Genomic DNA, 43,569 nt, shown 5'->3' with positions numbered 1-43,569 from the left:
TGAGAACTTCTTTACCTGGTTTATATGCTGCTGGTGATGTTAGAATTGATGCTGCTAAACAAGTCGTTTGTGCTGCTGGTGACGGTGCTACTGCTGCTGTTGATATTATTGAATTTTTAGGATAAGAAAGTTATTTCTTATCCTAATATGTTTTAAGTTAATTTAAAACTGCATCATGCCATTGAACCAATGTAAATCTATTTCCACTAGTTACCTCTTTTACTTCATGAGTAAAAATAGGATTACTAAGAAATACAATCATTTGTCCACTTTTCCCTCTAATCTTTACAGATTTATTATCTTGTGTTAATAAATAGTTAAAAACAAGTTCTCCACCTTCATAATCATCAGATAAAAAAAGTACAGTTGTTATTTTTCTTTGATTTGCTACAGTTTTAAATCCAACTAATTTATCATCTTTTAACAACATATTTGAATCATCACTATGAGCTTTATAAAAGCTACCTTTTGTATATTCAAGAATTTGTATATTTGTAGATGTTGTAAGAGCAAGTCTAAAAAAATCTTCTATTTTTGTTTGAAAAAATTTAAACTGTTTTGCATACAAATTATTAAACTCATCTGGAATTCTATGTATTTTAGTTTTTCTAATTTTTTTATCTAATTTTTGATCTACACTATTTATTTTTGTTACTTTTCTAACTTTTGCATCTTCAATATCATCATCTATTCTTAATAGCTTATTTAATTGTTCAATATTATTTTGTGAAAAAAAATCATCTATTATCATGTATGGATAATCATAATATGGATTTGGAAAAAGTTTTGTTGGCATTTCTAATTGTAAAATATTATCTTTACAATGTATATAGTTACTTATTTGGGCCATTTTCTATTTGTTTTAATAAACTTGCTAAGTCTCCTAAAACCCATACCTCTATAATTTTCCCATCTCTAAATTTAAAAAATGAGGCTCCATTGTATTTAATTCTATTATTTGTAGCTTCAAAATTTAACAATCTACCTTTATGTGTACCATTATATACTGCTCTTACTGCAATTCTATCATCTTCTTTTATTAAAATTTCAACACCATGATATAGATTTGGAATACCAGTTAATATACTATCCATGTACTCTTCAAACTCTTTTTTACCTTTAGTTTGAACACCTAAAGAACCATGAAACTCTATATCATCATCAAACAATATATCAATATATTCTTTATTTTGTTTATTCCATAAATACTCATAGTAATCTTTTACAATGTCTTCATTTTTAATTTTTTTCATTTTCTCCCCGATTCATAAACTCTTTCAAGTTTATTCGCAACTACATAAAGTTTCATTTATTACAAATTTATGCATTGCTTAATAAAATTTCATTTTCTAACTTTATAGTGGTATTTTCAAAGTTTATATTGATTAAATAATCCATTAAATTGAATTTTCATATCCTTATTTGAGTAGAATAAGGCAAAAATATTACTTTTCTTCTTGCTCCGTAACGTTTTCATCTAAGCATTTATCATAAAGTTTTTCGCAATTTGCATAACATTTTGCATCTTCTTTACTTTCGCTATCATCACACTTAAGTGCGCAATCATCATACACTTTATCGCATAAACTAATTGTAGGAATTTCTTCAATTTGTTCAGTGTCATTATTCTCAATATCAGTTGCAGCTATACATAATGAAACTGCAAATAAAATAGAAAGAACTATTTTTAACATTCATACCCCTATTTGACTTGTCATAAGTCTAATTTATTAGTACAAATATACTCTAAGAACTAGAGTACACCACATTACTTTAATTATTTTAAATAAAAAAAGTACTTAAAACCAATTCCTTATTCTACTAGCGAATTATAATCAATAAACAGAAAAAATATATAAAATAAAACTTAAAAAATAAACAGTAGATTAAAAAATGGCTATTTAAGGCATTTGCTGTTTAAAAAAAATACTCTTTTTGTTTAAAATTAATTTATAATTTTAATTCGTTTTTATAAAAATTGCAAATTTTTAATATTATTGATATAATCTCGGGAAAAAATAAGGTAATACTTTGCAAAATTATTTAAAAAATAAATATTTAATTTTAACACTTTTTATTTTATATTTAATTGTATTTAATTTATTAACATATAATTACTTTATTAATGATTTTAAAAAATTAGAAAATATTGAGAATAAAAAAAGAATATATTCCCTAGTAGAAAAGATTGATAATGAAATATCTAATTTATATAGAACATCTAATGACTACGCAGCATGGGATGATACATATGATTTTATCGTTTCAAAAGATAGAAAATATATTTTTGAAAATTTTAGAGAAAATAGTTCTACTTTAGAAGGTTTAAATTTAGATTTTATGATTTTTGTGGATAAAAATTATAATACTGTTTATTCTATACTTTCATCACAAATTAATAATAAGAATAAATTTATTAAAGACACAATAAAAAAATATAATAAAGATAATACTCCAACAATTTTGAAAATAAATGATAACTTTTACTATACAGTAAAATCTAATATACTTAAAAGTGATGCAACAGGTAAGATAAGAGGATATATTTTTTCAGGTAGAGAATTAAATATTCAAGAATTAAATGGTTCACTATTTACAAAATTAGAAATTTCAAAGCAAGAACAGACAAATAGTTTTTATATTTTAAAGACTAAGTTGCTTCCAGAATTTGACATTTATAATAAATATACTAATGATTTTATAATTTCAAATATCCAATTGAATAATATAAAAAATAAATTTTTTTTAAAATCATATTTTAAAAGAAGCTTATTTCATAAAAGCAAAGAACAAATATATATTTTCAACTCAATAATCTCAGTTTTATTTATAATTTTAATATTTCTTATATACTCTTATATTATTTATCAAGAACGTCAAAAAATTGAACTTAAGAAAAAAGTAAAAGAAGAAATTGACAAGCAAAGAAAACAAGAACAACTATTAATTCAACAAAGTAAATTAGCAGCAATGGGAGAAATGATTGGAAATATTGCTCATCAATGGAGGCAGCCACTTAATGCTTTAGGTTTAATATTACAAAATATACATTTTACATATAAAATTGGTGAATTAAATGAGAAATACCTTCAAAATAGTGTAGATAAAGCTAATATGCTTACAAAAAATATGTCTAAAACAATTGATGATTTTAGAAACTTTTTTAAACCAAATAAAGAAAAAAAAGAATTTAAAATAACACATACAGTAGAAAAAGCCATAAAACTAATGGATTCAACACTTGATAATAATGAAATTACGCTAGAAAAAGATATGCAAAATGATATTATTGCTTATGGGTTTGAAAATGAGTTTTCACAAAGTATTTTAAATATTCTTTCAAATGCAAAAGATGCACTTTTAGAGAATAATATAAAAGATGCAAAAATCAAAATAAGAAGTTACAAAACAAATAGTGATATTATTGTTGAAATTGAAGATAATGCAGGTGGAATTGACGAGGATATTAAAAATAAAATCTTTGAACCATACTTTACAACAAAAGAAGAAGGTAAAGGTACAGGAATTGGTTTATACATGACAAAAACTATTATAGAAAATAATATGAAAGGTAAAATTTATACAAAAGATGTGCCTAATGGCATCTGCTTTGTAATTACTCTTCCTATTTTAGAAGATTAACTAATATTAAAAAATATACTTAAATAAAATATTTTTTTTTACGTTTTTGTGTTAAAATAATATAAAGGTGTCACTATGAAAAATATTTTATTATTTATTTGTCTTTGTACTTTTTTATTTGCTAAAAATATTCAAAATTTGCCCATTAATGAAAAAACTACCAAATTAACTCTAAAAGAAAAAAAATATTTAACTAATATTAAAAATTTAAATATGTGTGTAGATCCAGACTGGATGCCTATGGATAAAATACAAAAAGGAAAACATGTTGGAGTGGGTTCTGATTATATATATCAAATCAAAAAGTTTTTAAATATAAATATAATTTTAGTAAAAACAAAAAACTGGTCTGAAACATTAGAATATATAAAACACAGAAAATGTGATATTATTCCATTGGCAGTAAAAACAAAAGAGCGTGCAAGTTTTTTAAACTTTTCAAAACCATATTTAAAACTTCCTCTTGTTATAGTGACAAAAATAGACAAGCTTTATATAAATAGTATTACTGATATACAAAAGCCTTTAGGAATTGTGAAAGGTTATGCCTTTCCTAAAAGAATATTAAATAAATTTCCTAATCTAAATATTGTTGAAGTTGATTCTGTAGAAGATGGATATAAAAAAGTAAGAAGATCTCAAATTTTTGGATTCATTGACACGGTTGCAACTGCTGGATATATAATCCAAAAGAAATATTTTGGTCAATTAAAAATCTCAGCTGATTTTGAGGATGATTGGTATTTACATATAGCAATAAGAAATGATAAACCCCAATTAGTACCAATCATAAATAAAGCACTTGCTTCTATACCCAAAGAAACTCACCAAAAAATATTTAATAAATGGATTGCAATAAATTATACGAAAGAGAATAGTTATCTTATAATGTTCTTATCAGTTCTTGGTATTTGTTTTATTTTTTGTATCATAATATATATAATTTTTAAAGCAAATAAAAAATTAAATAATGAAGTTAAAATTAGAAAAAAAATCGAAACTGAATTAAAAAGATATTTAAAAGTTGTTGATGAAAATATTCTTTTTATTACTATAGATTTAGATGGTAAGATTACTCATGCATCAAAAGCACTTTGTGAAATTTCAAAATATACACAAAAAGAGCTCTTAGAACAACCTCATCATATATTAAAACATGAGGATATGAATGTAAAACTATTTGATAGAATGTGGAATAATCTAAAAGCAAATCAACCTTGGAAAGGTGAGATAAAAAATGTTGCAAAAGATGGAACTGTTTTTTGGATACATGCAATTGTAACTCCAATGTTTAATGAAAATAGAGAAAAAATAGGATACACATCTATAAGTCAAAATATTACAAATAAAAAAAGATTAGAAGAGATATCTATTACAGATGAACTAACAACACTTTATAATAAAAGATACTTCAATGAAGTTTTTCCAAAATTAATAAATGCAGCAAAAAGAAAAAATGAATATATTATATTTTGTATCTATGATATAGATAACTTCAAGTATTATAATGATACATATGGTCACTTGAAAGGGGATGAAGTTTTAAATAAAGTATCATGTTATGTCAAATCTAAACTAAACCGTGCTGAAGATTTATGCTTTAGACTTGGAGGTGAAGAGTTTGGTCTTGTAATAAGAGAATCAAATAAAGAAAAAGTAATTAAATATATTGATTCTATTAGAGAAGGAATTGAACAATTAAAAATTAATCATATTAAAAATACTTCATCAAAATATGTGACAGCATCCTTTGGTATAGCATTATTAAAAGCTGACGAATGTAAAAATGTTGACTATATATACAAATTAGCAGATGAAAATTTATATAAAGCCAAAAATGAAGGAAGAAATAGAATCTGTAGTAATTGATTATTATGTTAAAATATTATTAATAAAGTTTTTATACTATTAGAAAAAAGGTGTTCATATGTTTGCAATATACAATAAAGGTAATGTTGGTTTTAGAAGTACAGCAGATAATCTTTATGAATTAAAGAATCTTGAAGGTCCAAATGAAGCTAGATTAAAACCTGATGATGATAGTTTATTTCAAAATTATCTAGATAAAGAAGAGGGAAACAAAGACAAACAAGCTGAACATCAAAATCAAAAAGCAGTTAATGCTTATAAAAAAATGGCAAATCTCGATTTATCAGAAGAGGTTTATCAAGCTGAAGATATTATGACAAAAAATATAATACATATTGATAGCGATGCCACATTAAATGATGCCTATGAACTTCTAAAAGATAAAAAAGTAAGTCATATTCCTATTGTGTCTTTTGGAAAAAAGATAATGGGACTAATTGATAAAAAATTGATATTAAACTATATAATTGAAGATTTAGAAAACTCTGAACAAATCTTAAATAGAAAACTTGAAGATTTATATCTTCCAGAAGTAATAACAGCAGATCCAAATGCAGATATTAGAAGTGTATGTAAAGTAATGCTTGATTTTAAACTTGGAGCAGTTCCTATCGTAAATGAAGAGGATGTTATTGTTGGTATTATTTCAAAAACTGATATTATTAAAGCCGTTTCTCATCTTCCAAAATTACAACTTTGGTCGTAACCTTTTTTGATAAAAGATACTTTTTAATAAATGAGTAATAGATAAGAAATTACATGAAAATGAGAAAACTATTAATGCAAAGATATAATCTTTGGCTGATAAATCTTTTTCAATAAATTGATGATTTATCATATATATAATAATAGCCGGAATAAAATTATAAAATATTGCATCTAAACTATCCAAAAAATTTAATAACTTATACTCTCTTTTTTTATTTAAAGACTCTTCATAAAAAATCCCAATAAATATAATTATTGAAAAGAAAAGTAATGATAATAAATATATATCTAAATCTAAAATTTTTTGTTTATTTTCCAAACATAAGATGAAAACTCCACATAAAAAACCATAACCATAAGTCTTTGCTATAGAAAAAGAATTTTGTTTTATTGAGTTTTTAATACGAATTATTTTTTTTCTTTTTTCATAAACTAAAATTTCTTTTGCATATATAAAAAGAGTTAAACTAAAAATTGCAATAGCTAAATAAATAACAATTCCTAAACTGATATTATAATAATCTTCCAAGAATAACCTTTTTATTTTTCTATATCATAACAAAAAAATAATTTATAAAATATTTATTCTAGTTAATTAGAAGTTAATAAAAGGGTAAAGATTGCCCTTTTATTATTAAGATGCAGTTCTATAGACTTTTTTCTCGTAATTTTGTATAGAAAATTCTTCTACTAACATATCACAAAAATCTTCTATATGGTACCCTAGACCTTTATAAAAAGAACTTTTTGCATTTGTTTTAACATCATTTGTCCAACTATAAACCCAAGGTAAAAAGTTTTCTTGTAGAAAAGATATTAATACTTTTTTAAATACCTCATCTCTTTTTATATTTAAAAGTAAAGTACTTATAAACTCCAATTCAATTGCAATAAAATCAGCAGGTTGAGTTAATAAAGATTTTGTAAAAAATGAACATTTTTTATAAATATTTTTTGCATTATCTGCTTCTTTTGAATATAACTCACCTGAAATATCTAAATAAAATGATGCAAAAGGAGGTGCTTTTAAATACATTTCATCACAAATAAACATATCAGTATAATCAACTGAAATATCTAAATGACTCTCTTCATTATGAGATTTCTGCCATAATTGAAGAACTTTTTTATTATCTTTTTCATCAGAGTGGATAAACCACTCTAATAAAACTTTCTGCTCTTTTATTTTATCCCACTGCTCTTTTGAAGGTGGATTATATAAAAACTGTGAAAAGATTGATGCTGCATTTCCTAATATAATTATATTATCCATATTAGATTCCTTATCCTAAAAATATATGAGATGTAATCAGTCCATAAAATAATATTCTAGTTAATAATATCCCAACTAATACTGCAATAAATGCTAATTTAGAGAAATTTCTTTTTAATAAAAGTAAACAAATACCAATACCACTAAGTACAATCCCCCAACCCATTAAATAAATATAATTTCCACTTGCTAAATCAAATACATTATTTATGACATCTAATTTTAAATTTCCCAAATAAAATGTATAAAGAGCAAGAGATAAAACAAACAATGTAAAGCCAATAACAGATGCTAAATTGGATACACTATACTCTTTTTGACTTTTAGCAATAAATGCACTATACATAACTGAACCTAATAATAAAGCTGATGAGAAAAATAAAAATAATGTTAGGTTTAAATTCCAAGTAGGAATAGTACTTGCCATTGATCCATAAATATTTCCCATAGCATAAAGCATTGCTATTCCAACAATTGGTAATGCATATATTGCTAATTTAGTACCTTTTAAAAATACAATTATTCCTACTAAAAGCATTAATCCAATTCCAACGATTTCTAAAGGAAGCCACGAAACTATATGATGCCCATCTTGAGAAAAACCAAAAATTCTTCCTAACATATAAGGAATGTGTAATGGCGTTCCTAAGTGAAATATTGATGTAACCATTGAAATAATTACAAAAATAAGGAATATCAATCCAAATTTTTTATAACTTTCATCTTTAATAGCAGTGTTTGCATTATTGATTGAATATAATAATGAAAATCCCACTGCACCTTGTGCAATAACAGTAAATAAAATTAGAGGAAGTTCCTCTATAAATGAGTTATACAATGTCATAACTAACCTCCTGATAACTTTGAGGAAGATGTGCTTCACCTACACCACTTTCTGATGCTTGTGCATGTTTTTCTGGTTTTATACATAAATTAGGTCTAGTTTTTTCATATTTTGGTAATGGAGCAACTCCAGCAAGTACACCATGTTTTGCTCTTAACTCTTTTATAGGCCCAGCTTCAATTGCTCTAAATGGACAAGCTTCAACACAAATTGGTTCTTTACCTTCATCAAGTCTTTCACTACATCCATTACATTTAGTCATATGCCCTTCATCTTCATCAAATTGTGGAGCCCCATAAGGACAAGCCATTGCACATGATTTACAACCAATACATTTGCTTGCATCTACACTTACAATTCCATATTTACCTTTGTGCATTGCACCAGTTGGACAAGCTTTTGTACAAGCTGGATCATCACAGTGGTTACAAGATAATGATGTATAATATGCAAATACATTTGATGCTTCAAATGCACCACTTTTTTGTTCAAACCAATTTCCACCTTCATATTCAACAACTCTTCTAAAACTTATTCCAACTGGTGATTTTTTATAATCTTTACATGCAAGTTGGCAAGTTCTACATCCTACACATCTTGTTTGGTCAAGAAAAAACCCAAATTGTTTATTTTTTTCCATAATATTTCCTTTTATGCTCTATATTTTTCTATTTCAACTAATGCAGAGTGTTGAGGATTTGCTTTTGCTATTGCTGTTGGTTGATGATCTGTCAACGTATTAATGCATCCTCCTACATCAAGTCCATTTTCATTTTTATACCATCCACCTTGTGGACAAGATGTAACTCCTGGCATGATTTTTGATGTTACTTTTACAGTTAATAGAATTTTCCCATGGTTATTGTGAACTAATGCTTTATCTCCTGTTGATAACTCTCTTTTTTTAGCATCTATTGGATTTATCCAAAGTTCATTTGGATTTATTTCTCTAATTGGTGCACTTTCCCAAAAGCTTGAGTGAGTTCTTCCTTTATAGTGGTATCCAAAAATTTGTAATGGATATTTTTTTCTAATTGGGTCTAATGGTCCATTTTTAGCATTTTCAAACTCTGGTAAAGGAGTGATTTTTTGACCTTTTTTTAGAATCCAAGTTTTTGACATTGTATCTAGTACTGTACTAAAAATTTCGATTTTCCCTGTAGGAGTTTTTAATGGATTCGCAATTGGATCTTTTACAAATTCTTCGTGAACAATAAAAGGTTTTTTATATCTTGGAAGTTTCAAAATTCCCATTTCAGTCATCTGTTTAAAAGTTGGCATATCAGCATTATTTTTAAACTTTTTATTCCATAAATGTTCTAACCATTGCTTTTGAGTTCTACCTTCAGTAAATTTATCAACTAATTGTTTCCCTCCAAGTTTTTGTGCAAGCTTAATACACATATCATAGTTTGTCATAGCTTCACCAACTGGTTCAATTGCTTTTTGTGAATATATAATATATGGTCTATCATTTGAGTAACCTGCACTTGATCTTACAAAATCTTCTTGTTCAAGTGGAGTTGCATCAGGAAGAATAATATCTGCAAATTTATTACTTGATGTTCTAGTTACATTTACATCTACAATAAATTCACAAAGAGTATCATCTTCTAAAATTTTTGCTGTTTTATTTGTATCACTATGCTGATTTATAAGACAATTTCCACCAGTATTTAAAATAAATTTAATATTTTGTTTTAACCGTTTAGTATTTCTTATACCATCAGTTAAATCTGTCATCTCTTTACCTCTTGTAATAGCATCAGTCCATAAAAAACATGGAATAGAATCTTTTATAGGATTTTTATATGGTAAATGAGCTGGTTCTATCCAACCTGTAGTATGTTCTCTACCTCCAGCATTTGTACCAGGAAGTCCTAAATTCCCTGTCATTACATTTAGTGTTGCAATTGCTCTTGAAGATTGTTCTCCATTTGCATGTCTTTGTGCACCCCAACCTTGGGCAATATAGCATGGTTTTACACTTGCTATTTCTCTAGCTAATTTAATAATTGTATCAGCTGGAACTTTTGTTATTTTTTCAGCCCATTTAGGAGTTTTTTCAACTTTATCTTCACCTTTTCCCATAATATAATCTTCATATGAAGCATTCTTTGGTGCATCTTTTGGAAGTGTATTAGAAGAAAATCCTACACAATATTTATCTAAGAACTCTTTATCATGTAAATTCTCACTAATTAATACATGAGCAATACCTGCAACAAGTGCAGCATCTGTTCCTGGCTCTAATGGTATCCACTGATCACATGCACCAACTAAACTATCAGAATATCTTGGGTCAATATGAATAATTTTTGCACCACTTTTTTCTAAAGCTGTTTTATAAGCATATCCAGTTCCTCCACCACTCATTCTTGTTTCTACTGGGTTATTACCAAACATTACTACAAGTTTTGCATTTTCTACTTGCATAATATCACTACCTCTATGTGTTCCATAAAAGTATTTTAATCCGTTTGCTATTTGACCAGTTGAATATGAATTATGATAATTTATATATCCTCCAAACATTCCCATAAGTCTCATAAAAGGACCTTTTGTACATCTATTCATAATAGCACCAGTTGTTCCTGTTGCATAAGGTATTAAAATAGCTTCATTCCCATATTTTGCTTTTACTTCTTTAAGTTTATTTGCAATTGTATCAATAGCTTCTTCCCATGATATTTTTACAAATTTACCCTCACCTCTTTTTCCAACTCTTTTTAGTGGGTGTCTTAATCTATTTGGATTATATACTCTAAATCTATTAGATCGTCCTCTTAAACATGCTCTTACTTGATGACTTCCAAATTCATCACCACCTGTATTATCTGTTTCTATGTGATCAATTTTCCCATCATTTACAAATACTCTTACTGGACATTTACTACCACAGTTAATAGTACATCCTGCCCATTTAATAGCATCATACTGTTTTTTTTCAACTTTTTGTTCTGCTAAAGAAGGAATAGGCAAAACAGTTGTAGCTGCAACACTACCACTTAATGCTCCACTCCATTGCAAAAATTGTCGTCGACTTATTTTATGCATAATGTATCCTTAATAAAAATTTCATTTATAAAAAGAATCTTATAAAAATAAGTTAGCAAAAAGTTGTCAGTTTTTAATAAGTAGTAAAATATTTATAAGAATTAATTGATATAATAAAAAGAAAAATGGATTTTTCATGAGATTTTTATTTACTTTTCTTATCATTTTCTTATCATGTTACGGCTCTTTATATGCTAAAAATAGACATATTCTTATTTTGCAATCATATAACAAAGGACTTGTTTGGTCTGATAATATAGTAAAAGGAATAGAAGATACTTTACTTTTGCAAAAAGATCATTATGAAATAACAACAGAATATATGGATACAAAAAAGATAAATTCAGAAAAATATATGAATTCTTTATATAAATTATTTGTTTTAAAGATGGAAAATCAAACTTTTGATGCAATTATTGTTGCTGATAATGAAGCAGTTGAATTTGTCTTAAAATATAGAAACGAACTATTTAAAAACATTCCTTTGGTTTTTTGTGGAATTGATAAAAGAGATCCTGGACTTGATATAAATAATATATTAAATAAAAAAATCCCTTTAATTTTAGAAAGTAAAGAAATAGAAAAGAACATAAATTTTATTACTAAAATACTTCCAAATTTAAAACAACTATATATTATAAATGATTATACGGGCGCATCTGTATTAGTTAATCATACATACAAAGCGCAAGCAAAAAAATTAGAAAAAAAAGGAATAAAAGCAACTGTAAATTTTAATGGGAATTTAAAAAAAATAAAAAAAGATATACAAAACCTACCAAAAAATAGTGCAGTTTTATTTGGAAGTCTTTTTAGAGATAAGTTTGGTAAATATGTTCCATATTATGATGTAAATGATGTACTAAATTCTTCTAAGGTTCCTTTATTTTCTATTTCTGATTCACATTTTGGAAGAGGTGTAATTGGTGGATATTTATTAAGAGGTTATGATTTAGGAGTGGCCTCTGCAAAACAAGTAATAAGGATTTTACAAACAAATAAGAAAATGAAAAAAAATCCAATAGTTGTACCTTCTCAATGGGCATTTGATTATAAAATAATTAAAAAATATAATATAAATATAAATAAAATACCTAAAAATTCAATAGTTATAAATCAACCAAAAAGCTTTTTTGAAAAAAATAAAAAACTAGTAGAATATGCTTTTATACTATTTCCATTTTTATTAATATCACTTATCTTTGCAATTATAAACAATTATCAAAAATATAAATTAAGCCAAAAACTAAAAGCACAAAGTGAATTGCAAGAAGTGCTACTTAACAATATACAAAACTCTATATTTTGGATTGATAATCATTTTAGAGTCAAAGGTTGTAATAACTCGTTTAGTAAACTTCTAAATTTACCTCAAAATGAAATTATTGGAAAAGATATTTGTAAAATTTTCTTCAAAATTTGTGATTTACCAATCAAACAAAGTTTAAAAGATTTAAAAGAAATAGAGTTTACTTCAAATGAAAAAATATTTAGATTAACAAGTCAAATCTTTTTAGATAATAAAGGAGAAAATGGTGGAATTGTATCAATTATGACAAATATCACAGAAAAAAGACAACTTGAAGTAAATACACAATTCATAATTCAACAATCAAAACTATCAGAAATAGGAGAGATGCTATCTGCAATTGTACATCAATGGAAAAACCCTTTAGTTGAACTTTCTGCTGTTGCACATAAAATGTTGTATTATGATAAAAAAAATAGACTTACAAGTGATGATATAAAAAGTTTTTATGATAATATCATGACACAAACTATATATATGAGTGATACAATTGATGGTTTTAGAGATTTTATTAGACCATCAAATATGCCAAAAGCTTTTGATGTAGATACAGGATTAAAAGAAGTACTTGCACTTTTATCTTACTCTTTAAAATATTCACACATAGAATTAGACTATGAGAATAATTTAAAAGATAACTCTTTTGCTTATGGATATCCAAATGAATTTAAACAAGTAATTGTAAGTATAATAAATAATGCAAAAGATGCAATAAATAGTGCAAAAACACCAAATAGTACATTCAAAGGGAAAATTAAACTATCACTTCATAAAAATAGTAATGATATTGAACTATTTATTGAAGATAACGGATGTGGAATAAAAGATGAAATAATTAATCAGCTATTTAATCCTTTCTTTACTACAAAAACAAAAGGTGATGGATTTGGTTTGTATATGGCAAAATTAATCATAGAAAATAAAATGCATGGAGATATAAAAATAACACAAATTCCAAATGGTACAAGAGTATCAATAGTAATCCCCACTTCAAAGAATAAAAAATGATGAAAATCTTATTATTAGAAGATAATATAAGTCTTGCAGAAATAATAAAAGAGATGTTTAAAGAAAAAGGTTTAAATGTTGATTGGTTTGAAGATGGAGAAGAGGCTTTATATAACATCACCAATGGATATGATTGTTTTATTTTAGATATAAATGTTCCATCACTAGATGGATTAAACCTTTTAAAAGAGATAAGATCTAGAGATAAAACAACTCCTGCAATTATAATAAGTTCAAATATAGAGTTTGAAACAATAAAAAAAGCATATAACACAGGCTGTAATGATTTTCTAAAAAAACCTTTTTATATTTATGAACTTGAATGTAAAGTTGATCTTCTATGTAATAAAGAAGAAGAGATTATTTTTTGTAATAACATTTCATACAACTTAAAAGAAGAGATACTTTATGATAAAAATAAAAACTCCATAAAACTAACACAAAAAGAAAAACGACTTTTAACTTTACTTTGTAAAACACCAAATATTGCAGTCTCTTTAGACGCAATAGAACAATATGTTTGGGAAGGAGAAATTGTTGGGATTTCGGGAATAAGATCTTTAATAAAAAGAATTCGTTCAAAAGTTTGTAAAGAGTTTATTCAAACAGATAACTATGGATACAAACTAATAACAAAAAAATAATCCCATCAAAAAGACTTTGTAGATATTAACTTATAGTTTGAATATCTACAAGTTCAATATATGAACAATCTTTTTTCATAAGTTTTCGTGAATTTGCATCCTCTTCAGCAAGAGAAATCAAATCTGCAAAATCATCTTTATTTACCTCAAACTGATATAACTCTTTTTTCGTTTCAATATTTATTTTGCTACTACTATCTTTTGTAAAAAGATCAAGATTTCGAACACCCTTTGCAAACTCATTTTTAATAGCTCTTACTACTTTTTCATTTTCCAATAACTTTCCAATTGGCAACTCTAAATTAAAATCATTTTTGCATACTATTTTATATGTGACCATTATCTTTCCATCCATCTTTTTTCCTCAAGTATTAATTCTATATATATTTATTTAAAATATTATAGCAGTTTAAAAAAAGAAGCTTATATTTATTACAAATTGTAATGTATTAAAAGATAAATTTATAATGAATAATCTATACCTAAACTACTTACTTTTTCTTGAAGTTCTTTACTTGATATAAATTCAGCGATTGTTTTTATTCCAACTTTTTTGCTGAAATTTAACATCGATTTTACTATTTCAAGTGAACTTTCATCATCTAGTATTCTTTTTATAATAGAACCATCAATTTTTACAAGATATTTAAAGTTGCTGTAAACACTTCCAAAGTCATCAATCGCAATTTTATATCCAATTGATTTAACTTTTTCTATAAATTTATATATTAGTTCACAAGTTGTGATTTTTTCTGATTCTACTAATTCTAAAACTAATTTATTTGCTTGAATTAGTGTACCATCTAAAGCAAAAGTTGCAATGACATAATTTTCATCAAGGGCTTGAATTTTTGTAAATTCTCTTTTTTATTGATTCATTTGTCTTCTTTATGTAAGTAATATTATATATTTTACAAAAATAAGTATTTAGCAAGACTGAATGGTTTTAAATTAAAGTATATTGCTTATTAATAAGCAATATAAATTATATCAAACAATATTTTATTGATATTAATTAATAATTAATTAGTTTAACTATAAAATTTAATAATTAATATTGGAGATAATTATTAAAAAATATATTGTAAAAAAATTCAATACAATTATTGCTATTTTTACTTCATTACTTTTTGTTAATGGTATTATTTTCACAATGGAACAATTTAATCTTTTAGATATAGCAAATACGATATCCCTTCGAAATATTGCTAGTTCAATTGAAAATAAATCACAAATATATATAGACGAAAATAAATCTTTATCTATATTGATAGACGATGAATTATATGAGAAAGAATTTCAATCCACTTCTCCTTTAAATAAAGATAAATTATATATTATTCTTAGCAAAATAATTTCAAAAAAACCTAAAAATATAATAATAGATTTGGATATATCTCCTGACTATAACTTTCAGAATAATAAGAACACTAATAACAGCTTATATAAACTACTAAAAAAACATTCAAAAAATATAAACTTCACATTACCTTTTGCAATATATTCTAAAACAAAAGAAAATAAATCCATAAAAAGAACTTGGATGAAGAATATGTGCAAAAATGGTATTTCTTTTGCAATACCTTTTATACATTCTCAAATGGGAATTTCACTTAATTTTTATGATTATAAAAATTCTTTATACAATACTACTTTAAAAAATAATTCTGTATGTAAAAACCTTCTAAATTCTAAAAATGGAATTTACACTTTACTAAAAAAGTATAAAAATGATTTTAAAAACTCAAAAGAATTTCCTATAAATTTTGAAAATAGCAATTCTAGTAATATAATTCTAACTTCTATAAATCAATTGAATAGTTATAGTTTAAAAGATAAGACTATATTTTTAGGTGGTAAATATGGATATTCTGATAAATATCTAACGCCTTATGGAGAAAAAGTTGGAACACAAATCCATGAAGCAATATTTTATACACAAACACATAAAATAAATAATGCTAATACTTCTATTACTGTTTTTGCAGATTTATTCCTTGCTTTTACATTTGGTTTATTACTTGAAAAGATTTTAGAGTTTAGAAAAAAAGCACAGAGTTTAAACATAATAGCAGTTTTAAATATTTTACTTTTTATTTTTTTAATTCTCTTTATTTTTATTTCTAGTTACATAAGTAGTCATATATACCATAATTTTTACATATGGTTAAATCCTATTCCTTTAATTATTGGTATGTTTTTAGACTCTATAATAGGTCTATCTCAAAAAGAAAACATAAATAAAGATATATTAAATTGGAAGAATATCTTATACTATCTATTTGTTTTAATCTTTATAATACTGGGAGTTTATTCAATTTTATTAACTTCATTAAATTTATAAATAAGGAGATTTATGAAAAGTATTCTAATTTTATTTTTATTTATCCTAAATCTAAATGCAACTGTATTATTTTTAGGTAATAGTCATAAAAAGTTTAAATGTGATGGAGAAATTTATTCTCCTATTAAATTAATTGATTGCAAAAATATTGAAGCAATTAACAAAATAAATTTTTGTTATTTTAAAAATGCGAATTTAGGATGTAAATCTTTAAACAAAAATGAAAAATTTAATATTTCAAAAACAGATAATAATCCAATTAATTTTAAAAGGCTAATATCTTTTAATAAAGTTGAACAAATTTCATTTGGAATAAAAAGATTTGGAGATAAAAGTTTAAAAGTAAATATTCTTCCGAAAGGAACAATATTAAAACCAAAATCTAATTTAATTTTGCATATAAATTCAAAAAGTAATAATAATATATTTTCTCTTTATACTAATAATAAATTAATTTTCACTTCTTCTTTAAAAAATAACCAAATAGTTATTCCTAAACAAAAATTTAAATATAGTTACTCATATAAATGGAACTTAAAAATTGCAGATACTATATATAGAGGTAGTTTTGATATATTAGATAAATCTACCCAGAAAGATATAAATAAAGAAATTTCATCTATTACAAATAAAATAAACAATATAGAAATTAAAAATCAAATTATAAGTATTCTATATGATCAATATGGTCTTAAATATGATAGATATAAAATTTTAAAAGGAGAATAAATTGAAAAAACTTTTTATCTGTTACTTAACCTTAATAAACTTTTTATTTGCATTTGACTTTGGGTCAATCACATCATCTTTATCAAAAGGTATTGATTCTGCCTCAGAAAGTATAAACTCTGCAGCAAAAAGCGTTAATTCTGTTGTAAAAGATTCTATTTCCAATCTTAATAATTCTACTAGTACCACAAATACTGATTTAGAATGCAAAAAACCAATAGAAAATTATAATTTTAATTATATTGAAGCACTTAAGATTGCTTCAATGTATTATGGTTCTAAATCATCAAAAATAATTAATTTTATTTCTAATAAAAATACAAATAAAGAAGATATGGCACAAGACATAAAACAACTATCTATACAAATAGCAAAAAAGACTATTTGGTTACCAACTAGCAGTGAAAAAATTTATGGAAAATATATATTTGATAAAAGAAAAGAAAAAGGTGATGTAATAGATAAAAATACAAAAAATCACAAATACAAGAATATGTATAAAAAGCTAGAAATATTCACAAAAAAATATAATAATTATTTGAAAAAAAATAAATATCTTGAAAATAATAAGTTCCCTTTCAATATAAAGATATATATAACATCCAATAATAATCAAGTCGAAGCAATCCCTGGTGGATATATATTTATTAGTGAAGATTACATAAAAGAGAATAGATATAAAACTGCATTAGCTCATGAGCTCACACATATTTCTAAAAGACATACAACAAAAGAGCTACAATATAGGCTTATTAATGGTTATGATTCAATAGATGAAATTAAAAATTTAATTAAAAATGTACAAACTAAAGAATATAGTACTTTATCTAAAATTTCTACTGCACTTGCAGGAAAAGATTATATTCTAAAATTATTTTCAAGATATTCACAATCACAAGAATTAGAAGCTGATTCTTGCAGTTTAAAAATTCTAACAGATATAAATCATAAAAACAAAAATAAATATATAAAAGAATTAGTAAAAAATATAGATTTAACTATTCAAAATGAACAGGAGTCAAAAAACGAAATTCTAAATATGAATATAGAAGAACATCCTGATAAAAAGAAACGTATTGCTAATATAAAATCTTTAGCAGTAAAAATATAAATATCTTTATTTTTTTTAATAGAATGAACAAAAAAGATCAAAAATAAAAATTAAATTATAAAATGGCACGCCTGGTAGGATTCGAACCCACAACCACCCGGGCCGAAACCGGGAGCTCTATCCAGTTGAGCCACAGACGCGCTTATGATAGGTTCGAATTTTAACAAAAGAAAACTTAAATTTTTCTACTTGCTTTTAAATATTATCTATTACTATTAAAATAAAAAATACAATTCCTAAGTATCCATTTACTGTAAAGAAGGCTCTATCTATTTTTTTAAAGTCTTTATTTACTAAATAGTGTTCATAACTAAGCATCATTGCACTTACTGCTACAGCGATATATCCAAAGATTGAACTATCTGATTTAATAACAAATAATAACCAAAAGATTACTGTTAAAAGGTGGAATACTTTAGAGATATTCATAGTATTTTTTGCACCAAATTTACTTGGGATTGAGTGTAGTCCTAATTTTTTATCTACATCAATATCTTGAAGAGAATATAACAGATCAAATCCAGCTACCCAAAACATAACCCCAATACTTAATAAAACTGTCCATAAAGGAATAGTTTCAGTTACTGCAACTACTCCTGCAATTGGTGCAAGTCCTAAAGATATACCAAGTATTAAGTGTGCTAAAAATGAAAATCTTTTAAAATACGAATAAGAACCAATTACAATTAAAATCGGTATTGATATTTTAAAAGCTAAATCATTTACAAAATATGCAACAATAACAAATCCAATTGCATTTGCAATAATAAATGTCAGCATTTGAGATGGGCTAATTCGTCCATCTACATTTGGTCTATTTACTGTTCTTGGATTTAAAGCATCAATATCTCTATCTAAATATCTATTTACAGCCATCGCAAAATTTCTTGCTGTTAAAGCTGCCAAAACTCCAAGAATTAGAAGTTTAAATCCAAACCAACCTTTTGCTCCTACTACCATTGCTATAAAAATAAATGGCAATGAAAAGATAGAGTGTTTGAACATTACTAGTTCACTAAAATTATTTAAAAGTTTGTTTATTTTTTCCATAGCAGGATTTTATCCAATCTTATATATAAAGTTATTTATATAGTTGGTTTTTTAACTTTTCTTTATTCAAATTTAACTACAATTGCGCACATAAAGGACTTTTATGAAATACACAAAAATACTATTAATTATATTCATTACTATTACATTTAATGCATGTACAACGACAAATCAAGCTAATATTGAAAAATCAAATAACCAACAAATTTCAGAATTATTAGATGAAATTCAAAAAAAAGATGCAAAAATTGAAAAACTACAATCTGAAATTGAAAAACTAAAAGCAGAAAAAAAATGAAACAAATTGCAATAATAGGTTCTACAGCTTCTGGAAAGACTGCTCTTGCATTAGATATTGCAAATAAAACGAACTCTATTATTTTATCTCTTGATTCTTTATCTGTTTATAAACAAATAGATATAGCTTCTGCAAAACCAACTATTAAAGAAAGAGGAGAGATAATTCACTTTGGAATAGATGAAGTCTATCCAAATGAGAACTTTGATGTAATTCAATTTATTGATTGTTATAAAAAAGCTGTTAACTTTGCAAAAGAGCAAAATAAAAACCTTATTATTGTAGGGGGAACTGGATTTTATCTAAAAGCGTTAGTTGAAGGAATATCTTTAGGAGTTGACACAAAACAAAAACTTGATATTGATAAAAAAGAAGCATACGATTTTTTATATAATTTAGATAAAGATTATATGCAAAAAATTGCATCTAATGATGCATATCGAATAGAAAAAGCTTATGCTATTTATAATCAAACAGGTATGACACCAACAGAATTTTTTAAAAAAAATAAAAAAGAGCCTATTGCAAAAGATTTAAAAATATTTGAAATTACTTGGCCAAGGGATGAACTTAGAAAAAGAATAGCATTAAGAACTAAGCAAATGATAAAAGATGGAGTGATTGATGAAGTGATTTTTTTAGAGAAAACATACACAAGACTTCCAAACTGTATGAGTTCCATAGGAATTGTAGAGACTTTAGAGTATCTTGATGGGAAACTAACAAAACAACAACTAGAAGAAAAAATCTCAATAAATACTGCTAAACTTGCAAAAAGACAAAATACATTTAATAATTCTCAATTTTTAGAAAATAAAACTTCCAATATTATAGAAAACTTAAATTCAGATATTTTTAAGTATTTTTCGATATAATCACAAACTTTAAAAGAAAAGAGTTTAATAAAGGGCAACAAAGACTTGACCTTTTATTAAACATTAGAAACCTTAAGGAAGATAAAGTGAAAAAAGATATTCACCCAGATTATAAAGCTTGTACTGTTACTTGTGCATGCGGAAACACATTTGAAACAAAATCAAATGTAGAAACATTAAGAGTTGATATTTGTTCAGCTTGTCACCCTTTCTTTACTGGAGAGCAAAAAATTGTTGATGCTGCTGGTAGAGTAGAGAAATTCAAAGCTAAATACAACTTAAACAAATAAGACAAATGTCTTGTTAACTTTAGTTCCAACTCCAATAGGGAATCTTGAAGACATCTCTTTAAGAGCGCTAAAAGCCTTAGAGGAGTCGGAACTAATTTTTTGTGAAGATACAAGAGTAACAAAAAAACTTCTTAGCCTATTTGCTCAAAAACATAATCTAAATTTTGAAAACAAAGAGTACAAATCATACCATTCACATAATGAGAATCAAATTTTAAAAAATCTTGATCCAGATATATTTGAAAAAAATGTTGTTTATGTAAGTGATGCAGGAATGCCTTGTGTAAGTGATCCTGGTGCAACACTTGTAGATTTTTGTATAAAAAATGATATTAAATATGATGTGATTCCAGGAGCAAATGCAGTTTTAACAGCATATGCAATGAGTGGTTTTACTTATAATACATTTACTTTTCATGGCTTTTTACCACACAAAGGTGCAGATAGAACCAATAAATTAAAAACTATAATGCAAAGTGAAAAACTTGGTATCCTTTATGAGTCACCACATAGGTTACTAAAACTTCTTGAAGAGGTTACTAAGATAGATGAAAATAGAACGATTTTTATCGTAAAAGAAATAACTAAACTTCATCAAAAATATTTTAAAAATAGTGCAAAAAATATATTTGAAGAATTTAAAGATACAAATATAAAAGGTGAATGGGTTGTAATAATTGAGCCAGTAACATATGAAGGTGAAGCAATTGATGTTACAGATATTGAAGCACTTGATTTAGCACCTAAAGTAAAAGCAAAACTATTATCAAAACTTACAGGAAGAAAAACTAAAGATATCTATCAAGAATTACTACAAAAAGCATAGAATATGCTATATTTTTGTATATTTTCTTATTAAAAGCTACTATTAAACAATTCTTTCAAATTTTATTAAAGTTAATAAAATAACTTTTACAGTTAAAAAATAAATTCTAAAATTACAAAACAGAGTTAATAAAAAATAAAAAGAAAAAGATTATAATGAGCATATGTCAATTATTATAAAGGATTTTTTATGAATGATAACATTGCAATGTATTTCGCAAAACTTTTAAAAAAAGTTGGAATAAAAAGAATATGGGGAATCACAGGTGATTCTTTAAATGGATTAAGTGATAGTTTAAAAAAATTAGGAGATATTGAGTGGATAGGAACAAGACACGAAGAAACAGCAGCTTTTGCAGCAGGAGCTGATGCAAAAGTTAGTGGTAAGATTGCAGTTTGTGCAGGTTCTTCTGGTCCAGGAAACTTACATCTTATAAATGGTCTTTTTGATTGCCAGAGAAAAGGTGTTCCTGTTTTAGCAATTGCTTCTCACATTCCTTCAACTGAAATAGGAAGTGGTTATTTTCAAGAAACACATCCACAAGAGTTATTTAAAGAGTGTAGCGTTTTTTGTGAATTAGTTACAAATCCAGAACAAATGCCACATATCTTGGAAACAGCAATTAGACAAGCTATTTTAAAAAAAGGTGTGAGTGTAATCGTTATTCCAGGTGATACAATGCTCTCACCAATGCCAGAGAGTTCAAAATTAATATGGAATGAACCTCATTTACCAAAAGTACTACCAGATGAAGGTGATATAATTGAGCTTGCAAAAATTTTAAATGAAAATGAAAAAGTAACTTTTATGTGTGGAGCAGGCTGTATTGATTCACATGATGAAATAGTTAAATTAGCACATCTTTTAAATGCACCAGTTGTTCATGCTCTTGGAGGAAAAGAGTACATCGAAGGTAATAACCCAAATAGTGTAGGAATGACAGGACTTATAGGATACGAATCAGGGTATTATGCTATGGAAAATTCTGATGTAGTACTTGTTTTAGGTTCTGGATTTCCATATAAAGCTTTTTATCCTGAAAATGCAAAAATAGTTCAAATTGATATTAAGCCTGAAGCCTTGGGAAGACATACTCAAATTGATTTAGGTATGGTTGGTGATATAAAATCAAGTTTGGAAATGCTAATACCAAGAATTAATAAAAAAGATAATAATTCATTTTTAAAAAGTGCATTAAAACATTATAGAAATACAGTTGAAAATTTTGATAAATTAGCAAGTGGGAATAGTAAAAGTGGATTAATTCATCCTCAATACTTAACAAAACTTATAGATAAACATGCAAGTGAAGATGCAATATTTACTTGTGATGTAGGTACTCCTACTGTTTGGGCCGCAAGATATATAAATATGAATGGAAAAAGAAAACTTATAGGTTCTTTTAACCATGGTTCAATGGCAAGTGCTCTTCCACAAGCAATTGGGGCAAAAGTAAGTTCTCCCAATAAAGAGGTTATTGCTTTATGTGGAGATGGTGGTTTTGCTATGTTAATGGGAGATTTTCTAACACTTATTCAGCACAAAATAAAAGCAAAAATTGTTATTTATGATAATAGCTCATTGGGATTTGTGGCTATTGAGATGAAAGCTGGTGGTTACTTATATGATAACACAGAACTAGAAAACCCTGATTTCTCAGCAATTGCAAAAGCAGTTGGAGTAAAAAGTTTTAGAGTTGAAGAACCAGAAGAATTAGAAAATACAATAAAAGAGTTTTTACAATATGACGGAGCAGCTTTATTAGATGTGACAACAGCAAAACAAGAGTTAACAATGCCTCCAAAAATCGATTTTGAGAATGCAAAAGGATTTGGAATATATATGATAAGAGCTATTATAAATGGTAAAGGTGATGAACTAATAGAAGTAGCAAAAGAGAATATATTAAGATAATATTCTCTTTTTGATAAAGTATTTATTATACTTTATCCTTTTATAATTTTATATCTCCTATCTGGGAAATATGCAACAAAAAAAATTATTACATAATGTAGCTATAATATTAAAAATATCAAACCTAATTTGTGGTTTAAATTTTATAAATGTGATGATTGCTTTATTTTTGACAATAGCTTCATTATTTTATACGTTTTCCTCTAATTTTTCTAGATTTTTTTGAATCTGTTCTAATGTATTTAAACTATCAACTAATCTTTCAAATTGATTCATTTTCTCACTAATTAGATTGTTTGTCTCATCTGAATTATTTTGAATTGTTGAAAAAGACTCATTTATTGTAGTTACTTCAGAAGATACTGCATGTAACTTGTCACTAGCTGTATTTATTGTCTTTGATATTTCATTTATTCCTACTGTAGCAACATCAACTGACTTATTACTATGAGTTAAACTTGTTTGTGTCTTTTTTGCTAGTTTTTTTACTTCATCGGCAACTACTTTAAATCCATTACCATACTCGCCTGCTCTTGAAGCCTCAATTGCTGCATTTAATGCCAATAAATTTGTTTGAATTGCAATTTCAGAAATTGATGACATTACTTTTTTAATATCATCTGCATTTTTAGTTAACTCTTTAGTCTCTTCAACTAATCTTTCATTTGTTTGAACATTATTCATTATGTCATTTGAAAATGACTCAAATTTTTTGATTACATTTTGAATAATTTCATTTCCTTCTTTTGTATTTTTATATACAAAATTTATAATCGTTACCATCTCTTGAATTAAAGGAAAGGCATCTTTAAGACTATTTAATAGTGTTGTTCTAACTCTTGATAAAAGTTGATATTGATATATTTCTCTTTGTTTATAATAAGCTACATATGAAGAGTAATGATTTATAAAATTTTCTGTATATTCATCATAGAAATCTTCATTTTCTTCTACTTTATATAAAAATAGTGCAGTTAATGTTTGATTTATATTTAAACCAAGAAGTTCTCCAAATGTTGAACAACCAGCAACTGGAATATCATTGAAAGTATTTAAAGAGTCTAACTTATCTTGATTTAATAATCTTCTTAAAATACAATCATTAAATAATGCACCTAGAGGTTTTTGTTTTTTTGTTGAAGTAAATTTTTTATAATCATTTTGTGTTATTTGAGTAAACTCTTTACTTTTTACTAAATATAACACATCACCAAATGCTACATCACAGAAAAAGGATATTTTGTCATTTTCAATATCCACATTTGCAACTGAACGTATATAATTTTCACCATTTATTTTTATTGCAAAAGTGTACTCTTTTAAAAGTTCAGGTAATCTATCCTTTGAACAAGAAAAACTTTGACATAAAGCTTTCACAATATTAACAATTTCATTTGTTTTAGTACTTAATACACTTGTAACTGTTCTATCTAATAAGTTAGCTTGTGCTACTAGAAATGATAGTTTAGTATCTTCACAACTTTGCGATTTAAATACACCAAACTTAATTTGTGGTTTAAATTTTATGAACGTAACAATTGCTTTATTCTTGACAATAGTTTCATCATTATATATAAAAGTATTTTTAAAATCTAACTTTCCACCAGATGAACCACCTATTAAAAGGCAAGGTATTTTGCCACTTTTATATACTGCTTCAGTGAAGAAACTTTCACTATTTGACAAACCATCAATAAATGTTAAAGCTATTGTATTTTCATGTCTTATTTTAAAAGGTAAATTTATTTTATTTATCTCATCTTTTATCTTTTCAATTCTATTATTATGTGAAATTGTTTGTTCTTTTATATTTTCACTAAATAACTCAACTGACTCTATTTTAAGCTCTTCAATGACTTCATTACTAAAACTTTGAAGAACTATATTATCCCATGTTGAACTTGCATCATTGTAAAGTTTATTTCTTTTTTCATCAAAATTAAATGTACATAATTCACCTGCAGTTGATGTTAAAATCAACTTTGTAGAATCTGATAAATTTGATTTTAGTTTATTTACAATTGAGGCAAAATCAAGATGAGGAGAAACGAACCCAATAATTAACTTTGGTGGCAAACTTTGGAAGTTTAAACTATTAATCAGTTCTTCATTTAAACTAGATTCACTTGCATTTACTACTTTAATATAATCTTGTGATATATTTTCCAATTTCTTGCCTTTAAATAATGTCAAAATATTATAATACAATTTAATGGAATAATCAAGGTATGTTTAAAGAGGATTATTAACTACTTTTAGATAAAATCTAGCCATGATAATTTATGGAAAACAAATTGTACTTTATGTACTTGAAAAACACCCTCATTTAATAGAAGAGGTAATTTTTTCTAAAGAGATAGATCAAAAATTATTTTCTAAATTCCTAAAACTTGGAAAAAAAATCATCAAAATTGATAATAAAAAAGCTCAAGGACTAGCACAAAGTGGTAATCATCAAGGTTTTTTTCTAAGATTGAAAGAGTTTGAATACACTCCAATTAAAGATATAAAAGATATGAATTTTATCTTAGTTCTTGATGGTTTAACGGATGTAGGAAATATAGGTGCAATAGCACGATCTGCTTACTCTTTAGGAGTAGATGCAATAGTTGCATCAAATGTTAAGACATTGAATAATTCAGGCTTAATAAGAACAAGTGCAGGTGCGATGCTTGATATACCATTTGGTCTTTATCCAAGTAGTATTGATTTAGCAAATGAACTAAAACAGTGTGGATTTGCATTAATTGGTGCAACAATGGATGGAACTGACCTAAAAAAATATGGCACTATTGATAAAAGTGATAAAGTTGCTTTATATCTAGGTAGTGAAGGAGAAGGTCTTTCAAAAAAAGTGATTAAAAAACTTGACTTGAAAGTTTCAATTGGAATGGAGCATGAATTTGATTCATTAAATGTTTCAGTTGCAGCAGGAATTTTAATATACAATCTAAAAAAATAAAATAGAAGTTGGTCATGATAAAAAAAATATTTCTTTTAAGCTTATTTACTTTAACACTATATGCAAATACTTTAAATGATAAAATTGAAAATTTAATGGGTAAATATGAGTATTTAAAACATAAAAACCTAATAAATTACATTTTCAAAAATGAATCAGATTATTTTATTGGTAAAAGTATTGATTATATAAAAGTTATAAAAAAGCTTCAAGAAAATGGCCTTTTAAAGCTGAAGCTTAATAAGCCAGAAAATATTTATATCAGATTTAACACAAATAGTGCTCCAATAAAATCATTAAAGATTTTAAAAGATACATTAAAATCTTTAGGTTTTTATTATTACTTCACGCAAACACTCAAATATGACACTCAAAATCTAAACTGGGAAATAAAACTCAAAACTGCAGCCGCCATCGACCCTCTCATTTTAGCAAACGAATTATACAAACAAAATTGTAGAGTTGCTAATATTAATAGAGAGGGAGAGGATAGATGGGAATACAGTATTGATACAACATTTTCAAAACTGAATAATTCTATTTTAATGACATCAAATGAGAAAAAGTACCTAACAAAGCCACTTAAACCTTATTTGATTAAATTAGATGAGAATATCAGCAAATTAATAATTATTTCGAAAGTATTAAATAACTGGTTTCCAAAAGTAGTTTTTTATGATAAAGATTTAAATATTCTTGATATCGTAAAACAGAATAAGTTGCATAAAAAGTTAAACCTTGAAGTGCCAGTTAATACTAAATATATAAAAATTGACGACCTATACACACTAATAAATATAAAACGTGGGTTGACAATAATTACTAAGGAGTAATAAAGTGTTTCCTGAAATTGAATTTGAAAGAATGAAAAGACTTCCAAACTATGTGTTTGCAGAAGTAAATAACATAAAAATGGAAGCTAGAAGAAGAGGCGAAGATATAATAGATTTTTCAATGGGTAATCCAGATGGACCAGCGCCTCAACATATTATTGATAAATTAAAAGAGACTGCAGATAAACCTAAAAACCATGGATACAGTGCAAGTGCGGGTATTTATAAATTAAGACTTGCTATTTGTAACTGGTATAAAAGAAAATTTGGAGTTGAAGGACTTGACCCAAATAAACATGCTTGTGCAACAATGGGTAGTAAAGAAGGATATGTTCACTTAGTTCAAGCAATTGTTAATGTTGGTGATGTGGCAGTTGTTCCAGACCCAACTTATCCAATTCATTCATATGCGTTTATGCTTGCAGGTGCAGCAATTCATAAATTTGAACTTTCATTTGATGAAGAGTATAAAGTAGATGAAGAGTTATTTTTTCAAAGATTACAAAAAACTGTTGATGAATCAATCCCAAAAGTTAAATATGTAGTTGTAAACTTTCCTCACAATCCAACTTGTGCAACTGTAAGACCTGAGTTTTATCAAAGATTAGTTGATATGGCTAAAAAAGAGAGATTTTATATTATCTCTGATATTGCATATGCGGATATTACTTTTGATGGATACAAAACACCATCAATATTCCAAGCAAAAGGCGCAATTGATGTTGCAGTTGAAAGCTTTACTCTATCAAAATCATATAATATGGCAGGATGGAGAGTTGGTTTTATTGTAGGTAATGAAAAACTTGTAGGGGCATTAAAAAGAATCAAGTCATGGCTTGATTATGGTATGTTTACACCAATTCAAGTTGCTGCAACAATTGCACTTGATGGTCCACAAGATTGTGTTCAAGAGCATATAGATAAATATTATCATAGACGAGATATTATGATTGAAGCATTTAAAGATGCTGGTTGGGAAATGGGAACACCAAATGCTTCAATGTTCATCTGGGCAAAAATTCCGCAAAAAGCTCAACATCTTGGAAGTATGGAGTTTTCAAAACAACTTCTAACTGAAGCAAAAGTTGCAGTAAGTCCAGGTATTGGTTTTGGTAAATATGGTGATAAATATGTAAGAATTGCCCTAATTGAAAATGAAAAAAGAATAAGACAAGCAGCAAAAAATATAAAAAAATATTTAAAAACTTTATAATATAGGACAAAAAATGTTAAAAATAGCAATTATTGGTGTAGGAACTGTAGGTTCAAGCGTAGCAAATATTTTAAAAAATAATAAAGAAATTATTACAGCTAGAGCTGGAGTTGAACTAGTGCCAACAATTGGAGTTGTTAATAATTTAGATAAAAAAAGAAATGTATCAATTGAGTTAACTGATAATTTAGAAAAAGTTTTAAATGATGACTCAATAGATATTGTTGTTGAATTAATGGGTGGGGTTGAAAAACCTTATGAGATTGTAAAGAAAGCCTTGACAAATAAAAAAGCAGTTGTTACAGCAAATAAAGCACTTTTAGCATATCATAGATATGAATTAGAAGAATTTGCACAAGATATACCTTTTGAATATGAAGCAGCTGTTGCAGGTGGTATTCCTATTATTAATGCCCTAAGAGAAGGATTAACTGCAAATAATATTGTTTCAATTCAAGGTATTATGAATGGAACTTGTAATTATATGCTAACAAAAATGATAAATGAAGGTGTACAATACGATGAAATTCTAAAAGAAGCTCAAGATTTAGGATATGCAGAATCTGATCCTACTTTTGATGTTGGTGGTTTTGATGCTGCACACAAACTTCTAATTCTTGGTTCTATTGCTTATGGAATTGATGCAAAACCTGAAGATATTTTAATTGAAGGTATTCAAAATATTACTAAGCATGATATAGAATTTGCAAAAGAGTTCAACTACTCAATAAAACTTCTTGGTATTGCAAAAAGAGAAGGGAATAATATTGAACTTAGAGTTCACCCTGCTTTTGTACCAAAAGATGAGATGATTGCTAAAGTTGATGGTGTGATGAATGGTATTTCTGTAATTGGTGATAAAGTTGGTGAAACAATGTATTATGGACCAGGTGCAGGTGGAGATGCAACTGCAAGTGCAGTAATTGCAAATCTTGTTGATATTGCAAGAAGAGGCAAAGGTTCTCCTATGCTTGGATTTGAACAAGATTATGGAGAAAAACTATCATTACTTCCAAAAGATGAGATTAAAACAAAATATTATCTAAGACTTGAAGTTACAGATAAAACTGGCGTATTAGCAAAAATCTCAACAATACTTGGAGATTGTGGTATTTCAATAGAAAAGATGCTTCAAAAACCATTAGATAATGAAAAAGCAAATATTTTATTGGCAACACACACTTCAATTGAAAAAGACATATTAAAAGCAATTGCAGAAATTGAAAAAACTAAAGTAGTAACTCATAAACCTGCGATGATTAGAATAGAAGCATAAGCTTCTATTTTATATATAAAAACCAAAATAATTTTTAAATATCCTTTTAAGCAATTAAGCTTTATTATTCAATCAAAACTAACTTATAAAGAAATAATGTGAACAAATCTCAAAATTTAACAACTGATGATATTCCAAAATTACTAAAACAATTAGCAATTCCTGCAAGCACAGGTATGTTTTTTAATACTATGTACAATGTAGTAGATACTTTCTATGCAGGAGTTATTTCAACAAAAGCAGTTGCTGCATTGTCCCTTAGTTTTATGCTCTTTTTTATGATAATTGGACTGGGATATGGTTTTTCATCTGCAATTACTGCATTAATAGGAAATGCTTTAGGAAAGAAAAAACATCTATTAGCCTCTATTTATGCTCATAAAGGAATACTTTTTATTCCTTTTGTTGGTATGATTTTAATGGTTCTTGGTTTTATATTTTCAAAACAGATGTTTTTACTTTTAGGTGCAAAACAAGACTACTTACAAATATGCTTAGACTACATTTATGTTTTACTAGGTGGTATTCCATTTTTTATGCTCAATTTCTCTTTAAATGCAATCTTAGTTGCAACAGGAGATACTAAAACATATAGAAATACATTGATTTTTGGTTTTTTTGCAAACTTAGTATTAAATCCCTTATTTATACATGGATTTTTATTTATTCCAGCCATGGGAATTTCTGGTATTGCACTTGCAACTGTTTTAATACAAGTTATAAATATGTTATATATTTTTAGAAAAGTTTTAGAAACTAAAATGGTGCATTTTGCGAAACCTCAATACTTTTTACCTCAAAAAAGAATCTACAATGATTTTTTTATTCATGGCTTTCCTTCTAGTTTAAATATGCTTACTATGGGGATTGGTTCTATTATATTAACATATTTTGTAACAACATATGGATATAAAGCAGTTGCAGGATATGGAATTGGATTTAGAGTAGAACAACTTATGCTTCTTCCTGCACTTGGATTAAGTACTGCTGTTTTAACCTTAGTATCAAACAACTTTGGTGCAAAAAAATATGAAAGAGTATCCCAAAGTATATACAAAGCATTAAAATATGGCTTTTTTATCTGTACATTTGGACTTATATTTTTATATGTTTTTGGAGAGTTTATAGTATCACAATTTGATAAAGATGTAGAAGTAATAGCTTATGCAACAGGATATTTAGCAATAGAAGTTTGGATTTTTTATGCCTTTGTTACACTATTTATTTGTGTTTCAACTCTGCAAGCAATTAAAAAACCTAAAATGATATTCTGGATTGGTTTATATAGACAAATTGTAGCAAAGTATTTAGTTGGATTTGTTATTGTAATTTATTTAAATTTAGAGATAAAATATTTTTGGATTGGTGTTTTAGTTATGATTTATTCTGCTGCTATATTTACATTTTTTTACACAAGAAATGAATTAAAAAAATTAAATATCCCAGATATTTAAAGAAAAGAGAATCTCTTTTCTTTAATTTATACTATTTTTTTATAGCTTCAACTTCAACTTCTATTTCTACTTTTTCACCTACTACTACACCACCTAATTCTAAAGCTTTATTCCATTTAAGTCCAAAATCTTTTCTATTGATTTCGCCTTCTAATGTGAACCCTAATCTAGTCTCTCCTCTAAAATCTTTTATAACACCATTTAATTCAACTTCTAATTTAACTTCTTTAGTAACCCCTCTAATTGTTAAATCACCAATCATTATGCCTTCATTATCATCTTCTAATTTAAAAGATTTCATAACAAATTTCATATCAGGAAATTTACTAGCATAAAAGAAATCTGCACTTCTTAAATGATTATCTCTTTTTTCATTTGCAGTATCAACTGAGTTAGTTTTTATAGTTGCACTTAAAGCATAAAACTTTTTAGTTTTTGCATCAAAGTCTATTTTTGAATCATAAGTATTAAACTTACCTTTTACATTTGATATCATCATATGCTTCACTGAAAAACCTACATTAGAGTGACTCTTGTCAACTTTAAATTCTGTTGCATTTAACACCCCAAAAAATAGTACTATTACCCCAACTACTTTAACTAAATTCCTCATTTCCTCTCCTTATTTGAATTAAAATATTCTATTGTACTAGTGTGTACTGTTTGTGTAGAAATATTCTTTTAGATTATGATATACTTTTGCTTTAGGAATAATTATGAAAATACTTTTATTAGAAGATGATCTTATATTAAACGAGATTATTACAGAATATTTAGAATCAAAAAATTTTGAAGTAACTTCCACTTATGATGGAGAAGATGCCCTAACTAAGCTTTTCTCGTCAATTTATGATATTTTATTATTAGATGTGAATGTACCAAATATTAATGGTTTTGAAATTTTACAAAGATTAAGAGAAGAAGGCATTACAACTCCTTCAATTTTTATTACCTCATTAAATCAAATTGATGATTTAAAAAAAGGTTTTGATGTAGGCTGTAATGACTATTTAAAAAAACCCTTTGAACTAGAAGAACTAGGATTAAGGATAGATAATCTCAAAAAAACTTTTAATATTGATGCAAATATTATTAAAATTGATGAAAATATTATTTTAAATACTAGAGATTTTATTCTCAATAATGAAGGCATAACTCATAATTTACCACAAAAAGAAGCAAAAATATTGATATATTTAGTAAATAATGCCAATAAAATTGTAACTCACGAAGAGTTAATATCAAATATTTGGAGCTACGAAGAAACACCAAATGCTTCAACACTAAGAACATATATAAAAAATCTTAGAAAAATACTAAGTGAAGATTATATCCAGACAAAAAAAGGAGTTGGCTATAGTTTTAACAAGAAGTGAAAAAAGTGCCTTAGTTAGGTTCTTGAGTCTATATCTTGGCTCATCATTTATACTATTATCCCTTAGTGCATGGCTATTTTTTAGAATGGAGTCAAATCTGTATTATGATTTGATTACATCAAATATGAAAAGTGTAGCATCAAAAATATCATCAACTATTATTTATGCACAAATGACAAATCAAAAAATAAGTCCTGAAAGAATTAAAAAAAATATAGATTTTGATTTTGCATTGTATAATTTAGATCAAAAAAAAATAGTAGGTAATATTAAAGTAAAAATTGATTTTTCAAAAAAAATCCAAAAAATCGATAATAGTTATATTTTGATTGATGACTCTGCATTAGGTCATCTTGGTGTAAATTATGTAGTTATAAAAGAGAATATTCTTCATAAAAAGGTAATAAAACTTGAAAAGAAAATATTAATATCATTTTTTTTAATTTTTATACTTATTTCAATAATTGGATACTATCTTGCAAAAATGTTTATAAAACCAATTACAAATGAAAGAATTAAACTAAATAACTTTATCAAAGATACAACCCATGAATTAAATACTCCAATTACTGCTATTTTAATGTGCACAAGTAAAGGCTCATCATTAAATGAAAAAAATCTCCAAAGAATTAATCTAAGTGCAAAAAGAATATCTGAAATATATAAAGATTTAATTTTTTTATTTTTAGAAGATAAAAGAAAAGAAGAACCAAAAGATCAAAGAATTGATGAAATATTAAATGAACAAATTGAATATTTCAAAACTTTAGCAGCAAAAAAGAAAATTCATATCACAACTAATATTGAACCAACAAACTTATTTATTGATAAAGAGAGTTTTATAAGATTGACAAATAACTTAATATCAAATGCAATTAAATATAATAAAATCAATGGTTCAGTTGAAGTCATCTTAAAAAATAATCAATTAATAGTAAAAGATACCGGCGTAGGAATTAATAGAAAAAATAAAAAAGATATCTTCAAAAGATTTTATAGAGCAAATAGTGTACAAGGTGGTTTTGGTATTGGTTTAAATATCGTTTACACTATTTGTAAACAGTACAACATAAAAGTCGATGTGGAATCTAAACTTAAAATAGGAACTACTTTTACCTTAACTTTAAAATACACAAAAAATTCACACTAATTATGTAAGAATTCCTTAAAATAACAACAAGGAGTTCTTATGAAAAGTTTTTTTAAACTTTTTTCAATCTTAATCTTAGCATTTGGTATTGCAAATGCAGACCCTATTTCACAATCGGTTAATAAAAATGGTTATGATGTAAATCTTACATCAGAAAAATCACTTGTAATGGGAAGTAATGTTCTTTATGTAAAAGTAACAAAAGATAATAAATCTGTAACTGATGCTAAAGCAAAAATAAAATTCTTTATGCCTAAAATGCCAGGTATGCCTTATATGGAATTTGAAGACAAAGCAAAATTAGTTGGTGACAAATATAAACTTGATGTAAATTTCTCTATGGGAGGAACTTGGCAATATCAATTAAAAGTTAAAACTTCAGATGGGAAAATCCATAAAATTAGAGGTAGTGTAAATCTATAATGAAAAAAACACTATTTTTAATCGGCCTTTTTATCATAAACTTAAGTGCAAATAGTATTAATAATCTTGTAAATAGTGCTATATCAAAAAATAGTGAATTAAAAAGTATAGAAAAATCTATCAAAATAGCAAATGAAAATATTTCACTTGCTACAAAATATCAAAACCCTTCTTTATCTCTTGGAATAGCTGATATTCATACAAATTCGGATTATGATAAAAGAGATTTAGAAGCGATGCAAACACAGTTTATCGGGATTACTCAAGTTATCCCGATAACTGATAAACTAGATATAAACCAATCTATACAAATTACAAATAAAACTATTTTATCACTTAAATTAGAAGATAAAAAACTACTATTAAAATCAAAAATTTACGAACTGGTGTATAAAATTGCAATTTTAAAAGAAAAAAGAGCTTTTATACAAAAACAAAAACAAAATTTACAAAGATTAGTGACTTTACAAAATACAAAATATCAAACATCAAAAGTTGATATCAACTCAATATTTGATACAAAAATAGGTATAAAAAATTTTGATGTTGCATTAAATAATTTAGATACAAATATAAAGACATTAAAATTAAATCTTGAAAAAATCACATATACTTCTACAAATGATATAGATATAAACACAGATATAAAAAGAAAGATATTACATTTTAACTTTGATGAACATCCAAGAATCAAAATATTAAATCAAAATTTGAAACTTAATAAACAACAAGAAGCTTATGAAGAAGCATCAAAAACATCAGATATTAAACTTAATGCAACTTATTATAGTAGAAATGAATTTGAAGACTATGTAAATATTTCAGTTGCTATTCCTCTTTCTATTTATGATAGAGAAAATATAAAAGTAAGAAAGGCACAATTTGCCTATTTAAAAACAAAAGATGATTTAGAAAATGAAAGACAAAATCTAAAAATAGACTCAAAGATATTACAACAAGAGTTAAACAATAGTTATAAAAATTATGAAATAATAGAAAAAGATATTATGAAACTTCAAAAAAATATTGAAAAAACTCTAAGTATAAATAATAATTTTAAAGATGTTGCATCAAAAATTATAAAAAATCTAAACAAAACAATAAATTTAAAAATTTCTGCACTAAATGAAAAAACAAGATATTTTACAACACTATCTAAAGCCATATATTATGGAGGGAATTAATGAAAAAATTTTTTATACCAATATTTTTAATTAGTATAACTATTTTAAATGCAAAAGTAATAGAAGTAGAACAACTATTTAATAAAAAAGTAACTACTGTAAAAAAAGAAAAAGTATCAATCACAAAAGATTTCTATGCAAATAGCACTATTATGGATGATAAAATTACAGATATTGTAACAAGATATGATGGGTACATCACAAAACTAAATGCAAATAGAGTATTTATAGATGTAAAAAAAGGAGAACCTCTTTTTTCTATCTATTCAGATACTATTTATAATATTATCAAAGATTTACAAATTGCAAAAGATTTAGATAAACAACTTTATGAAAGTACATTAAATAAACTTCAAGTTCTAGATATTAATAAAAAAGAGATAGATAGATTAAAAAATCTAAAAACTGATTTTAAAGATGTTACAGTTTATTCACCATACAATGCTCTTATTTTACAAAAGAATATAAATGATAAATCATTTGTAAAAAAAGGTAAACTACTTTTACAACTTGCAAATATAGATAAATTGTGGGTTATTGCAAAAATATATGAAAGTGATTTAAAAGATATAAAAGTAGGTCAAAATGTAAAGATATTTTTTGATGGAATACAAAAGCCTATAAAATCAAAAATAGATTTTATATATCCAAATACTAATAAAAAAGATAAAACAATAGATATAAGAATAACAGTAGATAATAAAGATAGAAAAATATACCCAAATATGTTTGCTAAAGTTAAAGTTCAAATCAAGAGTGAAACTATGCTTACTCTTCCTAAAACAGCTGTATTAAATAAAGCAAACAAATATTATGTTTTTGAACCAATTTCAAAAAGTGAATTTAAACCAATTAAAGTAACAGTAAAAAGAATTTCATCAAATAAATATGAAATTTTAGATGGTCTTTCACAAGGACAAAAAGTTATAAATAACTCACTATTTTTACTTGATAGTGATGCAGTGACAAATGCTCTTTATGATAACGATGATGACGAAGATTGGTAGGATAAAAAATGGTTGAAAATATAATATCATATAGTATAAAAAATAAATTTTTAGTCTTATTTTCAGTAATTATTCTAACTTTAGGTTCTATTTGGGCAGTTAAAAATACAAGTTTAGATGCCCTTCCTGATCTTTCACCTCCACAAGTAATTGTGCAAGTAAAATGGGCTGGGCAAAGTCCAAAAACAATAGAAGAGCAAGTTTCATACCCTCTTATTTCAAATTTGATGAGTTTGCCAAATATTGAAACAGTAAGAGCAATGAGTTCTTTTTCTAATGCATTAATTTATATAATTTTTAAAGATGGAACTGATTTATATGAATCAAGAAATAGAATTTTAGAGCAATTATCTCAACTTCAAGGTGAATTTCCCCAAAATGCAAAAATTACAATTGGTCCAGATGCAACTGGTGTTGGTTGGGCTTATGAATATGCACTAAAATCTGATACTAAAAGTTTAGATGAATTAAGAACATTACAAGATTATTACTATAAATATGCACTTTTAGGTGTAGATGGAGTAAGTGAAATTGCCTCTATTGGGGGTTTTATAAAAAATTATGAAATTACTCTAAACCAAAATAAAATGGTTCAATATAATATAGGAATAAAAGAGGTAAAAAAAGCACTTCAAGAAAGCAATGATGATAAAGGTGGAAGAATTATCCTTGAGAATGGTTATGAACACATTATTACTGCAAGAGGTTATTTAAAAAGTGTATATGATATAGAAAACATTACAATAAAAACCGTAAATAATACACCTTTAAAAATAAAAGATATTGCTAATATTAATGTAACCTCAACAAATAGAAGAGGTATGGCTGATTTAGATGGTCAAGGTGAAACCGTCGGTGGCATTGTTATTGTAAGATATGGAGAAAATCCATATAAAGTAATAAAAAATGTAAAAAAGAAACTTGAATCACTTAAAGTTGATGGAGTAAAAGTTGTAGAAACTTATGATAGAAGTTCTTTGATTGATAAGGCAATTGATACATTAAAATCAACGCTTGTAGAAGAATCAATAATTGTAATGATTATAACAGCACTATTTTTATTTCATGCACGTTCAGCTCTTATAATTATATTAACTTTGCCTATCACTGTTTTATTTACATTTTTATTTATGAAAGCATTTGGAATGGGCTCAAATATAATGAGTTTAGGTGGTATTGCTATTGCAATTGGAGCGATGGTTGATGCAACAATTGTAATGGTAGAAAATGCCCATAAACATCTTCAAGGAAAAGAAGATATTTCAAACAAAGAAAGAATTAATATTATTATCAAATCAGCAAAACAAGTTGGAAGACCAATATTCTTTGCACTTATTTTGGTTGTAGTATCTTTCTTACCTATTTTTGCATTAACAGGTCAAGAAGGAAGATTATTTACTCCCCTTGCATTTACAAAAACATTTGCAATGGTAAGTGGAGCCATTTTATCAATTACTGTAGTTCCTATTTTAATGATATTTTTAATAAAAGGGAAAATTTTAAGTGAAGAAAAAAATCTTTTAAATAGATTTTTTATAAAAATATACTCTCCACTATTGAAATTATCTTTAAGATTTAGATATGTAATTGTTGCAATATTTTTAACTACATTAGTCTTAGCATACCCAATATATAAAAAACAAAATTGGGAATTTATGCCAATGATGAATGAACAAACTTTTATGTATATGCCTGTAACTCCTTATGGATTAGGAATTGATTTATCAAAAGAGATAACTCAAAAAACAGATAAAATTCTAAAATCATTTCCTGAAGTTGAAACTGTTTTTGGAAAAGCTGGACGAGCAGACAGTGCAACAGATCCTGCACCACTTGCAATGATTGAGACAATAGTTACTCTAAAACCCCAATCAAAATGGCCAGAAGGAATGACATATAAAGAGTTGATGAAACAAATGGATGAAAAACTAAGAGTTGCAGGATTGATTAACTCATGGACATATCCAATTAGAGGAAGAATTGATATGCTTTTGACTGGGATTAGAACTCCTTTAGGTATAAAACTTTATGGAAATGACCATGAAAAACTTGAAAGTGTTGCATTAAAAATAGAACAAAAATTAAAAAAATTTGATAAAACACTTACTGTTTCATCAGATAAAATAAACTCTGGATATTACTTAAATATAGATATAAATGAACAAATGTTATCAAGATACGATATTACTAAAGATGATATTTTAAATACAATTTCATTAGGAGTTTCAGGAACACAAATATCTACATTCTTTAAAGGCTTGGAAAGATACCCAATAAGTTTAAGATATGAAACAACACAAAGAGAAGATATAAATAGTTTAAGAAATTTACAGATTAAAACAAAACTTGGATTTCAACCATTAAAACTATTTGCAAATATAGAATATGAAGAGGGACCATCTGTTATTAAATCAGAAAAAGCTTTAAATGTTAACTTTATATATATTACACCAAAAGATGGTATTAGTGCAAAAGAGTATAAAGATAGTGCAAAAAAATTATTAGATGAAATCAAATTACCTACTGGTTATTTTTTTGAGTGGGCGGGACAAAGTGAATATCTAGAAGCTGCTATGCAAAAGCTTTTATATATTATTCCTTTTACTTTAATGATTATATTTATATTAATATATTTTGCATTGAAAAATATCACTTATACTGTGATTATTTTCTTTACATTACCATTTGCACTAACAGGAGGAATATTTTATTTAGATTATTTGAACTTTAATATTTCTATTGCAGTTATAGTTGGTTTCTTAGCACTTCTTGGTGTTGCATCTGAAACATCAATTGTAATGCTTGTTTATTTACATGAAGCAATGAATGAATTAAAAGAAAAAGGATTAGACTTTACAAAAGAGCATATTTTTCACTATATTTATAAAGGTGCTGTTTTAAGACTAAGACCTAAACTTATGACACTGTTTGCAATTCTAGGAGGATTAGTTCCAATTATGTATATTAATGGAGTAGGAAGTGAAGTAATGCAAAGAATAGCTGCACCAATGATTGGAGGGATAATATCTTCTGCATTTTTAACTTTAATAATTATACCTGCAATATTTTATATATTAGCACTTAAAAAAACTGACAAAATATTAGAAGCAAAAACTTCTCATTAAAAGCCTCAAATATTGAGGCTTTTATCTTTTAAATATCGGCTAATATAAAACTAATAATTTTTTTAGTATTATTTTGATTCTGTTTATCAAAATTAATATTAATAAAGGCTAAATATTGAAAAAGGCGTTCTCTTTAATGGAATTAATGGTTGTAATTATTATATTAGGACTACTGGCTACTCTTGTTTTACCTAACTTAACAGGTAAAAGTGATGAAGCAAAAAATAAATTAATGTGTATCCAAATGAAAAATATTTCACAAACATTAAAATTATACAAATTAGAGAATTCTTCTTATCCAACTATTGAAGAAGGGCTAGAAAAACTAGTTAAGAATAACTATTTTGAAGACGATATTCTTCCAAAAGATGCATGGAATAATAAATTTATCTATATTGTTGATGAAAATAGTAAAAAATTTGATCTAATTTCAAAAGGTCAAGATAAAAAAGAGAATACAAAAGATGATATTTATTTCTCAAAGTGTAAAAAATAATAAAATATGAAAAAAGCTTTTAGTTTAATTGAATTAATTATTATAATATCAATAATTTTAGTTGTTACATATTTAGTTGTTCCTAGTTTTAACTTTAAAAACAAAAGTAACATAACTAAATATAATATAGAAAATATAAAAGAGCAGCTGTTAAAAAATTATGACTATAATGACTTTATCGAACTTATTTGCTTAAAAAATAGAGGTTATTGTCTTTTAAATATAGATGGAAATTTTAAAGAAAATAAAATTAATCTTTTTAAAAATAATCCAGATATTGAAGTTTATAATTACAAATTTCAAAAAATATATTATGAATCATTTAACAATAAAACCTATTTCAATGAAGAAGTTAACTATATATTAAAAATTTCAAAAAGTAAAAGTAGTGATAATATCATTGCTTTAAACGATAAAGAGTTCTTTGTTTTTAACTCTTTATATCAAAAACCAAAAAAATACTTATCTCTACAAAAAATAAAAAAGAAATTTGAAAATAATAAAAATAGGTTATTAAATGCTATTTAAATATAAAGGTGTAGATTCAAAAGGAAATTCTACAAAAGGTAAAATTGAAGCAAAAGATTTACTTGAAGCTAAAAGAAGATTAAAGCTAAAGTCAATTTACTATACCAACCTTGAATCAACAAATTTTAATTTCTCAAAATTTTTTAATAAACAAAAAAGCATTGATACATTAACCCTTAGTAATTTAAGTAGAGATTTGAGTATATATTTAGAATCTGGAATATCTTTAATTAAAGCAGTTGAATTATTAAAAAAAAGATATGAAAAAAACAGAATATATTTTATCTTTTTTGATACAGTTTATAACTATTTAGATGAAGGTAAAAACTTCTATAATGCACTAAATTCACAAAAGATTATAAATATTCCAAATTTTTATAAGCAATCTATTAAAATTAGCGAAGCAAATGGATTATTATCTTCTGTATTATTAGAATTATCAATCTTTTTAAAAGAACAAAATAGAATAAAAAAACAGGTTTCCCAAGCAATGGCATACCCAACTTTTATTTTAACAATCTCAATATTTATGGTTGGTTTTATGCTTAGTTTTATTGTTCCAAAAATAACTCAGATTTTTACTCAAATAGATCAAGAGCTACCACTTATTACAAAAATAACAATTCAAATGGGTGATTTTTTTTCAAATAATTATCAAATGATATTTTTTTGTTTGATTTTCATGATTTTTTTATTTTCATACTGTTTAAGAAAAATCTATAACTTTAGATATTTTATTCATTCTATTGTTTTAAAACTTCCATTTTTTTCAAAGCTTATAGAAGTATCTGAACTAAGTAGATTCTCTTATATGAACTCTATGCTAATAAAATCAGGTGTTCCTGTAGTTCAATCAATAAATTTAAGTGCAAATGTTCTAAAAAATGAAGTAATCAAAAAACTATTTATTGAAGCCTCAGACTCAGTTGTTGAAGGACAAAAGCTATCAAGTTTTTTAAAAAATAGTAAAATTTATAAAATAGAAGACTCATTTATTCAGTCAATAAGTATAGGTGAACAAACAAGTAAATTAAGCCAAATTTTAAACAACTTAGCAAAACTTTATAATGAAACAAATAGTGATAAAATCGCTATCTTTTTATCTTTAATTGAACCAGTTTTTATGTTAATTGTTGGCTCTATTATTGGATTTATTGTAGTTGCGATGCTTTTACCTATTTTTTCAATGAATTTAGGATAGTTATGAAAAAAGCTATAATTTTACTAAGTACTATTTTTTTTATAACAATAATATCTTTATTAATTATTACAAATCTAAAACAAACAGATGAATATATAAATAAAACAACAAAAGATTTAGATTTTACACAAGCAGAGATTTTAATAAAAAATATCTCAAAAGAGTTGGCAAATCATGAAAACTTAAATGAGTTTTCAAAAAATTTAGATGAAGATGAATACAAACAACTTCCCTTTAAAATTAAGAATATTGATATAAATGTTGCATTGAAATTAGCAAGTAAAAATAGTGTAAATCTAAACTTCTTAATAGATTCATTTAATACAAACAAAATGGATTTATATTATAAAGTAAAACAAAAACTTGATTTTTTATTTATTAAATTCAATATTGAAAATAGTTTCTATATAGAACAATCTATTTTCAAAAACAGTAAATATAACTCATACAAACAAGTACAATCAGTAATTAATAATTTTTATGAAAAATACCATGATAAAAATATATTTAAAATAAAAGATTATCTTTCTTATAAACCAATAGATAATAATTTTTTATTTTGCAATATAAATATAAAACAAAACAAATCACAAATATATTCAAAAATTTTAATAGATATAAAAAATAAAAAGGCAGATTTACTTGAATTTACTATCAAATGAAAAAATAGATAAACTCTATTTAGTAAAGAACAAAAAATATAATATAACATCTAAAGTTGATATTATTTTATCCCCTGAATTTTATTGGGTTAAGATTTTCACTATTCCAGTACACAGTGAAAAAAAAGCATTAAAAATAGTTCCTTCTTTATTTGATGAATACTTAGATAAAAACAATAACTACGCTTTTAATGTTAAAAAAATTGAACAAAATAGATATATTGCATTTGCTTATATAAATGATGAGATTTTTAATAGTATTAAAAATAGTGATATTCCTATGTCAAATATAAATAATATCTATTTTGCACAAAATGAATTAATTGACTTTGAATCTTTTTATTTTGAAGATTTATACTTTAAAAAAATAAAAGGACTTTTAGTAAAAGTTCCTGTAAAAATTGAAGAAGCAATAAATATAAAAAATAGAATTGATGAGATAAAGCTTTCAAAAAATAGTATTGATTTAAAGTTTTATAACTCTTCGAAATTTAGCTTTAAGTCTATTATTTCTATAACTATTTTTCTATTAATAATATTGCTCACAAATTTTATAAGTTATTTTGATTATTCAAATCAGAGTAATTTACTAAATAATAAAATTGAGTCTTTATACTCAAAAACAAATATTCCATCTAGTTCAATACAAAGAGAACTTGTTTTAAAAAAGTATGAAAATAGTTTTTTAAAACAAAAAGAATTAAGAAATAATATACATTTTCTAATAAAACAGTTTAATCAACATTTAGAATTTATAAAATATGAAAAAGATGAGATCATCTTCAAAGTAATAAATATAAAACCAAATAAAATCAAAAAAACACTAGAAAAGAAATTTGATAAAAATAGAATATCTTTTGAAAAAGACTCAATTGTAAGGATTAAAAA

General features: G+C 25.5%; 42 protein-coding genes, 1 tRNA gene and 1 pseudogene. 30 read left to right on the top strand and 14 right to left on the bottom strand.

Annotated elements, in window-relative coordinates; translation table 11 throughout:
* Positions 1 to 125: pseudogene (locus CRU93_RS10460) on the top strand (thioredoxin-disulfide reductase); the annotation flags it as partial.
* Positions 126 to 157: 32 nt separating this feature from the next.
* On the opposite strand, the gene CRU93_RS10455 reads toward CRU93_RS10460, so the two are convergent.
* The 3 genes from CRU93_RS10455 to CRU93_RS10445 all read right to left on the bottom strand — a co-directional run bounded on the left by CRU93_RS10455 (position 158) and on the right by CRU93_RS10445 (position 1,694).
* Positions 158 to 850, bottom strand: a complete 693-nt coding sequence (locus tag CRU93_RS10455; RefSeq protein ID WP_129104152.1) for a 2OG-Fe(II) oxygenase — start codon at positions 848 to 850, stop codon at positions 158 to 160.
* Positions 834 to 1,253, bottom strand: coding sequence for an ester cyclase (locus CRU93_RS10450; protein WP_129104151.1), 420 nt, complete (start codon positions 1,251 to 1,253; stop codon positions 834 to 836). The genes CRU93_RS10455 and CRU93_RS10450 overlap by 17 nt, the downstream gene beginning before the upstream one ends.
* A 192-nt stretch (positions 1,254 to 1,445) precedes the next feature.
* Positions 1,446 to 1,694, bottom strand: coding sequence for a hypothetical protein (locus CRU93_RS10445; protein ID WP_129104150.1), 249 nt, complete (start codon positions 1,692 to 1,694; stop codon positions 1,446 to 1,448).
* A gap of 337 nt (positions 1,695 to 2,031) precedes the next feature.
* Between CRU93_RS10445 and CRU93_RS10440 the strand changes: the two genes are divergently transcribed.
* From CRU93_RS10440 to CRU93_RS10430, 3 genes are all read left to right on the top strand, one after another.
* Positions 2,032 to 3,642: a CHASE4 domain-containing protein gene (locus CRU93_RS10440; RefSeq protein WP_129104149.1), complete on the top strand. Its 1,611-nt coding sequence runs from the start codon at positions 2,032 to 2,034 to the stop codon at positions 3,640 to 3,642.
* 75 nt (positions 3,643 to 3,717) lie between these two features.
* Positions 3,718 to 5,511 (top strand): diguanylate cyclase, encoded by a 1,794-nt coding sequence (locus CRU93_RS10435; RefSeq protein WP_129104148.1) that lies wholly within the window; start codon positions 3,718 to 3,720, stop codon positions 5,509 to 5,511.
* Positions 5,512 to 5,569: 58 nt separating this feature from the next.
* Positions 5,570 to 6,217: a CBS domain-containing protein gene (locus tag CRU93_RS10430; RefSeq protein ID WP_129104147.1), complete on the top strand. Its 648-nt coding sequence runs from the start codon at positions 5,570 to 5,572 to the stop codon at positions 6,215 to 6,217.
* Here CRU93_RS10430 and CRU93_RS10425 read toward each other — a convergent pair.
* From CRU93_RS10425 to CRU93_RS10405, 5 genes are all read right to left on the bottom strand, one after another.
* Positions 6,200 to 6,748, bottom strand: coding sequence for a hypothetical protein (locus CRU93_RS10425; protein ID WP_129104146.1), 549 nt, complete (start codon positions 6,746 to 6,748; stop codon positions 6,200 to 6,202). The genes CRU93_RS10430 and CRU93_RS10425 overlap by 18 nt on opposite strands.
* Positions 6,749 to 6,853: 105 nt before the next feature.
* Positions 6,854 to 7,492 carry a molecular chaperone gene (locus CRU93_RS10420; RefSeq protein WP_129104145.1) on the bottom strand — a complete coding sequence of 213 codons (639 nt, stop codon included), beginning with the start codon at positions 7,490 to 7,492 and terminating at the stop codon, positions 6,854 to 6,856.
* Between the two features lie 10 nt (positions 7,493 to 7,502).
* Positions 7,503 to 8,336, bottom strand: coding sequence for a DmsC/YnfH family molybdoenzyme membrane anchor subunit (locus tag CRU93_RS10415; RefSeq protein ID WP_129104144.1), 834 nt, complete (start codon positions 8,334 to 8,336; stop codon positions 7,503 to 7,505).
* Complete coding sequence (locus CRU93_RS10410) at positions 8,323 to 8,976, bottom strand: DMSO/selenate family reductase complex B subunit (RefSeq protein ID WP_129104143.1); 654 nt, start codon at positions 8,974 to 8,976, stop codon at positions 8,323 to 8,325. The genes CRU93_RS10415 and CRU93_RS10410 overlap by 14 nt, the downstream gene beginning before the upstream one ends.
* Positions 8,977 to 8,987: 11 nt before the next feature.
* The gene (locus tag CRU93_RS10405) at positions 8,988 to 11,393 is read right to left on the bottom strand and encodes a DMSO/selenate family reductase complex A subunit (protein WP_129104142.1); all 2,406 of its coding nucleotides are present in this window, start codon (positions 11,391 to 11,393) and stop codon (positions 8,988 to 8,990) included.
* Between the two features lie 136 nt (positions 11,394 to 11,529).
* Here CRU93_RS10405 and CRU93_RS10400 point away from each other — a divergent pair, with 136 nt between their 5' ends.
* On the top strand, positions 11,530 to 13,710 hold the full coding sequence (locus tag CRU93_RS10400; RefSeq protein WP_129104141.1) for an ABC transporter substrate binding protein: 2,181 nt from the start codon (positions 11,530 to 11,532) through the stop codon (positions 13,708 to 13,710).
* Entirely contained in the window at positions 13,707 to 14,354 is a 648-nt protein-coding gene (locus CRU93_RS10395) for a response regulator transcription factor (RefSeq protein ID WP_258238893.1), read from the top strand. The genes CRU93_RS10400 and CRU93_RS10395 overlap by 4 nt, the downstream gene beginning before the upstream one ends.
* Positions 14,355 to 14,379: 25 nt before the next feature.
* On the opposite strand, the gene CRU93_RS10390 is transcribed toward CRU93_RS10395, so the two are convergent.
* Both CRU93_RS10390 and CRU93_RS10385 read right to left on the bottom strand, forming a co-directional pair.
* Positions 14,380 to 14,709, bottom strand: a complete 330-nt coding sequence (locus CRU93_RS10390) for a hypothetical protein (protein WP_129104140.1) — start codon at positions 14,707 to 14,709, stop codon at positions 14,380 to 14,382.
* 107 nt (positions 14,710 to 14,816) lie between these two features.
* The gene (locus tag CRU93_RS10385) at positions 14,817 to 15,176 is read right to left on the bottom strand and encodes an EAL domain-containing protein (protein WP_258238895.1); all 360 of its coding nucleotides are present in this window, start codon (positions 15,174 to 15,176) and stop codon (positions 14,817 to 14,819) included.
* 331 nt (positions 15,177 to 15,507) lie between these two features.
* Between CRU93_RS10385 and CRU93_RS10380 the strand changes: the two genes are divergently transcribed.
* From CRU93_RS10380 to CRU93_RS10370, 3 genes are read left to right on the top strand one after another with little or no spacing between them, the layout of a single operon-like run.
* Positions 15,508 to 16,698 (top strand): CHASE2 domain-containing protein, encoded by a 1,191-nt coding sequence (locus CRU93_RS10380; RefSeq protein ID WP_129104138.1) that lies wholly within the window; start codon positions 15,508 to 15,510, stop codon positions 16,696 to 16,698.
* Positions 16,699 to 16,710: 12 nt separating this feature from the next.
* Positions 16,711 to 17,427: a hypothetical protein gene (locus tag CRU93_RS10375; protein WP_129104137.1), complete on the top strand. Its 717-nt coding sequence runs from the start codon at positions 16,711 to 16,713 to the stop codon at positions 17,425 to 17,427.
* Between the two features lies 1 nt (position 17,428).
* Positions 17,429 to 18,538 carry a M48 family metalloprotease gene (locus tag CRU93_RS10370; RefSeq protein WP_129104136.1) on the top strand — a complete coding sequence of 370 codons (1,110 nt, stop codon included), beginning with the start codon at positions 17,429 to 17,431 and terminating at the stop codon, positions 18,536 to 18,538.
* A 63-nt stretch (positions 18,539 to 18,601) separates the two neighbouring features.
* Here the strand turns inward: CRU93_RS10370 and CRU93_RS10365 are convergent.
* A tRNA-Arg gene (locus CRU93_RS10365) sits at positions 18,602 to 18,678 on the bottom strand.
* Positions 18,679 to 18,733: 55 nt separating this feature from the next.
* Positions 18,734 to 19,588, bottom strand: a complete 855-nt coding sequence (gene mqnP / locus CRU93_RS10360; protein WP_129104135.1) for a menaquinone biosynthesis prenyltransferase MqnP — start codon at positions 19,586 to 19,588, stop codon at positions 18,734 to 18,736.
* A 103-nt stretch (positions 19,589 to 19,691) separates the two neighbouring features.
* On the opposite strand from mqnP, the gene CRU93_RS10355 reads away from it, so the two are divergent.
* The 5 genes from CRU93_RS10355 to poxB all read left to right on the top strand — a co-directional run bounded on the left by CRU93_RS10355 (position 19,692) and on the right by poxB (position 23,791).
* Positions 19,692 to 19,886: a hypothetical protein gene (locus CRU93_RS10355; protein WP_129104134.1), complete on the top strand. Its 195-nt coding sequence runs from the start codon at positions 19,692 to 19,694 to the stop codon at positions 19,884 to 19,886.
* Complete coding sequence (miaA, locus tag CRU93_RS10350) at positions 19,883 to 20,761, top strand: tRNA (adenosine(37)-N6)-dimethylallyltransferase MiaA (protein WP_129104133.1); 879 nt, start codon at positions 19,883 to 19,885, stop codon at positions 20,759 to 20,761. Before CRU93_RS10355 ends, miaA begins: the two co-directional genes overlap by 4 nt.
* An 86-nt stretch (positions 20,762 to 20,847) precedes the next feature.
* On the top strand, positions 20,848 to 21,051 hold the full coding sequence (gene rpmE, locus CRU93_RS10345) for a 50S ribosomal protein L31 (protein WP_129104132.1): 204 nt from the start codon (positions 20,848 to 20,850) through the stop codon (positions 21,049 to 21,051).
* Positions 21,052 to 21,061: 10 nt separating this feature from the next.
* On the top strand, positions 21,062 to 21,877 hold the full coding sequence (gene rsmI / locus CRU93_RS10340; protein ID WP_129104131.1) for a 16S rRNA (cytidine(1402)-2'-O)-methyltransferase: 816 nt from the start codon (positions 21,062 to 21,064) through the stop codon (positions 21,875 to 21,877).
* A 189-nt stretch (positions 21,878 to 22,066) separates the two neighbouring features.
* Positions 22,067 to 23,791: a ubiquinone-dependent pyruvate dehydrogenase gene (gene poxB, locus CRU93_RS10335; RefSeq protein WP_129104130.1), complete on the top strand. Its 1,725-nt coding sequence runs from the start codon at positions 22,067 to 22,069 to the stop codon at positions 23,789 to 23,791.
* 189 nt (positions 23,792 to 23,980) lie between these two features.
* Here poxB and CRU93_RS14400 read toward each other — a convergent pair whose 3' ends face one another.
* A complete protein-coding gene (locus CRU93_RS14400) occupies positions 23,981 to 25,960 on the bottom strand; it encodes a methyl-accepting chemotaxis protein (protein WP_129104129.1) in 1,980 nt (659 codons plus the stop codon).
* A gap of 103 nt (positions 25,961 to 26,063) precedes the next feature.
* Here CRU93_RS14400 and rlmB point away from each other — a divergent pair, with 103 nt between their 5' ends.
* The 5 genes from rlmB (at position 26,064) to CRU93_RS10305 (ending at position 31,529) form a co-directional block, all read left to right on the top strand.
* On the top strand, positions 26,064 to 26,753 hold the full coding sequence (rlmB, locus tag CRU93_RS10325; RefSeq protein WP_129104128.1) for a 23S rRNA (guanosine(2251)-2'-O)-methyltransferase RlmB: 690 nt from the start codon (positions 26,064 to 26,066) through the stop codon (positions 26,751 to 26,753).
* 14 nt (positions 26,754 to 26,767) lie between these two features.
* Positions 26,768 to 27,586, top strand: a complete 819-nt coding sequence (locus tag CRU93_RS10320) for a hypothetical protein (RefSeq protein ID WP_129104127.1) — start codon at positions 26,768 to 26,770, stop codon at positions 27,584 to 27,586.
* Between the two features lie 4 nt (positions 27,587 to 27,590).
* Positions 27,591 to 28,799 (top strand): LL-diaminopimelate aminotransferase, encoded by a 1,209-nt coding sequence (locus tag CRU93_RS10315; RefSeq protein WP_129104126.1) that lies wholly within the window; start codon positions 27,591 to 27,593, stop codon positions 28,797 to 28,799.
* A gap of 13 nt (positions 28,800 to 28,812) precedes the next feature.
* Entirely contained in the window at positions 28,813 to 30,075 is a 1,263-nt protein-coding gene (locus CRU93_RS10310; protein ID WP_129104125.1) for a homoserine dehydrogenase, read from the top strand.
* 98 nt (positions 30,076 to 30,173) lie between these two features.
* A complete protein-coding gene (locus tag CRU93_RS10305) occupies positions 30,174 to 31,529 on the top strand; it encodes an MATE family efflux transporter (protein WP_129104124.1) in 1,356 nt (451 codons plus the stop codon).
* Positions 31,530 to 31,560: 31 nt separating this feature from the next.
* Here the strand turns inward: CRU93_RS10305 and CRU93_RS10300 are convergent, their stop codons facing one another.
* Entirely contained in the window at positions 31,561 to 32,142 is a 582-nt protein-coding gene (locus CRU93_RS10300; RefSeq protein ID WP_129104123.1) for a YceI family protein, read from the bottom strand.
* 103 nt (positions 32,143 to 32,245) lie between these two features.
* Between CRU93_RS10300 and CRU93_RS10295 the strand changes: the two genes are divergently transcribed.
* The 11 genes from CRU93_RS10295 to CRU93_RS10245 all read left to right on the top strand — a co-directional run.
* Positions 32,246 to 32,905 (top strand): response regulator transcription factor, encoded by a 660-nt coding sequence (locus CRU93_RS10295; protein WP_129104122.1) that lies wholly within the window; start codon positions 32,246 to 32,248, stop codon positions 32,903 to 32,905.
* On the top strand, positions 32,880 to 34,055 hold the full coding sequence (locus CRU93_RS10290) for a HAMP domain-containing sensor histidine kinase (protein ID WP_129104121.1): 1,176 nt from the start codon (positions 32,880 to 32,882) through the stop codon (positions 34,053 to 34,055). The genes CRU93_RS10295 and CRU93_RS10290 overlap by 26 nt, the downstream gene beginning before the upstream one ends.
* 39 nt (positions 34,056 to 34,094) lie before the next feature.
* Positions 34,095 to 34,478, top strand: a complete 384-nt coding sequence (locus tag CRU93_RS10285) for a FixH family protein (RefSeq protein ID WP_129104120.1) — start codon at positions 34,095 to 34,097, stop codon at positions 34,476 to 34,478.
* Entirely contained in the window at positions 34,478 to 35,662 is a 1,185-nt protein-coding gene (locus tag CRU93_RS10280; RefSeq protein WP_129104119.1) for a TolC family protein, read from the top strand. Before CRU93_RS10285 ends, CRU93_RS10280 begins: the two co-directional genes overlap by 1 nt.
* Positions 35,662 to 36,669: an efflux RND transporter periplasmic adaptor subunit gene (locus CRU93_RS10275; RefSeq protein ID WP_129104118.1), complete on the top strand. Its 1,008-nt coding sequence runs from the start codon at positions 35,662 to 35,664 to the stop codon at positions 36,667 to 36,669. Before CRU93_RS10280 ends, CRU93_RS10275 begins: the two co-directional genes overlap by 1 nt.
* A gap of 8 nt (positions 36,670 to 36,677) precedes the next feature.
* Positions 36,678 to 39,794 carry an efflux RND transporter permease subunit gene (locus tag CRU93_RS10270; RefSeq protein ID WP_129104117.1) on the top strand — a complete coding sequence of 1,039 codons (3,117 nt, stop codon included), beginning with the start codon at positions 36,678 to 36,680 and terminating at the stop codon, positions 39,792 to 39,794.
* A 115-nt stretch (positions 39,795 to 39,909) separates the two neighbouring features.
* Positions 39,910 to 40,290, top strand: a complete 381-nt coding sequence (gene gspG, locus CRU93_RS10265; protein WP_129104116.1) for a type II secretion system major pseudopilin GspG — start codon at positions 39,910 to 39,912, stop codon at positions 40,288 to 40,290.
* Between the two features lie 6 nt (positions 40,291 to 40,296).
* A complete protein-coding gene (locus CRU93_RS10260) occupies positions 40,297 to 40,818 on the top strand; it encodes a hypothetical protein (RefSeq protein ID WP_129104115.1) in 522 nt (173 codons plus the stop codon).
* The gene (locus CRU93_RS10255; RefSeq protein WP_129104114.1) at positions 40,808 to 42,019 is read left to right on the top strand and encodes a type II secretion system F family protein; all 1,212 of its coding nucleotides are present in this window, start codon (positions 40,808 to 40,810) and stop codon (positions 42,017 to 42,019) included. Before CRU93_RS10260 ends, CRU93_RS10255 begins: the two co-directional genes overlap by 11 nt.
* A 2-nt stretch (positions 42,020 to 42,021) precedes the next feature.
* Positions 42,022 to 42,681, top strand: a complete 660-nt coding sequence (locus tag CRU93_RS10250; protein WP_129104113.1) for a hypothetical protein — start codon at positions 42,022 to 42,024, stop codon at positions 42,679 to 42,681.
* On the top strand, positions 42,662 to 43,569 hold a 908-nt coding region (locus CRU93_RS10245), incomplete at its 3' end, for a hypothetical protein (RefSeq protein ID WP_164967667.1). The genes CRU93_RS10250 and CRU93_RS10245, both read left to right, overlap by 20 nt.

Origin of the sequence: Arcobacter sp. CECT 8985 (assembly GCF_004116495.1) — a bacterium.
GTDB lineage: Bacteria > Campylobacterota > Campylobacteria > Campylobacterales > Arcobacteraceae > Malaciobacter.
This window is presented reverse-complemented; position numbering and strand designations above follow the sequence as displayed.

Coding starts and splice junctions, on each gene's coding strand:
- CRU93_RS10455 (WP_129104152.1), bottom strand. CDS start 850: ATGGCCCAAATAAGTAACTATATACATTGTAAAGATAATATTTTACAA.
- CRU93_RS10450 (WP_129104151.1), bottom strand. CDS start 1,253: ATGAAAAAAATTAAAAATGAAGACATTGTAAAAGATTACTATGAGTAT.
- CRU93_RS10445 (WP_129104150.1), bottom strand. CDS start 1,694: ATGTTAAAAATAGTTCTTTCTATTTTATTTGCAGTTTCATTATGTATA.
- CRU93_RS10435 (WP_129104148.1), top strand. CDS start 3,718: ATGAAAAATATTTTATTATTTATTTGTCTTTGTACTTTTTTATTTGCT.
- CRU93_RS10430 (WP_129104147.1), top strand. CDS start 5,570: ATGTTTGCAATATACAATAAAGGTAATGTTGGTTTTAGAAGTACAGCA.
- CRU93_RS10420 (WP_129104145.1), bottom strand. CDS start 7,492: ATGGATAATATAATTATATTAGGAAATGCAGCATCAATCTTTTCACAG.
- CRU93_RS10415 (WP_129104144.1), bottom strand. CDS start 8,336: ATGACATTGTATAACTCATTTATAGAGGAACTTCCTCTAATTTTATTT.
- CRU93_RS10410 (WP_129104143.1), bottom strand. CDS start 8,976: ATGGAAAAAAATAAACAATTTGGGTTTTTTCTTGACCAAACAAGATGT.
- CRU93_RS10405 (WP_129104142.1), bottom strand. CDS start 11,393: ATGCATAAAATAAGTCGACGACAATTTTTGCAATGGAGTGGAGCATTA.
- CRU93_RS10400 (WP_129104141.1), top strand. CDS start 11,530: ATGAGATTTTTATTTACTTTTCTTATCATTTTCTTATCATGTTACGGC.
- CRU93_RS10395 (WP_258238893.1), top strand. CDS start 13,707: ATGATGAAAATCTTATTATTAGAAGATAATATAAGTCTTGCAGAAATA.
- CRU93_RS10390 (WP_129104140.1), bottom strand. CDS start 14,709: ATGGATGGAAAGATAATGGTCACATATAAAATAGTATGCAAAAATGAT.
- CRU93_RS10380 (WP_129104138.1), top strand. CDS start 15,508: ATGGAACAATTTAATCTTTTAGATATAGCAAATACGATATCCCTTCGA.
- CRU93_RS10375 (WP_129104137.1), top strand. CDS start 16,711: ATGAAAAGTATTCTAATTTTATTTTTATTTATCCTAAATCTAAATGCA.
- mqnP (WP_129104135.1), bottom strand. CDS start 19,588: ATGGAAAAAATAAACAAACTTTTAAATAATTTTAGTGAACTAGTAATG.
- CRU93_RS10355 (WP_129104134.1), top strand. CDS start 19,692: ATGAAATACACAAAAATACTATTAATTATATTCATTACTATTACATTT.
- miaA (WP_129104133.1), top strand. CDS start 19,883: ATGAAACAAATTGCAATAATAGGTTCTACAGCTTCTGGAAAGACTGCT.
- poxB (WP_129104130.1), top strand. CDS start 22,067: ATGAATGATAACATTGCAATGTATTTCGCAAAACTTTTAAAAAAAGTT.
- rlmB (WP_129104128.1), top strand. CDS start 26,064: ATGATAATTTATGGAAAACAAATTGTACTTTATGTACTTGAAAAACAC.
- CRU93_RS10320 (WP_129104127.1), top strand. CDS start 26,768: ATGATAAAAAAAATATTTCTTTTAAGCTTATTTACTTTAACACTATAT.
- CRU93_RS10310 (WP_129104125.1), top strand. CDS start 28,813: ATGTTAAAAATAGCAATTATTGGTGTAGGAACTGTAGGTTCAAGCGTA.
- CRU93_RS10300 (WP_129104123.1), bottom strand. CDS start 32,142: ATGAGGAATTTAGTTAAAGTAGTTGGGGTAATAGTACTATTTTTTGGG.
- CRU93_RS10295 (WP_129104122.1), top strand. CDS start 32,246: ATGAAAATACTTTTATTAGAAGATGATCTTATATTAAACGAGATTATT.
- CRU93_RS10285 (WP_129104120.1), top strand. CDS start 34,095: ATGAAAAGTTTTTTTAAACTTTTTTCAATCTTAATCTTAGCATTTGGT.
- CRU93_RS10280 (WP_129104119.1), top strand. CDS start 34,478: ATGAAAAAAACACTATTTTTAATCGGCCTTTTTATCATAAACTTAAGT.
- CRU93_RS10275 (WP_129104118.1), top strand. CDS start 35,662: ATGAAAAAATTTTTTATACCAATATTTTTAATTAGTATAACTATTTTA.
- CRU93_RS10270 (WP_129104117.1), top strand. CDS start 36,678: ATGGTTGAAAATATAATATCATATAGTATAAAAAATAAATTTTTAGTC.
- CRU93_RS10260 (WP_129104115.1), top strand. CDS start 40,297: ATGAAAAAAGCTTTTAGTTTAATTGAATTAATTATTATAATATCAATA.
- CRU93_RS10255 (WP_129104114.1), top strand. CDS start 40,808: ATGCTATTTAAATATAAAGGTGTAGATTCAAAAGGAAATTCTACAAAA.
- CRU93_RS10250 (WP_129104113.1), top strand. CDS start 42,022: ATGAAAAAAGCTATAATTTTACTAAGTACTATTTTTTTTATAACAATA.